Raw genomic sequence first — 57,671 nt, 5'->3', positions numbered from 1 at the left:
TCAGGATTGTATGTTGGTAATCCTGCAAGATTTATAAAATAAATAAATATGATTCCATTCAACAAACCATTTATTATAGGTAACGAACTTACCTATATAGAAGAAGCGGTAAAAAGCGGTAAAATATCAGGAGACGGCATGTTTACGAAGAGATGTCAGAATTTCTTTGAGCAAAAATATGATTTTCCAAAAGTGCTGATGACCACATCTTGTACGGATGCTCTTGAAATGGCAGCTCTTCTGTGTAATGTAGAACCTGGTGACGAAGTAATTGTTCCTAGTTATACCTTTGTCTCTTCAGCCAATGCTTTCGCACTTCGTGGTGCCAAAATAGTATTCGTAGACTCATATCATAATAACCCTAATATAGATCCTGTAGAAATAGAAAAACATATCACAGAAAAAACAAAAGTTATTATTCCCGTACATTATGCCGGAGTAGCTTGTGATATGGAAAAAATCATGCAGCTGGCCCACAAACATAATCTGTTTGTTGTAGAAGATGCAGCACAGGCTATTGACAGTTATTATACCTTCTCAGACGGCACAAGAAAAGCATTAGGTTCTATAGGCCATTTTGCAGCTTTCTCTTTCCATGAAACCAAAAATATCATTGCCGGAGAAGGCGGAATGCTGGCCATTAATGATCCTCAGTATTTTGACCGGGCTGAAGTGATCCGTGAAAAAGGAACTAACAGAAGTGCATTCTTCAGAGGTGAAGTGAATAAATATGGCTGGGTAGATCTTGGCTCATCGTTTTTGCCATCAGAAATCATATCAGCCTTTTTATACGCTCAGCTGGAGAACATCGATATCATTCAGAAAAAAAGATTAGAAATATGGCATAATTATCAGAATGGACTTTCTTCATTACAGGAAAAGGGGTATATTACTTTACCCAATATCCCGTCCTATGCTACCAATAATGCTCATATGTATTATATTGTTTGCAGAAGTTATGATGAAAGAACCAATCTCATTCAGTATTTAAAAGCTCAGGATATTCACCCTGTTTTCCATTATTTAAGTTTAAATAAAAGTGACTTTTTCTTAGCCAATAACCCTGAAATAGATATTCCTAACTCTGATCATTTCACAGATTGTCTGCTTAGGCTGCCATTTTATTATGAATTATCTGAAACTGAACAGAATAAGGTTATCACTCTGATTAATAGTTTTTTTACTCAATAACATAAGCACTGTACCACTTCTCAATAATAAAAATATGAATTTTTTTAAAAAACATATTGTAAATTTTTTGTTCGATGTACTGAATTCTAACGCTTATAAAATTCACCAGCAAAACAAGCTGAATGAATGGGCTAAAAAAAGTTTTAAGAAATTCGGGGCCAATTCAGCAATCCCTGAAGATCATTGGATAAAAAACCCTAAATATATCTCGATAGGTAAAAATTTCAGCTCTTTATACCACCTAAGACTTGAGGCCTGGGATCGTTTTCAGGGAGAAATATTCACTCCTGAAATAATAATTGGTGATAATGTTATCTGCAACTCTGATGTTCACATTGGAGCCATCAATAAGATTGTCATTGGCAACAATGTTCTTATGGCGAGCAGAATATATATATCTGATCATTCCCACGGCACTATCACTGCTGAAGATTTGGAAAAAGTTCCGGATATGAGGCCATTATACTCCAAAGGTCCGGTAATTATTGAAGACAATGTCTGGATTGGTGAAGGTGTATGTATACTTCCAGGAGTGACCATTGGTAAAAATTCTATCATAGGGGCCAATGCGGTCGTCAACAAAAGCTTTCCTGAAAACTCTGTTATTGCGGGGATTCCTGCCAGATTAATAAAAACATTATAAAACAGATTATGAAAAAAATAAAGCCCATTGCCTTTTATCTTCCACAATACCACCCTGTTCCCGAAAATGATGAATGGTGGGGTAAAGGATTCACTGAATGGACTAATGTAGGAAAAGCCAAACCTTTATTTGAAGGACATGAGCAGCCTATATATCCTGCAGACCTTGGATATTATGATCTGCGTGTTCCGGAAGTAAGAGAACAACAGGCTCAAATGGCTAAAGAATATGGTGTGCATGGTTTTATCTATTATCACTACTGGTTCGGAAATGGTAAACAGCTATTAGAAAGGGTAGCCAATGATGTTTTGAAATCCGGAAAACCAGACTTCCCGTTTTGTTTTTGCTGGGCTAATGAAACCTGGTCCGGAATATGGCACGGCCTTTCTGAAAAAATACTGGTCAAGCAGGAATATCCTGATGAGCAGGATCTGATTGCCCATTTTGAATATCTTTTACCTTTCTTCAAAGATGAAAGATATATAAAAGTAGATAACAAACCTGTTTTTATCATCTATGATGCTAATCATTTAAATGAAGGAGATCCTTACTATATCTCAAAATTCAGAGAACTGGCGAAGAAAAACGGATTTGACGGCTTGTATATTATGGCGTCCAATAAACTTCGTGATGACATCGACTTTCAAGCTATAGGATATGATGGTAAAATTTCTAATGCATTTCATAAAGCGTGGAACCCGCACATCCAAAAAAAAGAATATATCTCCCATTCCCAATATTACAAAAACAGAATAAAGGGCTTGGTAGGACTTAAGAAAAAAGAGCAGCCTAAAGTAAGAATGCAGGATGCAAATGCAGTAGTCAGCGACTTAGAATTTGAAGAAAGCAATGTACCCACTTACCCCTGCATTTTACCTAACTGGGATAACACTCCCCGAAGCGGTTATAATGGAATCATATTGACCAACAACTCTCCGGAATTATTTGAGCAGCAAGTAGAAAAAGCGGTCAAATATCTTGAAGGCAAAAATGAATATCCGGAACAGTTCCTGATTGTTAAATCCTGGAACGAGTGGGCAGAAGGCAACATTCTGGAACCAGACAGAAAGTATGGTTTCGGATATTTGAAAGCATTAAAAAAAATATTGAATAAATACAAATAAGAATGAGTAAATTCAGTGTACTGATCGCCAATTATAACAACGGGCACTTTTTTGAAGAATGTTTTCAAAGCTTAGTAGCCCAGACTGAAACAGACTGGGAAACAATTATTCTGGATGATGGATCAACCGATCATTCTTTGGAGATTATAAAAAATATCATTGGAGATGACCCAAGGTTTAGAATCTATCAAAATGAAGAAAATAAAGGAATAGGATATACAAAAAAAAGACTGATCAGCCTTGCCGGATCTCCTATATGCGGATTCCTGGATCCTGATGATGCTTTAGTTCCCTATGCCTTGGAAATTGTTTTAAAAACCCATGCAGAACATCCAGAAGCAGGTCTTGTGTATTCTAATCTGGTATTTTGTGATGAACACCTTCAGCCTAAATCCGTACATAAAGCAAAGCAAATAACAGAATTAGATCAATCCTACTATAATTTCAGAGGAGAAATTTCAAGCTTTGCTACTTTAAAGAAGAATGTTTACGAAAAAACATCAGGTATTGATCCCTTTTTAAAGATTGCTGAAGACAAAGACTGGTATATGAAAATGTGCGAAACAGCACCTGTAAAATATATAGATGAAGATTTATACTTATACAGAATTCATAAGAATGGAATTTCCACCACCACAAATGAAGATAAGGCAGTCTTCTGGCACTGGGTAGCCATGATCAAAATGGCAGAAAGAAGGAATATCAATATTGAAGATCTTTTTCTTGAAAGGTATGTTTCCAAAGGAAAGTATGAAAAGGTACTCCATAAACTGGATCAGGTTAAAAAATCAAAATGGGCAAAATTGGGTGATCAACTGGGATTATTTAAAATCTTTAAGTATTTATAATACCCCTTAATTAGACAAAAAAGTATATGATTATTGGTAATGGAATTCTGGCAAATGCTGTAAGACCTTATGACAGAGGAGATGTAATTTTTTTCGCATCCGGGGTATCAAACTCTCTGGAAAAAAATCCGGCTGAATTTGAAAGGGAAATCTCTCTTTTACAATCTACTGTTAAAGAATTTTCAGATAAAAAACTGATCTATTTTTCCACCTGCAGCATTTATGACCCCACTAAGAAAAACAGTCCGTATGTTATTCATAAACTTAACGCTGAAAAATGGATTGCAGAGCACTGTAAGAATTTTATCATTTTCAGGGTTGGAAATGCAGTAGGCCATGGAGGAAATCCAAACACTTTAATTAACTTCCTGAAAAATTCAATCCTGTCCGGAAATAAGTTTACCATTCACACCAATGCCAGAAGAATCCTTATTGGTACAGATGATATCGCTTTATTTGCGGAACGTTATATTGATGAATTCAATAATGAAATCATCAATCTCACTTACCCTTATCAGTATTCATTGTCTGAAATTCTGCTTCAGCTTGAAGGCTATTTAGAAAAAAAAGCGATGTATGAGAATATTGATGAAGGTTCGTACTATAATATTGAATTCAATCCTCTTACGGAATCTTTTTTTAGAGGAATTTCTTCTGAAGACTATTTAAAAAAATTATTTTCAGCCTATTTATAAAGTAAAAACATACTTAATGACAAATAAAGTTTCCATCATTGTTCCCAGTTTTAATCATGCAAAATACCTGGAAGAATGTATACAATCCATTAAAGAGCAAACCTATACCAATTGGGAATGTATTATCGTGGATGATGGTTCTACTGATGATACTGCAAGTATAGCTTCAAAATTGATAAGTGATAAAATACACTATATTCGTCAGGAGAACAAAGGAGTATCCAGCGCCAGAAACAAAGGTATAAAATCCGCTACAGGAGATTATATTTTGCCTTTGGATGCAGATGATACCTTTAACCCCCTGGCTTTGGAAAAAATGCTGGAAGTATTTGAAAAAAATAAAGAAACATTGATCGTATTTTCGGATACAATTTTCTTTGGTCACACTAATACAACATCCAGTTTACAGGAAAAATTCAGTCTTAAAGAACTACTGCTTCAAAATAAACTATTTTGTACCTCAATGTTCCCCAAAAAATATTTTGACGAAGGGATCATTTATGATGAAAATCTTATCTATGGATTCGAAGATTGGGAATTCTGGATCCAGCTTATTTCGTCTCATCCTGACCTTCCTATTACCAAGATTGATTATCCTGTATTCAACTATAGATCTCATGCTGTCAGCTCCAGAAATAATGATGTTATAAAGAATAACGATAAAAAAGAAATCACCTATAATACGGTATATGAAAAACACAAAGCACTGTTTCATGAGTTTTTTCCCAGTTATATTTCTCTGTTAAACAGAAAAACTTTCTATGAGAAAAAACTGGAGAAAATATACAGCAGTAAACCATACAAAATATATAACTTTTTAATAAATTTATTCAGATGAGTCAGTTTGTACACGTTATCATGACAAGATTCAATGTTCCCACAAAAGGCTGGAACGAGACCCGATCAGGCTTTAAACCCCTTACAGAAGAATGGCTGGATGACCGTTTCAAATTATTCAGAACCTATGTACTTCCTTCTTATAAAAATCAGACCAACCAAAATTATGTCTGGTTAACATTTTTCGATACAAATACTTCTGATAAATTCAGAAAAATCATAAAAGAAATAGAAACAGAATATCCTATTTTCAAAGCGGTATTTGTAGAGGATTTTGATGTGATGAAAACTAAAGCCGTAGAGGTCATTCCACAATTCTTTACTCCGGATACAAAATTTGTTATTACCAGTGAACTGGATAACGATGATATGCTTCATCAGGACTATATAAAAACGGTACAGGAGCACTTCAAACCGATTCATGATCTGGTGATTGATTTAAGAAGAGGTTATCAGCTTACTATGCTGCCGGGCCGTAAAGCAGTGGTAAATGTATATAATGCAGTCGTAAATCCGTTTGTAAGCTTAGCGGAAAGTGTGGACAATTTTAAAACCATGTTGAAAGAAAGGGCCCATAACAGTTACCGTCATTATGAAAATTTCTCTGTGGAAGACAGTAAGGAAATGTACATACAGATTATCCATCAATACAACCTGATGAATGTAACCTTTAAACATAAAGCAGTACCAGAAGTTGATTTCTCAGAATATGGAATGACTGAAGATACGAGGTTTACCATAGACCGTTTTAAGACATTGCAGCATAATATTGCGCGTGTTCCTTTTGTGATGGGGCTTATTGTTAAAAAGATTTTAAAAAAATAAGTTCATTATCAATTATGAAACTCAACAACCTGCAGATATTAAGGGGGATCTCAGCATTATTAGTATGCTGTTTCCACTTTCGTGATACCATCAATTTCCCGGATCTGAACATGGGAGAAATATTGTTCAGTAAAGGAAGTATAGGAGTTCCTGTGTTCTTTATTATCAGCGGGTTTATAATGGCTTTCACTACTCAAAAAATAAATTTCAGCTCCAAACCTTTTCAGCAGATAACTCTTTTTTATAAAAGAAGGATCATAAGGATTGTTCCTCTGTATTATCTGCTGACATTGGCAGCCATGATACCCGGAGGAAGCTTCCTGCTATATTTTCATGGGCAGGGACTTTATGAGCTCATCCATTCGCTGTTGTTTATTCCTACAAAAAAAGATTTTCCTGTACTTTTTTTGGGCTGGTCGTTAAATTTTGAGATGTTCTTTTATCTCATATTTGGACTTTCGTTATTCTTTAAAGAAAAGAGATATTATTTTATTGTGGCTTTTTTCATCCTAACCTCTGTTATTGGGTATTTTTTCAGGTTTGAAAGTCCCTACCTCAAAATGGCCACCCATTCTCTGAATCTTTATTTTGTAGTGGGGATCCTCTTCGCACTCTTGCTCAATAAAGTCACTGTTTCAAAAAATTTGGCAGCATTACTGTCTGTGGCAGGAATAGGTTCTTTTATACTGGTTTTACTTAGCATTATCCCTATTGATAATGACATGATAAAACTGGCCATTATCTCTTTATTTGTCTTTTCTTTCCTAAGTTTTGATTATGTATTTCATTTTAAGGGAAATAAATTTTTAATTTTCCTCGGGGATATTTCCTACTCGTTATATCTCTCACATCCTTTTGTGGGAATTATTTTAAAAAAAATGAAAATCGAAGGTTATCTTAATATCCCTTTTTTCCTTCTTAAAATTATTCTGGTGATTATAGTGGCTGCATTGTTGTATTATTTCGTAGAGAAAAAAATAACCCGTTACTTAAAAATAAAATTAAAAGCATAACTCTGAAAAAAATGAAAATTTCCGTCATTATTCCCGTTTATAACGCTGAAAAATATATCTCTCAGGCTGTAGAATCTGCTCTTCAATTCGAAGATGTATATGAAGTGGTCATGGTAGAAGATAAATCTCCCGACAATGCGCTGCAGGTGTGCAGGGAACTTACCGAAAAGTATGACAGAGTAAAGCTGTATCAGCATCCTGATAAAGGCAACCACGGAGCCGGAGCCAGCAGAAACCTTGGTATGAAAAAAGCAGGGGGAGATTTCATCGCATTTTTGGATGCAGATGATTATTATCTTCCTAACCGCTTTGATGCAGAAAAAGAACTCTTCAAAAATGATGAGGTAGATGGCGTATATGGAGCAATTGGGGTTCATTACTATTCAGATAAGGCAAAAGAACAGTATTACAAAGTATTTGGAGACCGATTAACGACTGTTTACAAAAAATACCATCCAAAAGATGTATTTCCGGGTCAGCTTAATATGATCGGAACTTTCGGACTATTCAGCATAGACTCTCTGACCATCAGGAAAAGTTCTTTGAAAAACATGGAATATTTCTTTAAAACCCATTTAAAACTTCATCAGGATACAGAATTTTTATTCAGACTCTCTTACTATCTGAATTTATATCCCGGAATTCTCGATCAGGCTGTAGCCGTAAGAGGAGTCCATGAAAATAACAGGATTACTAAAGTTGATTCCAGAGAGGTGAAACCTGCGGCAACAAGAGTTATCCTATGGAAAGAAGTGAACAATTGGGCACAAAATGAAAGTACAGTTCCTGAAGAAATTAAGCTCCACATCAAAAGAGTTTACAGAAGCTTCCGCATTGCCAACGCTCCCCTCCTTAAAAAATGGGGAATGATCAGCAGGTATCTTTTAACAGATTACCGAAGCATACGATCAGGACTTTACAATATTAATTTCAGAAAAGACCTTTTTTAATGTACAATACTTCTGAAAAACAAACAAATACTTAAATAAACTAAACATTTAGTTTATAGAAAACAAATGAATATTTACTGCTTTGTAAAGCTTATTTTCCTCAGAAGGTTACGCATCGGCTTTTCAATACATTGATAAAAAAGTGCCGAAGTAATGAGTATAACGATCACGTATATTGCAAATACAATATTGCTGTTGAACTGATATCCCTGCACTTTTAAAAACTCCCTGAGGAGATAAAGAACGGGAATATGGGTGATATATACCGCATAACTGATCTCTCCCAGATATTCTAGTGGCTTCATAGAAAACAGTTTTGTAATTTTACCATTATTACCAGATATCAGAAGTATAGCAGGAACAAAGAGAAGCGCCATCAGCCCGTTATGGTAAAACAGCGGGACAAACATCAGTGACAGCAGGATGAGTAAAAAGATAAGAATCACCTGAACGTCATAATTTTTCTGCTTAAAGTTTTTCACAAAAAACATCCCCGCGAGATTTCCTATCAAAAACTCGTTAAGGTGCCATATTGGAAAATAATAGAGAAATTCGTGGCTTTTTGTATGTGGTCCTTCATAAACTCCGGATATCGGATAAAGATTTGAAAACACCTGAGTAATCAGCCAGAGAACAATGGTAACGACCCAAATAGTTTTATTTTTCTTCGAGTAGAAGTGATTGTATAAGAGAGGAAAAAGCAGATAGAATAAAAATTCTACCGAAATAGACCATCCCGGAAAATTAAGGATCATCGCTTCACCAGGTATCCAGGTCTGAATGCCCAGACTATATAAAACAAGCTTATACCAATCGAATAGATCAGACCTTGTTATAAAATAAAGCAGGAGCCCCACTATATACAGCGGATAGATCCTGGCAAATCTGTTTTTATAAAATTCAAAATAGTCTATTTTATCCTTTTTATGGTAGGCTATAATCATAATAAAGCCCGAAAGAATAAAAAAGTAGCTGACGCCCACATTCGCCCTTAGAAAAAGATTGGAAATATAATCTATTTTGTATAAAAACAGATCTTTATTGAAATGGGAAATAACAATTGCCATTGCAGCAATAAACCGGGTAAATGTAATCTGACTTATCTTCACAGAAACACAAAGTGCTTTACTTTCTCAAAATAAATTAGCTTCAGTATGCAAACCATTTTATTTTGTATAAAGTATTAATTTTAAGGCACAAAAATAAGATTTATTCTTATAATTATCTAAAACAAATTATATTTGTAGAATACAAATGTTGAAATAAATCTTATTATGCTTTATGAAATACTAGCAAAACTTCAGCGGAAAAGTCAGATTTCACGACTCACAAAACATCCTAACGTTTCCTTTAGAGGGATAAAGCTTGGAATCAGTGACCATTTTATTTTACATGATAATTTAAAAAAAGTTACGATCGGTGATTCTGCCAGTTTCAGGAACTATGTTCATATTCTTGTACAGCAGAATGCCAGTCTGGAAATCGGAAATAATTTTTTCATGAACAATTTCTGCTCTATCAATTGTCTCGAAAATATTTCTATTGGGGACAATACTTTATTCGGAGAAAGCGTAAAGCTATATGACCACAACCATGCTTACCATACGCATCCGGAGTTTCAACTGTTCCCGTCTGAATTTACTACAGCACCCATTAAAATCGGGAAAAACTGCTGGCTCGGAAGCAATGTCACTGTCCTGAAAGGAGTCACTATCGGGGACAACTGTATCATAGGAGCAGGCTGCACTATTCATAAAGATATTCCACCCAATACAACAGTAGTCAATCATCAAGAATTAATTTTTAAGAACCATTAATGAAGTTTTCCATTCTTATTGCCCACTATAATAATGCTCATTTCTTCAAAGACTGTTTTGACAGTCTACAGAAGCAAACCTATAAAGATTGGGAAGCCATTATTCTGGATGATGCGTCATCAGACCATGAAAAAAAAATAGTGCAGGAGATGATTTCAAAAGATAAAAGATTTAAATTTTTTGAAAATGAAAAAAATTCCGGTGTAGGTGTTACAAAAAGTAAACTGATAGAACTTGCTGAAGGTGAAATCTGTGGGTTTCTTGACCCTGATGATGCCATCACCCCTACAGCCATCCAGCAGTGTATAGATATTTTTCGGGCTAAAAAAAATACGGTGCTTACTTACTCCAGGTTCATGACCTGTGATCAGGATCTCCAACCTATTGCTCCGTTCAGATCTGCAATGCAGGTTCCGAATGGTGATCCTTATTTTTTCAATTTTCCTATTCAGATTGCCCATTTTGTTTCTTTCAGAAAAGAAGTGTATGAACAAACGGAAAAAATGAATCCGGATTTAAAAATCGGAGAAGATCAGGATCTGTATCTGAAGATGTATGAAAAAGGAAAAGTTCAGTTCATTGACGACACCAATTATTTTTACAGAACCCATCAGGGAGGAATTTCTCAGAATGACAATAAAAAAAAATCTCATGAGTATTTTGCCCAGGTCATCTTCAGTACCATGAAGCGCAGAGGACTTACAATGATTAATGGTAAAAAGATTCCTGATCATTATACCGGAGCTGAGCAAATATTTGGGCTGTTGCAGTACCAGCATCAGCTGCCTTTCCGCATTAAGAAAAAAATAAAAATCACACTACAATCAATTTTCGGGTAATGTTAGAAAAAAAAATAAAAATTCTGTTCAGACACCATTCTATGGAAATGGGAGGTGTAGAAAAAGTATTGTTGGGACTTCTTAACAATCTCGATACTGATAAATTTGAAATAACGGTATGTCTTACTCTGAATCAGGGGAAATTACGTGATGAGATTCCCGGCCATGTCAGAAAAGTATATCTTACTGACGGAAAAGAAGATTTTTCACGCAATTTTCTATTGCAAAAACTTCAACTTATTGCAAGAAGAATCAAACTTAGGAGGCTTAGTAATAATTCGTCTATTGCAGACCGTATCATCAATGACAGTTTTGATATAGAGATCGGTATGGATTATAGAGATTATGATGTTATTCTGAACTCTACTCATAAAAATTCTAAAAAAATAGGATGGTTTCATTCCGAGATCAATGTGCCCAAATTTCAGCCTTTAGTTCCGGGCATCTTAAAAAGTTTCCCGCAATTTGATCATATGGTGTACTGCTCTCATAAAATAAAGGATATGATGCACCAATATTATCCGAAATTAGACTACCCTGCTGAAAGTGTGATCATCAACCCTATTCCTATTGAGGAAATTAAAAGGAAATCAGAAGAGAAGCTGCAAAACTTCCCGGAAGGACCGGTTTTCGTTTCCATTGGCCGGCTACATTCCAGAAAAGGCTATCATAAACTGATTGAAGCTCACAAAAGGCTTATAGATGAAGGATTCCATCATAGTATCATTGTCATTGGGGAAGGTGAAGAAATGAAACCTCTTTCTGATCAGGCTGCGCGTAATAATGTAGAGAAAACTTTTATTTTGATTGGAAATCAAATGAATCCTTATCCTTATATAAAAAAAGCAGACTATTTCGTTCTGCCTTCTGAATCTGAAGCATGGCCTCTGGTTATTGCTGAAGCTCTGATTCTTCAGAAACCTATTGTTGCTACCAATGTAGGTGACGTGGGACTTATGATTAAAGACCGGGAAACAGGATACCTCATCAGTTATGATGTTGATGACATGTACAAAGGAATGAAATCCTTTCTTACGGATCCCGATCTTGTTCTCCACATCAGAGAAAATCTAAAAAATATTGAAAGTCAGTTTGACAATAAAAAAATATTTGATAGTGTTGAAGAGATTATTGAAACCCTTCATAAGAAATAAACTATTGCGTAGAATATCCATCGTCAATCACAAGATTGTTTCCGGTGACGTATCTTGATGCATCTGACAAGAGAAAATACAGGCATTCGCTACCTCTTTAGGTACTCCTATTCCCAGCGGATGCTTTTTATGATTTCTGATGAAGCTTCATCACCGATATCCTCAAACATGTTCTCCAAAATTGGAGTATTTACCATTGCCGGGCTTATTGATTCCTTCCTACAAGGATCAAATCTGCTCCGCTTTTGCTGCATTCTACAAAATAGCTTCTCCCGATTCCGGAAGAAGCCCCTGTAATAAGAATTGTTTTATTTTTTAATGAGAAAGCATCCATTAATCTTCAAAGTTTTCTTTCCCTATCGCATTCATAAGATCTGAAACAGTATCGATATCTTTAAACTGTTTGGTATCGATCTTTGCGCTGAAATTTTCATCTACAAATGCAATTACAGAAAGCAGGCTGATAGAATCATAGCTTTCTAAAGATTTTAAATTCGTTTCAGGAGTAAGCTTGTCATCTTCTTCCAGTTCTTCTTGTAGTTTTTCTAAAAAAACGGATGTTTTCATATTTATAATTTAAGATTTTATTTTTTATATTTCGATGATAGTGGCCCCCCAGGAATACCCTACTCCAAATCCGGCCATTAAAATTTTATCACCTTCTTTAAGCATTCCCTTATCCCTCATATTTTTAAGAGCAATAGGAATAGTTGCAGAAACTGTATTTCCGGTTTTCTCCATGTCAATATAAAACTTTTCTGCCGGAATTTTCGTTTTCTTTCTTAAATAATTCAGCATAAAAGAATTGGCCTGATGAAATACAAAATGGTCAATATCATCCATCGTCATATTGTTCACCTCAAGAGTTTCTTTTACCAACCCCGGAATATTTTCAATGGTGAAATTAAAAATTTCAGGACCGTTCATATACATATTTTCGGGACTAAACTCATGATCAGGGTTTACTTCAAAATCCTTCTTAAAAGCTCCTTTCTTCACGATAAGGTTTTCAGCACCACTTCCATCTGTTCCCAGGCAAAACTGGTAATCATTAATCCCTTCTGCCTTCTCGATAATTGCAGAAGCGGAAGCATCTCCGAATATACTTCGGTTTCCTTTATCATCAGGATGAATATGCTTGGTATATGTTTCTGAAGTAACCAGAAGAATACTTTTTGCAATTCCTGCTGAGATCAATCCTTTGGCAAAAGCCAATCCATACACAAATCCCGAACATCCAAGATTGAAATCTATTGCCCCGATATTTTTTCTAAGTCCTAATTTGTCCTGCAAAATGCAGGCCGTTGTAGGTAAAAAATATTCCGGACTTTGGGTACAAAATAAAATAAAATCTACTTTGTTTCTATCATAATTTTCAAAAAGTTTTTCCGAAGACTGTATAGCCATATCCAGCACGGTTTCGCTGTCAGAAGATATATGACGTTGGGTAATACCTACCTTTTCCTTAATTCTCTCTGAGCTCCATTCGGGAAATGCTCTTTCAAGATCCTCATTAGTTAATACATCCTGAGGCAGATAATATTCTATTTTTGAAATTTTCATCATATTAATAAATTTGTCTTTCTTTGCAAAAGTAAAGAAAAACAATGTACACTAGTGATGATTTTTATATTTAGAACCCTATTAAAAATAGACTCCCTCTATCATTCTTTTTTGAATAAGGCAAGCCTTGAAGCTGCAAAATACAGAGGCATGAAAGTAGGCAGAAATTTCAATATGCCTGATAAGATTTATTTTGGAACGGAGCCTTATCTTATCGAAATCGGTAATGACGTAAATATTGCCGGAGGAGTAAGATTTGTGAATCATGGTGGAACCACCACTCTGCTTAGAAAACTTCCGGGATATGAGGATGCAAGAATTCTTGGAAGAATAAAAATAGGAAATAACTGTACTATTGGGCTCAACTGTGTCATCATGCAGGATGTACAGATTGGAAACAACTGTATCTTAGGGGCCAATTCTGTATTATCACAGTCAATGCCAGACAATACCGTATTCATTGGAAATCCGGCTCAGTTTCTTTGCACTATTGAAGATTATGGTGATATTGTACTAAAAAACACCCCAGAATATCCCCGCGAATTAGAGAAAGACCGAAAAAAATTGGATGCCTATATCAAAGAAAATCTTCCTCACAAGTACAAAAAAGCAAGAAAAATTAAATAAATTTAGGCTTGTAAAATGATAAATCAACTCCTGTCACAGTCAGAATACTGTTCCCAATAATCGATAAAAACAAAAACAAATTGAAAAAGAAAAAACTCCTCATCCGCATAGGCTCTTTACGTCATGGTGGTGCAGAAAAGGTATTAGTTAATTTTCTCAAACACCTTCCTTCAGATAAATATGAAGTAGACTTGCTGGTCAATCTTTATTCAGGGCTATACATTAAAGACGTTCCTTCTTGGGTCAATGTATACTATCTTTTAAAAGGAGAAATGATTACAACCAACAGACCGCAGGATATCCCAGTGAAGGCTTACAGAGTTCTTTATCAGAAGATGTTTCTTTGGTTCCCTTCCCTTCTCTATAAATTTGTTTTAAAAAACAAAAAATACGATGTAGAAATCGCTGCGATCCATGCAATGTACAGAGAGATTCTTTCCAGCCCTCAAAAAGATTCAAAAAAGATTATTTGGGTACAGAATGATATCTTTAATTTGAAAGAATATACTCCAGAAGTTATCAGACAGTTTTTCAAATTCGACAGAATTTTAGTGATTTCCAACAAGCTTCAGGAAGGAATGCATACGCTTGCAAAAAATGAAGCTGAAAAACAATCGGTCATCAAAATATACAACCCCATTGATAAGAACGATACTTTGCAGAAAGCAGATGCTGTCATTCACGATTACCCTTTCACCAAGGATCTTCCTACTTTTGTAACAGTAGGAACCGTGTATCCTCAGAAAGGTTACGACAGGCTGCTTAATGTTCATAAAAAATTGATTGATGAAGGATTTAAACATCAGCTTTTAATCATCGGAGACGGGTATGATTTTAACAAGATTCAGGATCAGCTTAACATATTGGGACTTCAGGACACTGCAAAAATGCTTGGTTTCAGCAGCAATCCTTACCCTTATATGAAAAAGGCCGATTTTTATATTATGTCTTCAAGGCATGAAGGATTCCCTACGATCATCGCAGAAGCTCTCATCCTTAATAAGCCCATTTCTGCAACGGACATTTCCGGAATCAAAGATCTTCTGCAGGATGGAAAACTGGGAAATATTACCCCTAACTCTGAAGAAGGGATATATGAAGGGATGAAAAAGTTTCTTACAGATAAAAACAGTACTGAAGAATATAAAAAGCAGATTTCAGAAACGGAGCTTCCGTTTGTTTTAGAAAAATCTGTAGAGCATCTGCAGAAAATAATTGACGAAGTTTAAAAACACTTATCATGACTGATTACTCCATTATTCAAAAAGACTTTTACCGGGAAAGCGGAAAGTGGCTTTCAAATTTTGAAATCTGGAAAAAGTGCATCAATCCGAATCTCCACTTTATTTATATTTTAAGAATGGCTCAGAAATATCAGAATACATCTGTACTGAATATTTTCTGGAGGATTGTTTTAAGGCATTACCAGATCAAGTACGGATACCAGATCTATCCTGAAACTCAAATTGGAGAAGGTTTTTATCTGGGACACTGGGGAAGCCTGGTGATCAATCCTAAAACCGTCATTGGAAAAAACTGTAATATTGCCCAGGGAGTCACTATAGGACAGCAGAATCGTGGTAAAAATGAAGGTTCTCCTGTTATAGGTGACGAAGTCTGGATTGGCACTAATGCCGTGATCGTAGGTGCTGTTACCATAGGTAATAATGTTTTGATAGTTCCCAATTCTTATGTCAACTTTGATGTTCCTTCTCATTCTGTGGTCATAGGAAATCCTGCAAAAATAATCCCTACGGACAATGCAACCCAAGACTATATTAACCGTAAAGTATAATAAGCCCAAATAGTTATACTAAAAATCATTCTTGCTTTTATAGGTTATTTCATGTACATTTGTCAAAAAAAGCATTGTTTGGCTATAGAATATTAAGCAAATAGCAAATTTTTAAGGAATATAATCTTTTAAAAATTTAATAATCATAAGCTTTACAATGTTACTTGTTCTGAAAACAAACCACTTAATATTAAAAACACACCCCAATATTATTATTAATTTTAAAAGTAAATTTTGATGAAAAGCCTTATCCTTCCCCTCTGTTTTTTTTAGACTGTATTATCAATATTTTAGCATCATTGTGTATGATCACCGAAAATCCGGTAAAATAATCATCTGCAATGAGGCTTTAGCAGTTATCTATCAGAAGTTTTTGTAAGTTGACATACCACTTCGGCCGTAAAAATTACTATTTATTTCATATTAACTTTTTACAATCAATCCGCAAGTTTGATTCAACTTATTCTTATCCGAAAAACTTTTGATGCAGATTATAGTAAAAATCATCTAAAGACCACAGACAACATCGTACAACCATGCTCAAAAAAATAGTTCCCATTCTTACCATTATAAGTTATCTCACAGCATTTCTGCTTTCCTTCCCTTATATATTTGATAATTTATCCGGTGCAGAAAAACTGGAAAGCATCAGGAATATTTTCGAATACGGAATCATGTTCTGTTCCTTCCTTGTCTTCAATGCGCTTCTTTTTAAAAATAAATATACAGCCATTATAGCCGTTATACTATGCCTACTTTTAAGTATTAACGTTTTGATATCAACATCGTGTTTTTTTATTTATGACTCCGGCTTCAACGTGGGAATGGCCATAAGCATACTGGAATCTAACGTCAATGAGGCGATGAGTATGTCTTATATGTTTATTCTGCCGGGTATTTTATTTATCGTTTTTGTGGGTATGCTTTTGTATACCGTAAATTATCTGAAAAAAAATGTTGTCACCTTTAATTTTAAGTTTGGAGTCATTGCGTTAATATGGCTGATTCTACCTTTTTTCTTTTTTCTTAAACACAGATACATAAGCAATAAGGGCGGGGGGAAGATGATTAAAAGTGTCTATTATCATTTATCCGATTTCAATACGGCATTGAAAATTCAGGAAGATATTAATATGATTAAAAAAAATGTTCCTGTTTTCAATGTCAAAAAAGAACAGCCAGGGATAGAAAACGTCATTCTGATCATTGGAGAATCTGAAAGAAAACAGAATATGTCGCTATATGGCTATTCTAAAAAAACAACTCCCTACACAGACCAGGAAACCGGAAACATGATGATCTATGATCATGCAGTGTCTCCCGCAGGAATTACCAACCTAAGCGTTCCATTAATGCTTTCCAGTATCCACCCGGACGAATTCAGGTATCGTTATGATAAACTTTCATATAATATCATCAATCTGGCCAACCAGATAGGCTACAATTCATTTTGGATCAGTACACAGGCAAGTGCAAGAGGAATTACAGCAATAGCCTCCATGTCCAAAAACAAAAAATGGGTCAACGGCTATGATGAAGTGATCACTCCGGAATTGCAAAAAGTCATTCAGAAAAACGATAATAAGTTCATTGTTCTGCACATTATGGGAAGCCACCCTAACCCATGCAGCCGACTTCCCGAAACCTGGAACTCAGAAGGACTTGACTGCTATGACAGTTCTATAAAATATACAGACCATGTAATGAATGATATTTTCAAGACGCTTAAAAACACCAATTCTGTTGTCATCTATGCTTCGGATCATGGTCTTAAAATAGAGGGTGACAAATTACTGCATGTAGATTCTAAAGAATCTACACAGGTTCCTTTCTTTGTATGGTTTGGAGACAAAGTTCCTTCAGTATACAGAATTACCGGGCATGATCCTAAACTGATCCAGACCACTTATATTTATCCGCTGATCATGAAATATATGGGCTTAGAATCTCCTAAACATTATAAAAATGAAGAAAACAAATATTTGAATTTAAATATGAGGAGCATGGATTATGAGAAGCTGGAAGAATAAAGTGAAGATCTATTCTCCGGATTAAAATATTTTTCTGTTGATAAAATAGCGATAAAAAAGATTCCATACAGAGCATTCATTCGTGTAGTTACACACTTAAAATCAAGACATTAATTCATTCATATTTTAGAAGCAAATATATATTTATCGTGAACCTCATTCATAACTATACAAAACAATATACTATTTTTTAATATTTTAATTTACAAATCTCAAATTGTAATTTATACTTCGTAATTTTATCTTAGTTTTTTAAACGTTTGGATTACCAGATTATGCCTATTCATTATAAAGCAAACGATACCGGGAAATTAGATATGATTTTAAGCATATTTTAATATTAAACTTTGTTAAAACTGATTAAATCTTCGGCAAAAAGTATATTTTTGCATCATTATTGATTTAGTCTATTGATTTTGGAAATAATTTAAACGAAACAAATAATTATAAACTTTTTAAATTTAAAATTATGTCACAATCGTACAAAGTTATTCTCGAAAACAACAAAAAATGGGTAGAATCCAAAGTATCAGAAGATCCGGATTTCTTTCACAATCTGGCCAAAACTCAAAACCCGGATTATCTGTATATCGGATGTTCGGACAGCAGAGCCACAGCGGAAGAATTGATGGGGGCAAAGCCTGGAGAAGTATTTGTTCACAGAAACATTGCTAATGTTGTGAATACTTTAGATATGAGCTCCACAGCAGTTATTCAATACGCTGTAGAACATCTGAAAGTAAAACACATTATTGTTTGCGGGCATTACAACTGTGGCGGCGTAAAAGCAGCGATGACTCCTCAGGATTTAGGATTATTGAATCCATGGCTGAGAAATATTCGTGATGTTTACAGACTGCATCAGGCTGAGCTTGATTCTATTCAGGATGAAAACAAGCGTTATGACAGACTTGTAGAACTTAATGTTCAGGAGCAGTGCATCAACGTGATTAAAATGGCCTGCGTACAGGAAAGATACATTTTGGAAGAGTATCCTATTGTACACGGCTGGGTATTTGACCTTAGAACAGGTAAAATCATTGATCTGGAGATTGATTTTGAGAAAATCTTAAAAGATATCCAAAAGATCTATAATCTTACAAGTTCCGACTGGGTCATGAGCAGAAAAACAACGTAGTTTTTCTAAAAAGAATGTAAGATGAAATTCTGGAGTATTATTATATTAACGTTTTTTCTGAATTTTACGGCGCTGCCAAGCATTGCTGCGGTTGCGGGCTGGGATATTCTTAGAACGAATATAATAGTGAATGAAGAAGAACCACATTCTCACTCATCATCACTTATTGTTTACGAAAAGACGCTTCCGAAACCTTTGGATGTCTTTGACTATCTGAAGTTTTCTGAGCCTGATGTTCAGGGAATGTCTTTTGTACTGGTAGATGACTCTTTTCATCTATCCCCTTTCCTTTCCATATTTTCTCCCCCTCCGGAAGCTTAATTTCCATAATTAGATTTTTTTGATGCCTATTCCATATCAATTTTTGATATCGGATACACACGTACTTTAAAAATTAAAAACTTTTCAAACTTTCATAATTGACTTATTTAAAGATAAATAAGCCGGTTATATCTCACAGCTTCACATCATGAAAAAGACATCATTAATAGGAGGAATTAAGGAGAATATCCCTTCTGGACTCGTTGTATTCTTAGTGGCACTTCCACTATGTTTAGGAATTGCATTAGCTTCAGGCGCTCCGCCATTATCCGGAATCATCTCGGGTATCGTAGGAGGCTTAGTCGTAGGATTCATCAGTAATTCAAATATCTCAGTTTCAGGGCCTGCTGCAGGTTTAACGGCAATCGTTTTAACAGCGATAACAGATCTTGGCGCATTTGAACTCTTCCTTTGCGCAGGGATTATTGCAGGGCTTATTCAGCTGGCTTTAGGATTTGTAAGAGCTGGAAGTATTTCCAACTACTTTCCTAATAATGTCATTGAAGGAATGCTTGCAGCCATAGGAATCATTATTATTTTAAAACAGATTCCGCACGCCCTGGGATTCGATAAAGACTATGAAGGTCATGAATCCATTTTTGATAATGGTTTAAACTTTGGATATTTTACAGAATTATTTGGGGCTATCCATCCCGGTGCTATCGTTATTACTTTGGTTTCCGTAGCAGTTCTTATCGCATGGGACAAAATACATGTACTGAGAAGGATGAAAATGATGCCCGGAGCTTTGGTGGCCGTAATTGTAAGTATTGTTTTGAATCAAATATTCAAGATGTCAGGAAGTTCTCTGGCCATCGAAACCCAACATTTGGTTTCTCTACCTGTTCCACAGTCTCTGGATGATTTTAAAAATCTTATTGTCACTCCAGATTTTAACGGATTCACCAATATGAAAGTATGGATCGTGGGAGCAACTATTGCCATTGTAGCTTCTATTGAAACCTTACTCTGTATTGAAGCATCAGACAGACTGGACAGACAGAAAAGAATTACAGATACCAATCTTGAGCTTAAAGCCCAGGGAATTGGAAACCTTATCAGTTCATTCATTGGCGGACTTCCAATGACTTCAGTTGTTGTAAGGAGTTCTGCTAACGCAAATGCAGGAGCAACTTCAAAAATATCAGCGATTATCCATGGAGTCTTCTTATTGATCTGTGTACTTTCCATTCCTTTCATCTTGAATTTAATTCCATTGGCTACGTTGGCAGCGGTATTAATATTGGTGGGATACAAATTAGCAAAACCGGCTACTTTTAAACATTTCTGGCACTTAGGAAAATTCCAGTTTATTCCTTTTGTTGCAACGGTTGCAGCGATTGTTGCAACAGATTTATTAAAAGGTGTAGGAATAGGTCTTGCCATCTCTGTTTTTTATATTCTTCAGGGGAATATGAAAAGAGCTTATTACTTAAGCAGAGAAAAGCTGGACGATGCAGACGGAATCAAAATCAAGTTAGCCGAGGAAGTTTCATTTTTAAATAAGGCAGCCATCAAAAAGACGCTTAAAAATATTAAGTCCGGTTCTACAGTAACTATTGATGCAAGAAATACATCTTATATTGCGACAGATGTACTGGAAATGATTCAGGATTTTGCCAATATCCGCGCGAAAGAGCAGGACATCAATGTTGAACTTGCGGGCTTTAAAACTTCATACAGAGATTATGAAAGAAGTCAGGATTCACATATTCTGATTACTCATAAAAGAGCGATGTAATCTCATTTATCAGCAATTATTTTTTTAACTTTAAAATTCAAAAACAATAAAATTATCATATGAAAGCACATACACACGAAACTCAATCAACGATCACTCCGGAAAAAGCATTAGATTTTCTAAAAGAAGGAAACCAGAGGTTTGTCAATAACCTTAAAGCAAACAGAGATCTTCTGGAGCAGGTAAATGCTACTCGTGAGGGACAATGGCCTTTTGCAGTGGTTTTAAGCTGCATAGACAGCCGTACTTCCGCGGAGCTTATTTTTGATCAGGGATTAGGAGATGTTTTCAGCATCAGAATAGCGGGTAACTTTGTTAACCAGGATATTCTGGGGTCAATGGAGTTTGGCTGTAACGTAGCAGGCTCTAAGCTTATTGTAGTATTAGGCCATACTAAATGCGGAGCTTTGAAAGGCGGTCTGGATGCAGCACAGATTGAAGGAATGGGAATGGACAACCTGAACCACCTGATTAATCATTTTGATCCTATCATTAATGACATCATTGAAGAGAACGAGGAGCGTTCTTCAAAAAACAGTTCACTTTTAGAAAGACTAAACCAGCAGAATGTGAAAAATGCAATTGAAGACATCCGTAAACAAAGTTCAACACTTAAAAACCTTGAAGCTGAAGGTAAAATCAAAATTGTTGGAGCAAACTATGATGTTGAAACAGGCGCAGTAAGTTGGTTATAAGAAACCGAACTCTCATCAATACAGTATAAGTTATTTCAACTTAAACTTACTATCAATTATAATTTTTACGGTAAAGGCCATCGAAATTCGATGGCCTTTATTTTTTATTATATCTTCATAAAATAAATAGTCATGAACTGAACTAGTGACTAAGTAGACAAAAACAGAAATATATTTCATTTCAAAGAGAGGTATTTTTCACTATCAAAGATTAATTATATATTGCACTATTATTTGTATTGATAAAAGTTTGCCTTATCAAAATTAACACTAGAAAAACAACAAACATAAAGCATTAAGAAACAAACACATAAGCGATAAGTATTAATTATAAATGGATTTCATTAGTTTAATAAAAACACCAGAATTATTTCTTTTGTCAAATTTATTTTTATTAAAGAGAGAAAAGATACGACGTGATTTGTCACTGTGAAGCTATAGCCTTGTTATTGCAAAAAACTAATATTTAGAGATAAAAAAATATAAAGACAACTAGAAACTGTTTTTACAAAAATGTAGGTTTAAAGCGTCCGATTTTATAGCAGTGGGCGCCGTTATAGGTGGTTACTTAACAGGTGTAAAAGCTAATGGCTCATGGAATCCTGTAAAATGGAACTGGGGAGCAACTTGGGTGGGTAATTGCGATGGGTGCTGCTGCCGGAGCTATTAACGGCTTTGCCACTGCAGTAATGTTTGGGGAAGATGTAATAGAAGGAACCCTAATAGGTGGTTTGTCAGGAGCAGCTATAGGAGGTGCTGCAGGTGCAATTGCCGGAACAATAGGCCAAATTGCCCAAAATGCAAAAGCTGCTAGAATAGGTGCTCCACAAGGAACAATCTTAAAGGGTGCTCCTATTGCTACTGGTAGAAGTGCATGGACTTTAAACACTACTCCGAAAACTACAACAGTAGGAACAACACCTGGAAAAATACCTCCTATTGTAATTGGAGATATAGAAGTAGGAACCGCTGATGAAATTGTTGGCTATAATTTCGTTAATGAACAACCAGTTCCAATATATAAGGAAGGTCCCAAAGTTATCTATAAGGGAGAGTATACAGGTAAAACTATTAGTGAGGAAATGGTCAAAGTACGTCACCACACATCATATAAAGCTCTTAAAGGAATTAAGAAAAGTGGAACAATAAATGCATCTAGAGGTGAACCATTAGGAGTAGATGTAGAAGTTCAACCATTTTTAAAAGCAACTGAAGTTGAATTAGGCCAAGCAAATAAAGGATCATATATTGAGTTTTCTGTTCCAAAAAGTCAAGTAGGACACCTGCATCTAAAGGTATTGGAGGAAAGGAAATGCAGGACGAATTGTAACCGGAGGTCCCCCATTAAAAATATCAGATTCTGCTCCAAAGTTTGTAAGATGGATTGGCTAGGTCTTTAATTTTTTTATTATGAAAAATATTCAATTAAACTATTCACAACTACTGTTTTTATATGCATACTTAAGATCAATTGATCTTTCACTTGATAGAAACAAATGGACTACTTGGGATGAGCTTCAGGATTATTTTAAAAACATGATAGCACCTTCTCAAGTCGCACAATATCTTATTAATATTTTTAATTTACCCAAAACAGATTTTAAGAATTTTAATTTTACACCACAAAAAAAATCTTTACTTAATAGGCTAAGGCCAATTATATTTAAAACTTTTCCATTAAAGCAGGACGAAATCATATATTGTTGCAAACTCTTATTTCAATTTGATGAAGTACTCCATTCAGATATAAAAAAATACCATTTAGGGATTGAAAGAATAAGAATAGATATTGCTGAATACTATTCAAATATTTTAGGCCGAATGATATTATTGAATGATTTAGATAAACTGATGAAAATTGAACACTTTTGGCAAAGTGAGAAAATTGATATTTCTAAATTAGAAGAATTTATACCTAGCGATTTTGGATAAACCTATTATAGTTTTTAGGTAATAAAAATTATTCTTCAACGATAATGAGATGACTACCTCAAAATGGGGTAGTCATTCTTTTAAGTATTACTATAATCTTAATCTTGGGGCTTCCTAATCCCAATCCGGAATCATTTCCCGTTAAATGCAGACATCGTGTTATTTAATCCGGCAAATACGAAAGAAAGGCTGGCCTTGGAAAAGGTTTCAATTCTCTCCGGCAGTTTTTCCGACTCTTCTTCATTCCAGGTTCCGAGAACATAATCTACCTGTCGCCCAGCAGAAAAATCGGCAGAAATCCCAAAACGCAGTCTTGCATAGTTTTGGGTCTGCAGGACTTCATTAATATTTTTCAGCCCGTTATGCCCTGCATCAGATCCTTTTCCTTTCATCCTTAATGTTCCGAAAGGAAGAGCCAGATCATCGGTTACGATCAGTACATTTTCTAAAGGGATATTTTCTTTCTGCATCCAGTATTTTACGGCATTTCCGGAAAGATTCATATAGGTATCAGGTTTAAGAACAAAAACTTTTCTGCCTTTATGTTTACCTTCGGCCATCCATCCAAAATTAGCTGTATTGAATGAAGTGCCAAGTGTTTCAGCAATTTTCTCTGCCACTTTAAATCCTATATTATGTCGTGTATTTTCATATTCTGAGCCTTTGTTTCCAAGCCCGACGATTAAATATTTCATCAGAAATTTTTTGCAAAATTAAGCGATAAAAAATAAAAAACTCAATCTTAGGAAAGATTGAGTTTCAATATTGTCAAAAAAGTCTTCTATTGTGGTTTGTAGATGTAGTTCACACCGTATCCTTTCGTCATATAAGTCTGAGGATCATAAACATAATTGGTACTCTTTACAATTGGAGTTGGAATAGGTGGCGTAAGATCCGTCACCGACCATCTCTTAGGGTTGTTTGGAGATAAAATAAGACTTTCTTTATCATTGATCTCTGTAGATAATAATCTTGAAATTTTATACACATGTGGAAGTAATGTGAAAGGGCTCACCTGATCATCATATGCATAATATTCATAACTGAATTTTCCGGTTACACCTCCAAAAATACCTCCTGCCATAGGGCCATAATATCTTATTACTTTGGAAACGTTATCTCCTACATAGCTGTAAGCCGTCCTTGAGTAATCTGTGTAATTAAACTGAGTTCCGGCAACATCCGGTCCGTTTCTCATAATAATAGAATCTAGTTTCCCTGTAGATACACTGTATTTTATGTTATAAAGAGTTTTCTCTTTTTTCAATAATGTCTGTGGACCTGGAGTAGTTGATGGCAGTACGGGCGGAGGTCTTCTGAAAGTAGAACGGTTTTCAGAAATTGTTGCCAATTTGCTATTGTTTGCATACGTGAATAATTGGGTATAAGATATACTGTCTTTATCCAACTTTCCATTTCCATCAAGATCTAAAAAGCCATTAAAGTTAATTTGGCTGATTTTGTCACCACTGTACATAATATCCGTGATAGAAGCACTGTCCGTGATCACTTTTGTCACAAGAAGTCCACTGTAGTGATATTCTGCAATAGTATCTTTAGAAGTTATTTCTCTGTATAATGCTCTTGGGCCGCTTAATCCTTCTGTTGTATTAAGGTCTAATAAAGGATTCCCATCCTCATCCAATAAACTCTTACAAGAATGTATTGAGGAAAAGCCTGCTATTAATAAAATAAAATAGAAAATTTGTTTCATTTCCTGGTAATTGATTAATTTTTTGACAAATATAATTTTTTTTGCTTAAAAATTATATGATTATTTATATTCTGATGTGATTCTTAATTATAGCTTTCCTATAAATTTTTATAGCTATAAGTCAAATTCTGATTTTTCTCTATAACAGGGTATCCCTGATTGTCATATGAATAGCTTTGAGCTGTATTCGTTGAAGAAGACGGCGTTTGTATGTACATAGAAGTAGGGTTGCTTGGGGATAATCTGTAGAAATTAATTGGATCTATCAGCCCCTGCATAATGAAGTACGTTGATGGAAGTGTAGAGAACGGGCTTTTTTTACCGTCATAATTTTGAAAGTTGTACTTTGTAACCGTGGCTGTACCCTGCTCCGGAGCTCCATTAATATCCAGTATGCCTTTTGTACAAACCACCTGAAAAACCTCGTTTCCGGTATAAACAAAAGCATATTCTATGAATCTGTTATAAGCACTAATTCCCCCTGCTTTTCTTTTTTCAAGAATCTTAGTCAGTTTATCTGTTGCTACATCGTAGGAGAAAGTATAATCACTTACATGAGATAAGGCAGGTGTTGTTCCCGTTCCTGTACAGGTTGCATTATAAATTTTCTTCCCGGTACCATCGGGGATAATATTAAACTCATAGGCAAGACTGGCTGTTGCAGAACTTACGAACTTCACTTTAGTAATATTTTTGTCGGTATAGGTTACCGTTCCTGTGTAATACGCACTTACATTCGTTGCGCTCTCATCTTTAAATACTGCCTGCTGCAAAATTCCGGTTACCGGGGCTGTCATATATTCTTCACGGGAAACATTATTCACGCTGATCTTCGTCAGAACTTTTTGGGGTGGAATTCCCGGATCAGGATCAGGGATAGATTCTGTTGGGTCCGATGTAGTATTACATGCTGCCAGCAGCCCTAGAAAAGCAATACCGGCAAACATTTTAAGAAAATAGTTTTTTACCATAGAGAGTTTTTTAGATTGTTCAAATATAATTCAATTTTCGATAATACACTCTACTTTATTCAAACAAATTCACAAGGAATAGAGTTAATAAGCAAAAAAATCTAAAAACATAACGTTTCTAGATTTCTATTTATTGTATAAGTGTAAAAATTAATAAGGCTGCAATACAGAAGTCGTCAGAACCGACTGAGACATATCACTATTAAGGTATGTCGCATCAACAGCTCTTCCTATTCCCAGTGTAGTCCCTGAAATTGCTCTTTTTGTACAGGCAACTTTAACCGTATATTTATTTTGAGGATTCAGATTTGTAAGGGTAGCATTAAGATTAAAAATCTTGTAAGCCCCTGTATCCCCCAATAAAACATCTGTTCTTACGGCTCTAAGCTTATTATCTATAAAAATTCCGCAGGCAAAAGTCGCAGAATTTGTTCCCGTTTTCTGAACCGTAGTCTGAAATGAAAAAGTGGCCTTATTCGTTCCATTGGTCACAGAAAATGAGTCAGTTGCTTGGGGAAGTACCGTCCAGTTAGTTCCCAAAGCTTCTCCGTCACTATAAGGATTTGTCAATCCGTTATTCCCGGAAAAAGTAATTCCTGTATTGTCTGCCACCGTATTGATTGAAAACACAGACATACTTCCTTGTCCATCAGCAATTTTAATCGTTTTCCAGTCATTTGCGGTCAATGTAGAGTTATTATGTAAAATATCTCCTGCTGTTCCGGCAGATCCTTTCAGTACATCTGTACCCCCTGTTCTTAATTCTTTGTTGATATTGAGATCTCCATTAACATCTAACATATTAGTTGGGCTAGGAGTATTAATACCCACCTGAGCCTTTACACCTGCAACTAACACAAGAGATATTACAAATACTATTTTTTTCATAATCTGCTTAGTTTATAACATTATTAAAAACCTCAGGAACTTCATATACATCTACCTTAAGAGATGATTGAGAGATAAAGCTGTTGATATTAGTATAGACATTTGTACCTATTGTAAGGGTATTATTTGAAGCACCATAAGAACCTAATCTTGTACACGCAACACTTACTTTATGAGTTCCTTTAGAAAGGTTCTCTACAATTCCTATCTGAGTATGAGTAAGGAACGGATACTGGGCATTGATTGCCTTCAAATTCCTTTGACGCAAATTCACCAATTTATCATCGACAAAAATCCCGCATGCATAATCTATTGAAGTATCCGTAGTACCCGCTACCCCAAAGTCGGCCTGTACTACTGTTTCAAACAGAAAATAAGCTTTACTTTGAGTACTGAATACCGTTATATCTTGTGAAAGTCCGTCAATTTTTTTAAACTTCGAAAGAGTACTGTATTCTTTTCCTTTGGTAAAAGTACCACCTCTCGAACCGTAATTTACAGTAGAATCATCTGAAGATGTAAAACTGGCTCCTACTTTATCAGAAAATGAGTTATTATAGATCAAATAAAACTTATTAGTCTCATACTCAGGAATACGAAGTGTTTTCCAGACCGGTGGGAGTCCTTCTCCCCGGGAAACCAGCAACTGATCATTATTCCCCTGAGAAACAGAATTATCAGAAGCATCAAAAACAGCAATTTTATTCCTGAAGTTTATATCTCCATTCACATCCAGTGTTGACCGTGGGGTTTCGGTTTTGATTCCTACTTGAGCTGACAATAAAAGCCCTATAGTAAGAAACAAAGTTGATAATAGTTTTTTCATCGTTTGATTAATTTTTATAAGTCACAAATTCAAGGACATCGATCTTCATATCAGATTCCAGCGTAAATGCATTAGAAGCTCCATTGGAACTCTGTACATCACGACCTATTGCGAATTGTGCGTTCGTATTTGAAGTTTCAATCTTTCTACAGGCAATCTCAACCTTATGAGGACCTATCGGAACATTCTGCTCAGTATAATTCAGGGTAAAGATATAATCCTGAAGACCTTGTTTTGCAGCATTATTATTAGAAGCAATCCTGTCAGGACGCACCGCTACCAGAGCTCCGTTTCTGAAAACCCCACAGGTAAACCTTACATTATCGGAAGTACCGGGTGCAGGTGCTTTTATTTCAACTCCTGTCTGAAACTGATAAGTAAGCCTGTTTTTTCCGTTTTTGATAGTAAAATTAGTCTCAAGATTGGTGATTTTCACCCATTTCCCTTTCGAAACATCAGAGACAAGATCTCCGACACTATTTTTGTAAACAATACTGTTTCCGGTAGTATCGGGAAGATTGATGATCCCGGTCTGATCCGAAGATAAGTATGAATTGATTAATTTGTACTGCCCCTCTTCTATAAAAGAAAGATTCAAAGATTTCCAGACAGGTGGCAGTCCCTCTCCCTGAGAAATCAAAACCTGACCGTTCAATCCGGCGTCCCCAACCTGCGTTGAAGTTCCCCCTACTCTAAGTTCTTTTCTTAGGGTAGTTTTACCATTCACATCGAGACTAGACTTTGGTTTGGGAGTCCCGATTCCCACCTGTGCGTGAATTTGGAAAGATAATAATCCAATTACGCAACAATATATAGTTTTTTTCATAATGAGGACTGCAAAGGTACAAATTGAAGTCCTAAAAATTCCAGTTATACCCCCATAAAGCCATAGAAATAAACACATTACAGCATAGAATTAATCACACATAAAAGTAGAATTATTTCTACATAACTCTAATTTTTCTACCAGAAAAAAATAATGTACCGCTCCAATCCCTTGCTGTATCAGGGATTACAGATTATTTTTTATCAATAAAAAGTGATTTTAACACCATGAAAAGGGCATTAATTCTCCTCAGAATGAATATTTCAGAATAAAAACCTGATAATAATCATAAAAAAACATATAAAAACTTAAGTTCTTATATGTTTATAAAAATTTTATGGGAAATTTTACGATATATGAAAAGTACCGCTTAATTATGCTCTATGATAGCCTTCAGAAGCATATTGACCTCATCTACATTTTTCACTTTCTCTTTTCTCATCATAAGCTGATTAGCTTCCTTCCCTGCCTTTTCTTTCAGCTGTGCTTCAGCAGGATTTTGGGTCAGATAATTAATGATATGTCTGAATCTGTCTGTCTGATAAAACTTATCCTGGGGATTACCTGGAAAATATCCTAAAAACACTCCGTTTTTCATAACAATTTTCTCAAAACCGATCTCTGCTGCAAGCCATTTTAAAGAAACACTTTTCAATAGGTTAACAGCTTCTTTAGGCAGCGCACCAAAACGATCGATCAATTCAAGCTCAAACTGATGAAGCTCAGGTTCATTATTAATCTCAGCGATTTTCTGATACAGCAATAATCTTTCTTCCGTATTATAGATATAAGAATCCGGCAGCAGCAATTCTAAATCAGTATCAATATTCACATCCTTTACTGACTTGAAAAGCTTCTGTCTGTCTTCTTCGTTGTCAAATAAATTTTCAAAATCTGCATCATCTTTCAATTCTTCGAGGGCCTCCTGCATCAATTTCTGATAAGTTTCGAATCCCATCTCATTAATAAATCCGCTCTGTTCACCACCCAGCAAATCTCCGGCTCCCCGGATCTCAAGATCTTTCATTGCAATCTGGAAACCGCTTCCAAGATCAGAAAACTGCTCAATGGCCTCCAAACGTTTTCTGGCATCTGAAGTTATCATATCATAAGGCGGCGTGATCAGGTAGCAGAAAGCTTTTCTATTGCTTCGCCCTACTCTTCCTCTCATCTGGTGAAGATCCGCCATTCCAAATTTCTGTGCATCATTAATGAAAATTGTATTGGCATTAGGAACATCCACTCCACTTTCTACAATGGTGGTAGAAACCAATACATCATACTTCCCTTCCATAAAGTCCAGCACATTCTTTTCCAGCTGCTTTCCTTCCATCTGCCCATGTCCGGTAATCACTCTTGCATCCGGAACCAGCCTCTGGATAAGCCCGGCAATATCTTTAAGGTTTTCAATTCTATTATTAATAAAATAGACCTGCCCGTCTCTCTGAAGCTCATAAGAAACCGCATCACGCAGAATTTCTTCATTGAATCCTACCATTTGTGTATCTACAGGCTGTCTGTTTGGCGGCGGCGTTTTAATGACTGATAGATCTCTTGCAGCCATTAAAGAAAACTGCAGGGTTCTTGGAATTGGAGTAGCCGTTAAAGTAAGGGTATCAACATTGTTTTTCAATGTCTTCAGTTTGTCTTTCACTGAAACCCCGAATTTATGCTCTTCATCAATAATTAACAATCCAAGATCTTTAAACTTTACAGAATTGCTTGCCAACTGATGGGTACCGATGATAATATCCACTTTCCCTTCCTTCAGATCACCCAGTGTTTCCGATTTTTGTTTTGCTGTTCTAAACCGGTTGACATAGGAAACATTCACCGGGAAATCTTTCAGTCTTTCTTTGAAACTTCTGTAATGCTGAAATGCCAAAATAGTTGTTGGCACCAAAACAGCAACCTGCTTACCATCTGTTGCCGCCTTAAATGCAGCACGAATTGCAACTTCTGTTTTACCAAATCCTACATCTCCACACACCAGACGATCCATCACTGTATCTGCCTCCATGTCTTTTTTCACATCCAGAGTAGCTTTTTCCTGATCCGGAGTGTCTTCATAAATAAAACTCGCCTCCAGCTCATTCTGCAGATAAGAATCCGGTGTAAAAGCAAAACCTCTTGCCGTTTTTCTCTGTGCATATAGTTTAATAAGATCAAAAGCAATCTGCTTTACCTTTGCTTTGGTTTTCTGTTTTAAAGATTTCCAGGCAGGAGAACCGAGCTTGCTAAGAACAATCTCTCTTCCCTCCGGTCCGTTATATTTTGAAATCTTATGAAGCGAATGAATACTTACATATAATAAATCTCCGTTTTTATAAGTCAGTTTAAAACATTCCTGAATTTTACCGTCATTATTTACCTTTACCAATCCCATAAATTTTCCGATTCCGTGGTCAATATGGGCGATATAGTCTCCGATTTTCAAAGACATAAGATCTTTCAGAGTAAGCTGTTCAGATTTGGCAAATGTATTTTTCGCCTTATATCTTTGATAACGGTCAAAAATCTGGTGGTCTGTATAGACCATTAACTTATGAGTATGGTCTACAAACCCTTCATGAAGCTCAGATTTAAAGCTTTTAAAAGGAAGTTCATGTTCCAGCTCTTCAAAAATAGATTCCAGTCTTTCTTTCTGTTTTTCCGTAGAAAAAGAGATCCAGGTATCAAATCCGTCTGCCTGCTTTTCTTCAATGTCTTCAATCAGCAGTTCAAAGTTTTTATGGAAAGACGGCTGTGGCAGCTGTTCCATTTTAATTTCGGCAAGATCCTTCAAGCCTTCAATCATCTCACTTCCAAAATCAACTGTTTTAAATTTTTTAAAATCAAACAGAAATTCCTGATCGGAAATAAAAAGCTCCTGAGGAGTTCTATGGGCAATATTTTTATTTAAAGTATCATATTTTTCCAGCGATTTCTCGTAGAATGTTTTAATTTTCAGCATTCCTACCTTTCCATTTCTTGAAACCACATAGCTTTCCGGAGGTAATAACTGAAGCAACGAAACCCTGCTTCCGGTTACTGAGAAATTCATATTGGAGACCAACTGAAATTCTTTTACCTTCTCTACAGAAAGCTGCGTCTCTATGTCAAAAGTTTTAATGCTTTCCACTTCATTGCCGAAGAAAGTAATCCGGTACGGTTTTTCATAAGAGTAAGAAAAGACGTCTACAATCCCTCCTCTTACTGAGAATTCCCCAGGTTCTGAAACAAAATCAGCCTGCTGAAAATGATAATGAGTAAGTAATTCATCCACAAAATCAAAATCCAGCTGATCGCCTACTTTTATATGATGTGAAATGGCTTTAAAATCTTCTTTCTTCAGAACTTTTTCTGACAAAGCCCCTGCATAAGCTACAATCACTTTTGGGGACCGCCCGGAATTAATCTTATTCAAGACTTCTGTTCTTAATACCAGATTGGCATTCTGTGTCTTTTCAACCTGATAGGGCTCCATATGGGTGGCGGGGAAATACAGCACCTTTTCTTTTCCCAAGAGATCTTCCATTTCTGTATTGGCATATAAAGCATCTTCCTTATCATCTATGAGATAAAGAATATTTTTCTTCTGAACTAAAAATAGTTCGGACACAAAAACGGACACCGAAGATCCGGCGCTTCCCTTTACAGCAATATGCTGACTATTTTCTAACTGAGTGAAAATTTCTTTTCCAAACTCCTTTTGCATCAGATCTGGAAGAAACTTTTCTTTGATGGATTTTAACTGCATAAATAGTAATGGTATAAACGACAAAAGCGATTTCGGGAGTTTTCCGAAACCGTTTACACCCTGCAAAGGTACGGATATTTTTTTCTCTGGATAAAAATGCAGAGAGTTTTAGATTTAAAATGAATCAGTTATGACTATAAATCTTAATTTTTTACAAATTTTTACAATTACCTGTTAAAAAAATCAATGATAACTCTCACGGCACAGTGTTTGGCATTTCAAGCATACCAAAAACATTTAAGAATAGTATTATGAAAAAAGCAATTAAAATTTCAGGAGTTTTGATGCTGTTGATGGTAACAGTATCATTTTTTTTCTCGTGCAGCAGAGATGACGATCCTACCAACAATGATTTCTTTGCAGGCACCTATAAAGGAAATATTTCTTATAACGACAGTGGATCTACCAACATCAGCACTGATAACGGAAGTGTATTTGTAACCAAAATAGCCAGCGGTACCAAGTATAATTTTGCCTTTTCAAATGGAATACCGGATCTCAACGGGGTCCAGTTCGAGCAAAAAGGAGATCATACCCTTGTGATGATTGGATCTACAGGAACTTCTTACATCAGAATCGATAATAATGTATTAAAAATCTTATTTATAAAAGACGGTAAAACGTGGACTGCCAACTGTACCCGTTAAACATTTTCATTCATATCTCAAAAGCCTGTTTTCATCATATGAAGCAGGCTTTTTTACTAGTACCCAGGTTCTTTAATTTTTTTTTAAGCAGTAATAAACTTTCGTTAAGTTTAAAAACGTATTATTTTTAGCCCACTTTTTGCATATCTTTATTCAACAAAAACAAACAATATAATCCCTATGAAAAAATTATTATCTGCAATGTCATTAGTCTTAGGATTAGGACTTGCAACTGCTCAGCAGACTGCTCCCGCTACCACAGCTCACCAAACTGTAAAAACAGCTAAAGCTACAAAACCTGCGGAAGTAAAAGCTGCAAAACCTATGGTCACTAAAACGGCTAAACCAGCAGAAGTAAAACCCGCTCAGCCGGCTATGAAAATGAAAAAAGACGGCACTCCGGATAAAAGATATAAAAACAGTCAGCATTTGAAAAAAGACGGCACTCCGGACAAAAGATACAAAGAGAACAAGTAAGCATAACATTAACATATAGTTGTTATTTTCATAATCAAATTTCGATAAGCCGATGGAATCCGTTTCATCGGTTTTTTTATGTGAAGCTTGATAAAAATGGCTCCAGATTCTTTACTTATTTATAAATTTGGACCATGTTAAACTTCTTCAAGAAAAATGCAGCGCTTATCTGGGCAAAAAAACATGTTCAAAAAGCGGAGGAATTCAAAAAAAGTTCGGAGAAAAATCAGGAGGATTTATTACTAACTCTTGTCAATACTGCTCAAAAAACACTTTTTGGACGGGAACACGACTTTGAAAACATCCATTCTGTAAAGGAATTTCAGGATAGAGTCCCTGTGGCAGATTATGAAGACCTTAAACCTTATATTGAAAGAATAAAAAAAGGACAGGCCAATATTCTATGGACCGATACTCCTGAATATTTTGCAAAAACTTCAGGAACGACTTCAGGCTCTAAATACATTCCTATTTCTAAAGAGGGAATGCCTTTTCAAATTGCCGGTGCCCAAAGTGCCCTGTTTCATTATATCAACAAGAAAAACAATGCTGATTTTGTCAACGGAAAAATGATTTTCCTACAGGGAAGCCCAACACTGGAGGAAATTTTCGGAATTAAAACGGGAAGATTATCCGGCATTGTAGCGCATCATATTCCCAATTATCTTCAAAAAAACCGTCTGCCCAGCTGGGAAACCAATATTATGGAAGACTGGGAGGCCAAAGTAGACAAAATCATTGAAGAAACAGAGCATGAGAATATGACGCTGATCTCAGGAATCCCACCTTGGCTTATCATGTATTTTGAGAAGCTAACGGAAAAACATGGAAAAAAGATCACAGAGTTATTTCCAAATCTTCAGCTTCTTGTCACCGGAGGGGTCAACTATGAGCCTTATCGGGACAAAATGGAAGACCTTTTGGGAGGCAAAGTAGATATTATACAGACTTTTCCTGCTTCTGAGGGCTTTTTTGCATTCCAGGATGATTATACCAAGGAAGGGCTTTTACTGTTAACAAACCATGGAATTTTCTATGAATTTATTCCGTTGGAAGAGTATGGTAAACCCAATGCGAGGAGATTAACTTTAAAAGAGATTGAACTTAATAAAGATTATGCTCTTATTCTTACTACCAATTCAGGATTATGGGCATATTCCATAGGGGACGTTGTACGTTTCATCAGCAAAAATCCATATAAGGTTTTAGTGAGTGGAAGAACTAAACATTTCACTTCGGCATTTGGGGAACATGTGATTGCTTTTGAAGTGGAAGAAGCTATGAAAGCAACTTTAGAAAAATATCCTGCCCAGATTACAGAGTTTCATCTTGCTCCGCAGGTAAATCCTGAGGAAGGACTTCCCTACCACGAATGGCTGATTGAATTTGAAAAGGAACCTGAAAATTTAGAATTATTCAGAAGAGAACTGGATGAGCAGCTGAGGGCCAGAAATACCTATTATAATGATCTGATTTCCGGGAACATTTTACAAAAACTTCACGTTACAAAGCTGAAAAAAAATGCTTTCCATGAGTATGCGAAATCTCAGGGGAAATTAGGCGGTCAAAATAAGACCCCCAGATTAGCCAATGACAGAAATATTGCTAATCTCTTAGAAATTTACAAACTTTAAACATATTTTTTCAATTCCAAAAACGTATATTCGAAAAAAATTATAAATTTGAAAAACTAAAAGAAAATAATGAAAGCATCTGTACTGTTGAAATCGTCTTTATTAACATCTTTATTTGTCATTACATCTTGTGCTACTACAAAATACAGCGATGATGTTTCAAAAAATAACTATTCTAATTTGGAAGCCGGAAAAATTTATAAAGTAACGATGAGAGACGGCTCTCCGAAACAGAAAATACTGTTCAGAAACATCGTTGGGGATAATCTCGTAGGTACAGCAGGTAAAAAAGACAGCACAGAAGTGGTGATTCCTAAATCCAATGTAGCCGCTGTAAAGGACAGAAGAAAAGCAAGAATTGCGGCAGGCGCTACCATTATTGGAGCAGCAGGTGTAGCAGCATTGGTAATCAGCTCTTCAAGAGCAGACTAAAATAGATTTTATCTTTCAGGATATATTTAATATATCTTTTAAAAATCAACATATGAATAGCCTTAAATAAATTTTTAGGGCTATTTTTGTTCATGATTTCCTTTACCCCGTTACAAACATTACAAAATGTTGAGTTTAGAAATCTTCTTACCGGGAGATTTTTTATAGTTTTAGCTTTCAGAATGCTGGCCACTTTATTAGGATGGTGGGTATACCAACTAACAAAAGATCCTTTTTCCATTGGTCTTATCGGTCTTTCGGAAGTAATCCCCGCCGTAAGCTGTGCTTTGTATGCCGGACATGTAATTGACATGAATGAAAAAAAGAGACTGCTCCTTATTTGTAATTACACTTATATTTTCCTGATCGGCCTTTTACTGATCCCAGCCTTTCTAAATGTAGAAATGCATTTTACAGGACACCAGATAACTTATTTTATTTATGGGGTGATATTTTTCACAGGAATTGCAAGGGCATTCATTGGTCCAATTGTACCTTCCATGATTCCCAAAATTGTAAAGAAAGAAAATCTGCCTAATGCTGTAACTCTTAATCAGGCTACTTTCCTGATCTCTTCTGTTTGCGGACATGCCATAGGCGGTCTTCTTATCGGGTTTTTCAGTGTAAAATGGACCCTTGTTGTCATTTTATCTTTAATATTTGTAGCTTCCCTGTTTTTCTGGCAGTTGAACAAACAACATTCTGAATATAAGAAGGATACTGTAAATGTTGTAGAAAGTATGCGTGAAGGAATTTCTTACATTTTTAAAACAAAAGAAATTTTAGGAGCGCTATGTCTTGATATGTTTGCGGTACTTTTTGGAGGTGCCGTAGCGATGATCCCGGTATTTGCAACGGACATTCTAAATTCTGGAGCTGAAGGTTTCGGTTTACTTAACGCCGCTTCGGACATAGGTTCTATGTGTATTATTACCATATTGTCTATCTTCCCACTGAGAAAAAATCAGGGTAAAATTCTTCTTGTGGTTGTAACAGGATTTGGACTCTGTATTATCGGATTCGGCTTATCCAAATTGTATTGGCTGTCCTTTATGTTCCTTGTGATGAGCGGAATGCTGGATGGAATTTCTGTTGTAATCAGAGGTACAATTGTACAGTTAAAAACTCCTGACCATATAAGAGGCCGTGTACTGAGTGTGAATTCAATTTTCATTATGTCCAGCAATGAAATGGGGCAGTTTGAAAGTGGAGTTATGGCTAAAGCCTTAGGAGTTGTGCGCTCTGTGATATTCGGAGGATGCATGACTGTACTGGTGGCAGTAGCTGTGGGAAGCACCAACCCAAAATTAAGAAAAATGCAATATTAACAAACTCTGTATCAGCACACTTAAAACAGAACACTGATTTAAAGTCAATTCAAAATACTTAAAATCAGGATAGAAATATTTTCTATCCTGATTTTGCTTTTACAGCTATTTATCAGAAATTATTCATCGTTTTTTATCTGAAATACCCATATGAAACATTAATTTCTTTACGATCTTGATATAATTACAGTTAAAGTAAAAAACAATAATATACACTAATACCTTATTTTCTTTAAATATATCTCACAATCTTTAAATTAACATTAATAATTTTTTATATTTGCTTTATAAATTATCCCTTATGAATAAACTTTTATTAATTTTGGGCTTTTTCATGATAAGCTGTTGGGCAAAGGCTCAAGCTTTTACTGACAAAGCTTTAGCACAGGCTGTTTCACAGCTCAACACCTCCAAAACAGCAAACGACTACGACGGCCTTTTCAATAAATTTTCTGGGGCAAAAACTTCTGAAAAATGGACAGCGAATTACTATGCCGCTGTTAGTTTATACCTTAAAAATGAGTTACAGCTTAAAAATTCAAGCGGACAAAACCTGGTTGAAAATAATGCTATGGCCAGAAAAATAGCAACGGGAATATGGACATCACAAAGAGACAACGCTGAAATCAACACTTTAATAGGGTTGCTTTATTTCCAGAAGATACAGCTAAATGATACTTCTAACCTTCAACAGGACATGAATGCCCTATCGCAAAGCATTGAAAAAGCTGAAGCTAGCTCTCCAAGCAATCCCAGATTAGCTATTCTAAAAGCAAAAATGAAAGAAAAATCTGGAGATAAAGCAAACGCTGATCTTTTATTTCAAAAAGCTTCAGACGAGCTGAATAACCAAAACTCTTCGGGAAGCACCTCCCCGGCATGGGGTAAGCAATTACTGCCATCCACTAAATAATCTGAAGATTTTTAAAATTTAAATCAAAATGAAAAAATATATACTCGTTTTTCTATTCTTCATAGCACAAATGGCTTTTGCACAACAAGACTGTGCCACAGCCATTCCAATATGCAGTGATGCAGCTATTTCTCTTACGCCTAACGGCTGGGGAGATGTCAAAGAAGGCCAGGTGGGCTGTTTAGCGCCAAATGGAGAGAGTAATTCTATATGGCTTACGTTTAGTATAGAAACTGCAGGAACTTTAACATTTGTAGTTACCCCTACAGGCCCTACTGCTGTAGGAATTGATTATGATTTTGCCTTATATGGACCCAATCATAATTGCGCAAATTTAGCCGCCACTCCATTGAGATGTTCTTATGCAGGTGTGAATTCAACAATTGTAAACCCTACGGGTCTTAATATGACCGCGACCATTACAAGTCAAGGGTCTGTGGGCGACGGTTTTGTAAAATATATTGATGTACTTCCAGGACAGGTATATCATTTACTTTTAAATAACTATTCTACTCAAATTGCCCCATTCACCCTAACCTTTGGAGGAACAGCAAAATTACTTACTCCTTTTGATAATAATTCAACTCATACTTACCAACCCAATCCTTTTGTACAACCAGGACCTACCCTGAATGGAGAAATCCCGGTTTGCGGAAAAATTGTAAATTATGATTTCTCTACTTTTTCGGCTCAAATCCTGAATGCTAATCCTAACTTCGTAGTAAAATATTACGCATCTCCAACTGATGCTATTGACGATGTTAACCCCATCACTGCACCTACGAATATTAATGTAGCAACTACTTATACTTATGCAATCAGCTATGTTGACCCGAGCAGCCCTACCAGCTTCCTGAATCAATGTAGAGAATATGGACAGATCAAATTCTTAGATAAATCATTCACCCTGACTCCGGCTACGCTTACTTCATGTAGTAATAATAATTCCGGAACCGGACTGTACGATTTGTCAACAGCCACTGTAGGAGCACTTCCCAATCATATATTACAGTATTATCCTTCTATGTATGATCTTACCCATGGAACGAACGAGATTACCAATCCTTATATGTACGTTTCTGCGGAAGGTTCAGCCTTTGTAAAAGCTACCAACGAGTTTGGATGTACTGCCACTGCAGAAATCACTCTTAAATTCTATCCGCTGGTTACTGCAGCTGATGCCGCTATAAGATCATGTTTTATAGAATCAAACCCTTCTACCGCTTTATTTAATCTTGGAAATGCGGCCGTTACCAGTCCAACAGCTACAACTACAAAGAGGTATTTCCCATCACTAACTGATGCTATAGATGCTACGAACGAAATTTTAAATTTCAATGCTTATATTGCTCCTACCGGGTTTGTGTATGTAAGAGTATCTGACAGCCGTGGATGTTATACCGTAGCAAAAATCAGCCTAACAGTAATTGCTCCTGTAACATCAAGTGTACTGAAAGATAAAATTATCTGTGTAGAAGATACTACTACTTTAGATGCAGGACCCGGCTTCAAAAGCTATGAATGGAGCACCGGAGCAACTACACAATCCATTACTAATGTAGGAGTAGGAACATATTGGGTAAAACTGAAAACAGGAGACTGCGTTGCCACTCAGGCAGTAACTATATATCCTTCTGAGCAGCCGGTTGTAAATGGAATTGACGTTTCTAACACGACACTTACCGTAAACGTAATAGGAGGAACACCAGATTACCAGTATTCTATGGATAATATAATATGGCAAAACTCAAACACATTTACTAATATTGCAAGAGGGACTTATACAGTCTATGTAAAAGATGCTTATGACTGCGACCCGATTGAAGTTACAGTGGTAGTTCCTAATTTGGTAAACCTTATCACTCCAAACGGAGATGGTGTGAATGATGTTGTAGATTATTCTGCATTAGCCGGCAAACAAAACCTTGTATTGAGTATTTTTGACCGATATGGAACAAAAATTCACCAGGGTGACAAAACCAATGGCTATAAATGGGACGGAACCATTGCCGGCAAGAAAATACCTACTGGTACTTACTGGTACTCTGTATCATGGAATGAAAACAATAAAAAGAACACTCCGTTCAAATTTTCAGGATGGATTGTTGTAAAAAACAGAGAGTAATTCATCTCTACAAAAGCCGCTCTGGCGGCTTTTGTAGATTAATAATAATGATAAAAATTTATTTTCCCTCAAAATTTGTTTCACAAAAATCGTTTAACCAATGAAAAAAATACTACTTCTTTTTATTTTATTGATAACACAGGCGGTCTACTCACAATCAGACTGTATTTCAGCAATTCCTATCTGTGGTAACTCTGATATTTCTTATACTCCTTCAGGAGTTGGGGATATCGTAGAAATCCTAAAACAAAACGGCGGATGCCTGAACAGTAATGAAAGATATTCCGTTTGGTACACATTTACTGTATCAACACCAGGAACGCTTGCATTTAAAATCAAACCTAATAATCAGGATGATGATTATGATTTCGCAGTCTATGGACCTACAACAAACGGATGTGCTTCTTTACAGAATGCCGACCATGTATTTATTCAGCCTATAAGATGTAACTACAGTGGTGTTTCGGGAGATACAGGGCTGGACCTGACTATGGCTCCTCCGGCAGTATTTCCTGTTAATCCTCCAGGCAATACATCTGACATGAACGTCGGAGGCACAAAATGGAGTCCTTATATGAATGTTTTAGCTGGTCAGACCTATTATCTGATCATCGATAATTTCAGTAAATCTACCAATGGATTTTCTATGGAATGGTCTGGTACCGCAAGTTTAAGTTCTGCATTTAACAATCCAGTGCTTGCTCCTAATCCATTTATCCCGCCAGGAATTCCATCTACTGATACAACTGAGCCTAGTAAAGTTATGGTCTGTAACCTACCTACTCAATTTGACTTCTCTACCCTTAGCGCAGCAATTGTGAACGGAAACAGTGCTGACTTTAAAGTAACTTACCACAAAAAAGTGAACGATGCTCTGACAGGAGAAAATGCTTTAACAGTAGAATTGGTAGATGGAGTTACAATCTACTACTACAGAGTCGTATACAGAGATCCTACCAATCCGAATAACCCAATCAACGGATGTTTTATAACGGGTAAATTTAAATTTGTGAATGCTGCTATTACAGCGAACTCCGCTACTTTATATTCATGTAACAATAACGGAGCAGGTACCGCGAAATATGATCTTACAAGTGCAAATGTATTTGGCGGCACAGGAGCTGTTATCAAGTACTATCCTACGTTGGCAGACATGAATGCAGGGACTAATGAGATTACGAACCCTGCCAACTATGTCTCACCGGAAACCACCGTATATGTAAAAGTGCTTTCCTCTTTCGGATGTATTGCAACTGCAACTATCCGACTGGCATTCTATCCGACAGTTGTGATAAAAGATGCATTACTTGAAAACTGTTACATCGACAATGATGTTACTCATTCAACATTTGATCTTTCTAAAGCAGCAATCGGATTACCTGTTCCATTGCCAACAGGTACCATTGTAAAATATTACAAATCGGTAGCAGATGCCCTGGCACAGACCAATCCGATTTCAAACCCGTTAAACTACCTTTCAGAAACAATTACAGTATACGTAAGAGTAGATAATGACAAGCAATGTTATGCTATTTCTAAGATCGTACTGAAAGTATTGCCTCCTGTACAATCTGCTGTTCTAAAAGACAAAACAATTTGTCCTGAAGGTAAAACTACATTAGACGCAGGACCTGGATTTGACAGCTACGAATGGAGTACCGGAGCAACTACTCAGTCTATCAATAATGTTAGCGTAGGAGTTTACTGGGTAAAACTTCAGACCGGAAAATGCTTCACTCTTCAGGAAGTACGTGTACATCCTACTCTTCAGCCTGTTGTTTCAGGTATAGAAATTACCAATAACAAGATTTCTGTTACGGTTACAGGCGGAGTTCCTCCATACCAATATTCCATTGACGGTATCAACTGGCAGGATTCCAACGCATTCACAGGACTTCCGAGAGGAGAGAATACCGTTTATGTAAAAGATAAATATAACTGTACTCCGGTTCAGGTAACCGTTACCGTTCCGAACCTTGTCAATGCTATTACTCCGAACGGAGATAATGTAAATGATTATATTGACTACTCTGCATTAGCTTATAAGAAAAATCTGGTCTTCATTGTATATGACAGATATGGAAATAAACTTCATGAAGCTAAAAAAATGCAAAACTTCACATGGGACGGAACAGCGTTCGGCAAGAAAATTCCAACAGGAACTTACTGGTACACGATTTCGTGGAATGAAGACAATAAAAACAATACCGAAACAAAATACTCAGGATGGGTATTGGTAAAAAATAAAAACTAAGTTTTCACTTACTATTTAACAAAATCACCTCAGACCGGGGTGATTTTTTTATCAACATAGGCAATGTCCTGTTTACAGTATTTCCAGAAAGACTGCTAATAATTTGTTGAATACTATTTTTTTATTATTTTTTAAATAAGCTATCTTTGCACCATGGCGCAGAAAGAAACATTATCATCCCTTACACACGGAAACTTTGCAAAAGAATTGTCTATTGCGGATGGAAAAATGCCTCCCAATGCAGTAGATTTTGAAAGACTTGTTATCGGAACTTTTTTGATAGACAAAAAAGGTCTTGACCATTCCATAGATCTGCTTACTCCAGAAGTATTTTATGATCCCAGACATCAGGTTATTTTCTCTACCATTTTAAAGCTTTACGAAGGCAACCATCCGGTAGACTTAATGACTATCATTCAGGAACTGAAAAAAGAAGATAAGCTGAACCAGGCGGGTGGAGACCATTATATCATCGACCTGACTATGGGTGTAAGTTCTTCTGCCCATATTGAATACCATGTACGTGTTATTCTGGAAAAATATATCTTAAGAAGCCTTATCAACGTTTCTGCTAACGTAATTGATTCTTCCTATAAAGAATCCACGGATGTTTTTGAACTGCTGGACAAAGCAGAACAATCATTCTTTGAGATTACCAATGGAACTATTAAGAAAGGATTCGACACTGCCAATTCATTGGTAAAGCAGGCTATTGACACCATCAAGGCTTTAAAAGACAAAGAAGGTATTTCCGGAGTTCCTTCAGGATTCAGAGATATTGATAAAGAAACTGGTGGCTGGCAGAATTCTGACCTTATTATTATCGCAGCCCGTCCCGCAATGGGTAAAACGGCATTTCTGCTTTCCATGGCAAGAAATATTGCTGTAGAACATAAAATCCCAATGGCATTATTCTCTCTGGAGATGGCTTCTGTACAGCTTATCACCAGGATGATCGCCTCGGAGACAAAAATTTCATCTGAAAAATTAAGAAAAGGAACTTTGGATGATGAAGAATGGCAAAGACTTTTCTCCAATGTGTCAGAATTGGAAAATGCTCCTTTGTACATTGATGAGACTCCCTCTCTTTCTATATTTGATTTCCGTGCAAAATGCCGAAGACTTGTAATGCAGCACGGAGTAAGACTTATCATGGTTGACTACCTTCAGCTGATGACAGCAGGTAGCAGCGGAAAAGGAGTTGGAAACCGTGAACAGGAGATCTCCATGATATCACGTTCATTAAAAGCTATTGCAAAAGAACTTAACGTTCCGGTAATTGCTCTTTCCCAGCTTTCGAGAAGTGTGGAAACCCGTCCTGGAAAAAGACCTCAGCTGTCAGACCTAAGGGAATCCGGAGCGATTGAGCAGGATGCAGATATTGTATCTTTTATTTTCAGACCTGAGTATTATAAAATAACTGTTTGGGATAACGATGAGGAAGGACAGGAAACTTCTACAGAAAATCAGGCAGAATTGATTATCGCCAAGCACAGGAATGGTGCAACTGCAGATGTGAGATTATCTTTCTTAAAGCATTTTGCAAAATTCGGAGATATCGAAGCTGCTTTTGACAGCACTGCAGGAGGAGGATATCCATCTAACTTCGGACAGCCAAGTGGTTTTGATAAGATCAAGACCACCATCCAACCAGGTGCGGCATTTGACTTACCAGACAGCTCAAAGCTTTCCGGCTCATCAATGAATGACTTTGATGACGATGATGATTTTCCATTCTAAACCATAAGATTTAGACTTAGGCTACAATTAATTTTTACAAAACAGATTTGAGAATCGAAATTTATACTGACGGGGCTTGCAGCGGAAATCCAGGAAAAGGCGGATACGGAATTCTTATGCGTGTACCTGAGAAAAACTATCAGAAAACATTTTCAAAAGGTTTCAGAAAAACCACCAATAACAGAATGGAGCTTCTGGCTGTCATCACAGCACTGGAAAAGCTGAAGTCAGTAGAAAATGACATTCATGTGTATACCGACAGCAAGTACGTATCAGATGCCATCAACCAGAACTGGATTGCAGGATGGATCAAAAGAGGCTGGAAAAATGTAAAAAATCCTGACCTCTGGAAAAAATTCATAGAACTTTACAATAAACATACCCCTAAAATGCACTGGGTAAAAGGACATGCCGGGCATTTCGAAAATGAGCTTTGCGACAAACTAGCTGTTGCCGCCGCCAGCTCTTCCGATCTGGAAATTGACACTTATTTTGAGGGACTGGACAACAATAGTCTTTTTTAATTAATTTAAATAAACACAGGATTTCAAACATAAGATTCATTATTCTGCTACAGGAGATAATTTTTATTAAAGAATAATTGATTTTTTTAACAAAATTAACATTAAATACATATTTTTTGATTGGGATTTAATATCTTTACTTATAAATCTAAGTCCCAGTTAAATGAATAAAAAATTACTGTTTTATTTTTCCGTTCTTTTTTTGTGTATAACAGGAAAGTCCTTTGCCCAGACTTATCAGCTTGCCGGAAACCCGGTAAACACCACCGGATGGACAATGGTTTCCCCCACACAGGTAAATACAGATTTCATTCAGCTTACGCCAGATACTAATAATCAATCTGGATCTATCAGACTGAATGACCCCATTAATTTAAAATATTGTGACAAGTGGAGAGTGGAATTCGACTTCAGAATGGACTCTAACCAAACTTCTAATGGAGACGGAATTGCATTCTGGTATCTGGCCAATCCACCGGTTGCCAGTGTACTAGGTTCCGGCCTTGGAGTTTCCCAAAATGCAGTTGGCTTTATTGTCGGATTCGACACTTACAACAATACCACTACCGCCACAATGAGTAAGGTACATGTGGCTTACGGGCAGGTTCAGAATACAACAGACACCAACAATGTCGAGTTTTTTAATGTTGCGGGAAGTTCCTTTCATTCACCAGACCTGAATACAACACAGCCTTTTCAGGGAACGACCTTTAAACACGTTGAAGTAACCGCTCAGGTAGATCCTGCCACCCCTACGAACTGGATTATCAAAATAACAATTGATGGCAATGTTATCTGTAATCAGTCTTTTGCACCTTCGGGTACAGCTGCAGCAATGACAGTGGGTTATTTTGGATTTTCAGCTTCTACAGGTGGAGCGAGATCAAGACATTCCATTAAAAATGTAAAAATATATACCGATAAGGTTCCTATTTTACAAAATTCTGCGACTCAATCTTTCTGCCCCAACCCTACCACTGGTTTTGGAAGCGTAAATCTGACTACTTTCAACTCGCAGTTTGTCAGCAATCCCTCAAATTACACCTTCACCTACTATCCGTTGGGAAGCTCTACACCTATTGCTAACCCTACCAATTATCAGTTCAATGCCAACACAACTGTGACAGTGGTCATCAAAGATAATGCAGGAATATTATGTGATAATCCGGACGCCAAAATCCTGTTGGTTCTTGCCCCTTTCAAAGCAGAAGACAAAACCATTACAGAGTGTAATAATAATAAAATAGGAACAGCAACATTCAACTTGAATTCTGCCAATGTAACAAATGTTCCGGGTGTTATTAAAAAGTATTACAAAACACTTACCGACCTGAACGCAGACACCAATGAAATTCTGAATCCTACCAGTTATTTCTCCGCTCCGGGGACTGTTTATGTAAAAGTAACTACTCCACAAGGATGTACAGGCACAGCGAAAATCACACTGGCTTTCTATACAGACACCTCAGTGAAAGAAGCAACTCTAAGATCATGTTTTATTGAAAACAATATTACGAGCGCTGTTTTTAATTTAACAACTGCTGATGTCACAACGTTAACAACAGGAGTAAGTAAAAAATATTACACAAGCATTACCAATGCTTTAGACGGAACTAATGAGATCATGAATCCACTTCAATATCTGTCTACAAGTACAGCCGTATATGCAAAAGTGACGGATGCTAACGGATGCTTTGCCATTGCCAAAATCAACCTTTTGGTTCTTCCTCCTGTTAAATCATCAATACTGAAAGACAAAATCATTTGTATCGGTGAGAAAACAGATCTGGATGCAGGTTCAGGTTTCGATGGATATGAATGGAGCACCGGAGCCACAACTTCGTCTATTAAAGATGTAGGGGTAGGTTCTTATTGGGTAAAGCTTAAAACAGGCAACTGTATTACGACCCAGATTGTCAATGTAAAAGCATCTCCCAATCCTGTTATTTCAAGTATTAATATTGATAATAATATGATTACGATAAATGTGTCGGGAGGAACCCCTCCATACCAGTATTCCATAAACGGATTCAGCTGGCAGACCTCTAATATCTTCACAGGACTGGCGAGAGGTGAAGTAAAGGTCTATGTAAAAGATTTCTACAATTGCACTCCTGTTGAAGTCCAGATTACAGTACCTAATCTCATCAATGCCATTACTCCCAACGGCGACAATGTAAATGACGTTATTGACTATTCTGCTTTAGCTTATAAGAAAAATCTGTTATTCACTGTGTATGACAGATATGGAAACAAACTATATGAAGCAGGTAAGATGAGAAATTTCACGTGGAACGGGACCGCTTCCGGTAAAAAAGTTCTTACAGGAACTTACTGGTATACCATTTCATGGAATGAAGACAACAAAAACAATACTGAAACTAAATATTCAGGCTGGGTACTTGTCAAGAACAGAGATTAACCTTTTAAGATCAGAACTACCTTTTTCATAGGGTGGTTTTGATTTTTTTATGAGTCTGTTTCTAATCCAAATCAACCACACTATTTAACCATAAAAAAGGATTAACAGTCCTCAATTTCAATATTTTAAAATTCAGAATTTATTTAATATTATAACTAACAATATCACAACCAACCACTATGAAAAAAGATATACTCATTTTATTGCTGTCTGTCTTACTTTGTTTGCCAGGCAGATTTTTTTCACAAACCTACCAGCTTGCCGGAAATCCGGTAAATACAACAGGCTGGGATCTTGTTTCTGATGCTGTAGTAAGCGCAGACTTTATCCGGCTTACAACCGACCAGACCAGTAAATACGGAGCCATAAAATTATCCACCCCCATCACTCTAAGCTATTGTGACAAATGGAAAGTGGAGTTCGACTTTAGAATTGACGGGAATGGAACCACTCAATTTGGAAGAGGAGATGGTTTCACATTCTGGTATCTTGCGAACCCACCTACAGGATTTGTATCAGGAGGAGGACTAGGGATCCCTGCTAACGCTTCAGGACTAATGGTAGGCTTTGATATTTTCAACAATACTACTGAAGCCCAAATGAGTAAAGTACATATTTTGTATGGAACCAATAATACAGCCGGTAATAATATTGAATTCAACAACACGGCCGGAAGTACTTTCCATTCGCCTGATCTAAACCCCACACAACCTTTCGTAGGAGATGCTTACAGGCATGTTGAAGTAAATGGAGAGACAGACCTTACCAATCCTATAAACTGGATTATCAAAGTAAAGATAGACGGTGTGCTTATCGTTGATCAGTCTTTTGCTCCTTCCGGAGGTGCTGCAGGGATGTCACAGGGATACTTTGGTTTCTCTGCTGCCACAGGAGGTGCCAGTGCAAGACATTCTATTAAGAACGCAAAGGTATATGTAGATAAAGTTCCCATTTTGAGTAATACTTTAACACCGTTTGTATGTACCAATCCTTCCACCGGAAATGGTGTAGTAGATCTTACCTCATTTAATGCTCAGTTTGTAAACAATCCCGGGAATTATCTTTTCACCTACTATATATTGGGGAGTTCTACCCCTATTGCTAACCCTTCAAGTTTTCAATATTCAGGAAACACAACTATTAAAGTTGTTATCAAAGATCCTACTTCAACACTCTGTGACAATGGTGACGGAGTTATCCAGCTTAATCCCACTCCGTTTGCAGCAACGGACGCTACTCTTATCGGATGTAATAATAACAATGCGGGGACTGCGACGTTTGACCTCACCACAGCAGCAGTAACAACGCTCACAGGTACTACTAAAGAATTCTATCCTTCTTTATATGATATGAATAATGGTACCAATCAGATTATGAATCCTGCAGCATATCAGTCGCCTGCAGCTACTATATATGTAAGAGTAACCACAGCACAAGGATGTGTAAGCACCGCCAAAATCACTTTAAATATATATCCTGTTGTCACCGTTAACGATGCCGAAATAAGATCGTGCTTTATTCAAACCAACCCTTCTACAGCATCCTTTAATCTTACAGGAGCTATAGTTTCCCAGGGTGGAGCATCCAAAAAATATTACCCATCACTAACTGATGCCATCAATGAAACCAATGAAATCACAACTCCTACAGCCTATATTGCACCCAATGGAGTAGCTTATATAAAGGTATTCAACACAAACAACTGTTACTCAATCGCCAAAGTTACATTAACTGTACTTCCTCCAGTATTCTCTACGGTCTTAAAAGACAAGACGATCTGCATGGAAAGCAAAACAACTTTAGATGCCGGAGCCGGTTTTAAAAGTTATGAATGGAGTACCGGAGCTACTACGCAGACCATAACAAATGTGGGAGTAGGTACTTATTGGGTAAAACTAAAAACAGGAGATTGTACAGCAATCCAGACCGTAACAGTATATGCAGCTGAAAATCCGGTGGTCACTAGTATTGATATCTCAGGAAATAAAGTTACTGTATACGTAAACGGAGGGACTCCTTCTTATCAATATTCAATGGATAATATTATCTGGCAGGACTCCAATATATTCACAAATGTGGCCAGAGGAGAAGCTAAAGTATTTGTGAAAGACAATTATAACTGTACGCCTATTGAAATCAACATCACCGTTCCTAATCTGGTTAATGTAATTACACCTAATGATGATGGAATTAATGATTTTGTTGACTATTCTGCCCTTGCAGGTAAGCAAAATCTGGAAATAGGAATTTTCGACAGGTATGGTTATAAAATTTTCCAGGCTGATAAAACCAATGGATACAAATGGGCAGGCACTACCAATGGAAGCAAAAAAGTTCCTACCGGAAATTACTGGTACTCTGTTTCATGGAAAGAAAATAACAGAACCAACACTCCAATAAATTTTTCTGGTTGGATTGTTGTAAAAAACAGAGATTAAATACACTTTTCACCTATGTAAAAAAATCACTCCGCCAGCCGGGGTGATTTTTTATTTACAGGAAGGAGATATTTCATTTTAAAGCCTCTTTATTCATATTCAATTCTTAAATTTGTGCTATGAATTATTTGGAAGCTTTAAGCAGAAGATATTCTGTAAAGAAATTTAATAATCAAATTATTCCTCAGGAAACGCTGCATAATATTCTTGAGTCAGGAAAACTGTCTGCCAGCTCCCTGGGACTTCAGCCCTATAAAATTATTGTTGTTGAAAGTGAGGAAATGAAACAGAAGTTGATTCCCTCTTTTTACAATCCCTCTCAGATATCCACCTGTTCTCATCTGGTTGTCATTATTTCAAAGAAAAACATTGAAGAACATTATATCCGGGGTTATTTTAATCATATTTCCGAAGTAAGAGAAACCCCTCTTGAGAAACTTGATCCTTTCAGAAACAGTATCAATCAGCATATTAATCAAAAAACACAGGACGAAATTTTCAACTGGGCAGAAAAACAATCTTATATAGTATTGGCCAATCTGATGTATGCCGCTGCTATTGAAAATATAGACTCGTGCCCCATGGAAGGCTTCCGACAGGACCTTATAGAAGAGATTCTCAATATAAATCCCGAAACAGAAAAGGTAACCGTTACCCTCGCTTTAGGCTACCGTTCTGATGAAGATCCTTTCCAGCACATGAAAAAAGTAAGAAAACCAAACGAAAAATTGTTTAAATTTATTTAATCTTTTAAACGATTGTACCTAAAGCAAGCATATGATAAAAGCGGATGTATTAGTAATTGGTTCCGGCATTTCCGGACTTTCCTATGCCATTAAAGTATCTGAACAGCTCCCTGATGCCAAAATCATCATCGTAACAAAATCTGACGAGGATGAAAGTAACACTAAATATGCCCAAGGCGGCCTTGCTGTAGTCACAGACTTCCAAAAAGACAACTTCGAAAAACATATTAACGATACCATGCGTGCCGGTGATGGCGAAAATAAACGCGATGTAGTGGAAATGGTAGTCAAAGAAGCTCCGGCAAGATTTAATGAAATTGTAGAATGGGGCGCTCAATTCGATATGAAAAACGGGAAGTTTGCTTTGGGAAGAGAAGGAGGCCATACCGAAAACAGAATCGTCCATCATAAAGACATTACAGGATTTGAAATCGAAAGAGCTTTACTGGAAACAGCCAATAACAGCCCAAACATTGAAATCCTCGACCATCATTATGTGATTGATATTATTACACAGCACCACGTTCCCGGAAAAGAACTCAATGAAGGCGACATTCACTGCTATGGTGCTTATATTCTGGATGAAAAATCCAAAACAATTAAAAAAATAACATCCAAAATTACCCTGGCAGCCACAGGAGGTGCCGGACACGTCTATAAAAATACAACCAACCCTACTATTGCCACCGGAGACGGAATTGCTTTTGTAGCCCGTGCAAAAGGAAAGGTTTCCAATATGCAGTATTATCAGTTCCACCCTACAGCTTTGTATAGCAAAATGGATGGAATGTTATTTTTAATTTCAGAAGCCGTACGTGGAGACGGAGCAAAATTAAGAACTAAAAGAGGCGAAAAATTCATGCACAAATATGATGAACGGGAAGAGCTTGCCTCAAGAGATATCGTTGCAAGAGCTATCGATGCCGAAATGAAAATTACCGGAGACGAATTTGTAGGTTTAGATTGTAAGGAAATGAATCATGAAAAATTCTTAGAACACTTCCCGAATATTTACAAGAAATGCAAAGACGAAGGAATTGATCCATTCACTCAATTAATACCCGTTGTACCTGCCTGTCATTACTTAATGGGAGGAATTGAAGTAGACAGAGACGGACAATCTTCTATCAGAAATCTTTTTGCTGTAGGAGAATGCACCAATTCAGGACTTCATGGCGCCAATAGACTCGCGTCAAATTCCCTACTTGAAGGTTTGGTTTTCGGGCACAATGCTGCTATGAAAGCGGTAAAACTTCTGAATGAAAACAATTTCAACTTTGACGATCTGAAAGCAGTTCCGGAATGGAATGAAGAAGGAATGAAAATCATGGATGAAATGGTGATCGTCAGCTATCTTAGAAAACAGCTTCAGGAAATGATGAGCGACCTTGTAGGTATTGTAAGAAGTAATAAACGTCTGAACATGGCATTGCAAAAACATCAGGAGATTGCAGCAGCCGTGGACGAAATTTACCACTACTCTATTCTCTCACCACAATTGTCAGAACTAAGAAACCTTACCACCGTTGCTTATCTTATCATTAGTCAGTCCATGGAAATGACAGAGAACAAGGGAGCATTTTATAATAAAGACTTGGTTTAAATTTTATTAAACAAATGAAAACCCTGAATTTAAATATTCTTACAACAGTAAATATTTTATTCTATTCAAGAATGATACTTTCATTGATTTGCGGTTTTGTATTATTAAGTTTTTGGGTGAAAGATGGAAAAATTGATGGTTTTTCAAATATAGTCATCTTTGCAGGAATAATGATTTTAGGATTTCTTTTCGGTTTATATGGAATAACATTATTAAAAAAGATTATTGTCCCAAAATCCAGATATCCTTTAGTATTAAATATTTTATGCAATATGAAGGGCTTAGGAAAGCCTGACTATTATGGAAGTTTAAAATTCGATTTAAATAATATAATTAAAGATAATAAGCTGCGTTTAACTCTGTATTACGTCAATAATCCTCAATATCCGATTTTAACATTCAATAGAGAAAAAATCATTTACTACACTCAAGAATATAATTGGGATAATTTTAAATGGAGCTATAAAGTGATACCACAAGGAAGAAACGAAAAACAAGTATTAGAGTTTCAAGGCATTAATCAAAACAACATAAAAATAAAAGACAATATAGATTTTGAAAAAATAGATGCAAAAGAAAATGAAGTCATTTTGCTTTTCATCATTCATGACTTATTGTTTGGAAAAAGATCTTCGTTTTATTACTAAAAGCAAAAAACAATGAAAAGACCTAGCTACGTAACAGATAAAGCATTAAAGACATTTATAAAAAACGCCCTTGAAGAAGACATTCAGGATGGCGACCACTCTACCTTATCTACCATTCCGCAGGATCTTGTACAAAGTGCTAAACTTTTGGTAAAACAAGACTGTATTCTTGCTGGTGTAGAGCTGGCAGACATCATTTTTAAAACATTTGATAAAAATCTGAAAGTTGAAATTTTCATTAAAGATGGAGATACTGCAAAGGTTGGAGATATAGCCATGATTGTAACCGGAAGTGCAAGATCGATACTTTCCACAGAGAGACTTGTCCTTAACTGTATGCAGAGAATGAGCGGTATTGCAACGCTTACTCACGAATGGGATTCAAGACTGGTAGGTACAAAGACTAAACTATTAGACACAAGAAAGACAACTCCTAACTTCAGAATATGTGAAAAGTGGGCTGTTGCTATAGGCGGTGGAACCAATCACAGATATGGCCTTTATGATATGATCATGCTGAAAGACAATCATATTGATTACAACGGAAGCATCACCAATGCCGTAGCAATGGCGAAGGACTACGTTAAAAAGAATAAGAAAAAACTGAAAATAGAGGTTGAAACAAGAAACCTTCAAGAAGTTCAGGAAGCTATTGATGCAAAAGTGGACAGAATCATGCTTGATAATATGGATGTAGAAACAATGATGCAAGCTGTAAAAATGATCAATGGTTCATGCGAATCTGAAGCTTCAGGTGGTATTACCCGAGATATGCTGAAAGAAATTGCGTCAACTGGTGTCACCTATATCTCTGTGGGAGCCCTTACACACTCTGCTGAGAATATTGATTTGAGTCTCAAAGCAGTGAAATAGCTTTGTATTTTTAACAAAAACACCTACACTTTCTTAAATATTCATCAACATGACTTTTTTCATGTAAAAAATCAATTTTTATTCATGTTGCTGATAATCAATCATTTAATATTATTAAGATTGATTAAAAATTAACATTGAGTTAATAATAGTTAAATTTTATTTTGCGAATTTTGCAGAAAATTAAATCTAATTATTACTAACGATTATGAAATTAATCAACAAATCGATTCTTACTGCGATAATTACATTATCAACAGCTAGTGTCTATTACGCTCAACAAGTTCAGGATACAGTTACTAAATCCAAAGACATTGATGAAGTGATCCTAAGAGGTGTTACAGATATCGCTAAAGATAGAAAGACACCTGTTGCAGTATCCAACATTAAAGCTGCACAAATTGTGGAAAGACTGGGTAACCAGGAACTTCCAGAGCTTTTGAATACTACACCATCCGTTTTTGCTACTAAAGCTGGAGGTGGATTTGGTGACTCCGGAATAGTAATTCGTGGATTTGAATCAAGAAACATTGCCGTAATGGTAAACGGTATGCCGGTAAATGATATGGAAACCGGTACTGTGTATACTTCTAACTGGACAGGTTTATCTGATGTAACCAGTGCAATTCAGGTACAAAGAGGACTTGGTTCTTCCAAACTGGCTATTGCTTCAGTAGGAGGTACTATTAACTACATTACACGTTCAGCTGATATGAAGCAGGGAGGTGTTATCCGTTTAGGGGTAGGTAACAATGATTATTTAAAAACATCTTTCGCTTACAATACTGGTAAATCACAAGATGGATGGTCTTCATCATTCTTAATGAGCAGACAGGCAGGGTCTACCTATGCTGAAAACACTCAATATGAATCTTATGCTTATTTCTTTGCTTTAGGTTTCCAACCTAACAAAAAGCATAATTTACAATTTATGATGACGTCTGCTCCACAATGGCACGACCAAAGATATACTTCTAACTCATTAGGCGATTATTTCAAATACAATCCAAAGCAGGATGGTACTCCATTCAGAGAATATAATTCTGACTTTGGTTACTATACAGATGCTAATGGCAGAAAAGTAGCGGTATCAAACAAAGCTAATTACTACGCTAAGCCGGTAATTATGTTAAACTGGGACTGGACAATCAGTGACAAGTCAACTTTAAGTACCGTTGCGTATATGTCTAACGGCCGTGGTGGTGGTCTTTCAGATGTAGGAAAAGTAGGTAATAAATTTGCCAGCGGATATATAGATACAACTCCTGGTACAGGAGGTCATATCAATTATGATCAGATTTTTGCAGCCAATGGAGCGGTAGATGTAAATGCACCTACAGCAGCAACAGGAGGTACTCTAATCAGAAGATCAAGCGTAAATGCTCACAACTGGTATGGGATCTTAATGAACTTCCAACATAAAATCAATGACAACTGGAACTTCTCAGTAGGTACAGATGACAGATATTATTACGGATATCACTATATGGTTGCCAGCGATTTATATGGAGCTAAAGGATATAAAGATGCTTCGAATAAAAACCTGACAGCACCAAATATTATCAGCAACACTTACGACTATAAAAAATTAACGTGGAATCCTTTCGGAGGATCACAGCCACCAATGTCTGACAGACTTTCTTTCAGCAATGATGGTGAAGTACTTTGGTATAGCGGATTTGGACAGGTTGAATATTCTACAGAAAAATTAACAGTATATGCGCAGGGATCGGTTTCTAACCAAGGATTCCAAAGAATTGATAACTTTATAGTAGACGGTTCTACTGCAGCTAACGGCCAAATTAATAATACCAAAACAGGATTTAAAAATATATTTGGTTACAATGTTAAGGGAGGTGCTAACTACAACATCAACGAGCACCACAATGTATTCGCTAACTTAGGATACTATAGCAAGCAGCCATTCATGAACTCTGTTTACCCAAGTAACCAACAGTTCCTAAACCCTAGTTTAACTAATGAGAAAATTTCTTCTTTTGAAGTTGGATATGGTTTCAGATCTGCTAAGTTTAACGCTTCAGTAAACCTTTACAGAACTGAATGGAAAGACAGATGGTTAAGAAAAAACATGAACTTCGAATTACCTGCAGGTACGCTAGCTGGTTATGCAGAAATCAGTGGTATTACTGAAGTTCACCAAGGGTTTGAATTTGAAGGAAACTATAAGCCATTTAAGTTCTTAGAGTTCAACGGTATGTTCTCTTTAGGAGATTACCATTATGTAGGAAATGCAACAGGAGCAACTTTTGATAACAATAACAATCCTATTGCTGTTCCTGGAACTGATAAAAACTCAACTACTCTTTATCTTGATGGTATTAAAGTAGGTGGAACTAACTTCAACAGTATTCCACAGATGACTTCTGCATTAGGATTTACAGCAATCCCGGTACAGGATTTAAGAATCTACGGAACATGGAGACACGTTGGTAAGGTATATGGAAGTATGGATGCAGGAACATTTACTAAACCTGGAGGAGAAATCTTAAAATTAAAAGACTTCGATCTTTTTGATATTGGTATCTCTTACAAAGTTCGTTTGAAAGATCCTAAGCAGTATTTCACGATCGGAGGTAACGTTTATAACTTATTTGATTTAAATTACATCTCTGATGCAGGAGGAAATTATATCAAACCGACTGATGCTCCTACAAATCTACAGGATGGAAAACCAAATACTCAAAAACTAACTTACGAACAACTAGGTTATATGTATAAAGGCGTTGCTTACGGAAACAAAGTGTTCTTCGGAGCTCCAAGAACTTGGGCAGCAACATTATCATTCAACTTCTAATATTATCATAACATTAGATTTTATAAATATCAATCCCGGCTTTGAGCCGGGATTTTTGTTATCTTTGTGTACAAAAAATAGAAAGTATGGATTTTTACAACATTTTGCTTAATGCCCACAAAGGATTCGGGTATCTTGAGCTTCTTTTAGTTGCATTATTTATCATTGCACTTTTAGCAACCATGTTTGGTTTCAGTGGAAAAGTGAACAAATTCCTGAAGAAGACGACTCTCTTCACGATGATCTTCTTCCACGTTCAGTTTTTAATAGGAATCATTATGCTGATCACCACTTTTAGCAGAGGCTTAAATATGGGAGAAGTCATGAAAAATGCGGCTTTGAGATTCCAATATGTTGAGCATCCATTTTCTATGCTTATTGCAGCAGTATTGATGACCATCGTCAACAAAAAAGTAAAGTCTAATGATACGATCTCTCTGGGAGTTACAATTATGGGACTGATCGCAGTAGGTTTATTTGCATTCGCATTCCCTTGGACAAGAGTCTTCGGGGCTTAAAATAGATAAAGAAATTATATGCATTATAATTTATAAATAGTTTAATCTTAAAATTTTTATTAAATCAATGAAAGTAGCTGTAGTAGGTTCAACAGGAATGGTTGGACAAGTTATGCTGAAAGTTTTGGAGGAGAGAAACTTCCCTGTAACAGAATTAATACCGGTAGCATCCGAAAGATCTGTAGGCAAGAAGGTGAAGTATAAACAGAAGGAATTTACGATTGTAAGCATGAAGGACGCTATAGCTGCCAAACCGGATATTGCAATCTTCTCTGCAGGCGGATCTACTTCTCTTGAATTTGCACCATTGTTTGCAGAAGTGGGAACAACAGTAATTGATAATTCTTCTGCATGGAGAATGGATCCCGACAAGAAATTGGTAGTTCCTGAAATCAATGCTGATGTTTTGACTAAAGAAGATAAAATCATCGCAAATCCGAACTGTTCTACCATTCAGTTGGTAATGGTTTTAGGGCCTTTGAACAAAAAATATGATTTAAAAAGAGTTGTAGTTTCTACCTACCAGTCTGTAACAGGAACAGGTAAAGCCGCTGTGGACCAGTTAAATGGTGAAATTGAAAATTCGGTGAACAAAGAGAGCCAAATCAGCGGAGATGATTCTATTGCAAAAGTATATCCTTACCAGATCTTTAAAAATGCATTACCACACTGTGATGTATTCGCAGAAGATGATTATACTAAAGAAGAAATCAAGCTGATGAAAGAGCCTAAGAAGATTTTGGGTGATGATACCTTTAATCTGACTGCAACTGCAGTAAGAGTGCCGGTTCAG

Annotated in this window: 53 protein-coding genes (2 of these 53 running past the window's edge); 42 read left to right on the top strand and 11 right to left on the bottom strand. The window is 36.3% G+C overall.

Features of this window, described 5'->3' with window-relative positions; all coding sequences use genetic code 11:
* The 10 genes in view from LF887_RS01270 to LF887_RS01225 are tightly spaced (at most 34 nt apart) and all read left to right on the top strand, a layout consistent with a single transcriptional unit that may run on beyond the window.
* Window positions 1-42, top strand: the 3' end of a protein-coding gene (locus LF887_RS01270; protein ID WP_236857031.1) for an acetyltransferase. Its footprint begins 591 nt before the window's first position; 42 of the gene's 633 nt are visible here — the last part of the coding sequence; the start codon falls outside the window, past its left edge; its stop codon occupies window positions 40-42.
* Between the two features lie 6 nt (window positions 43-48).
* Window positions 49-1,191, top strand: a complete 1,143-nt coding sequence (gene rffA, locus LF887_RS01265; RefSeq protein ID WP_236857030.1) for a dTDP-4-amino-4,6-dideoxygalactose transaminase — start codon at window positions 49-51, stop codon at window positions 1,189-1,191.
* 34 nt (window positions 1,192-1,225) lie between these two features.
* Complete coding sequence (locus LF887_RS01260) at window positions 1,226-1,834, top strand: DapH/DapD/GlmU-related protein (RefSeq protein ID WP_236857029.1); 609 nt, start codon at window positions 1,226-1,228, stop codon at window positions 1,832-1,834.
* Window positions 1,835-1,842: 8 nt separating this feature from the next.
* On the top strand, window positions 1,843-2,958 hold the full coding sequence (locus tag LF887_RS01255; RefSeq protein WP_236857028.1) for a glycoside hydrolase family 99-like domain-containing protein: 1,116 nt from the start codon (window positions 1,843-1,845) through the stop codon (window positions 2,956-2,958).
* Between the two features lie 2 nt (window positions 2,959-2,960).
* Window positions 2,961-3,806, top strand: coding sequence for a glycosyltransferase family 2 protein (locus LF887_RS01250; protein WP_236857027.1), 846 nt, complete (start codon window positions 2,961-2,963; stop codon window positions 3,804-3,806).
* Window positions 3,807-3,832: 26 nt separating this feature from the next.
* Window positions 3,833-4,501: an NAD-dependent epimerase/dehydratase family protein gene (locus LF887_RS01245; protein ID WP_236857026.1), complete on the top strand. Its 669-nt coding sequence runs from the start codon at window positions 3,833-3,835 to the stop codon at window positions 4,499-4,501.
* 16 nt (window positions 4,502-4,517) lie between these two features.
* Window positions 4,518-5,339 (top strand): glycosyltransferase family 2 protein, encoded by an 822-nt coding sequence (locus LF887_RS01240; RefSeq protein WP_236857025.1) that lies wholly within the window; start codon window positions 4,518-4,520, stop codon window positions 5,337-5,339.
* The gene (locus LF887_RS01235) at window positions 5,336-6,163 is read left to right on the top strand and encodes a glycosyltransferase (RefSeq protein WP_236857024.1); all 828 of its coding nucleotides are present in this window, start codon (window positions 5,336-5,338) and stop codon (window positions 6,161-6,163) included. The genes LF887_RS01240 and LF887_RS01235 overlap by 4 nt, the downstream gene beginning before the upstream one ends.
* Before the next feature lie 14 nt (window positions 6,164-6,177).
* The gene (locus LF887_RS01230) at window positions 6,178-7,176 is read left to right on the top strand and encodes an acyltransferase family protein (RefSeq protein WP_236857023.1); all 999 of its coding nucleotides are present in this window, start codon (window positions 6,178-6,180) and stop codon (window positions 7,174-7,176) included.
* Between the two features lie 11 nt (window positions 7,177-7,187).
* A complete protein-coding gene (locus tag LF887_RS01225) occupies window positions 7,188-8,126 on the top strand; it encodes a glycosyltransferase family 2 protein (RefSeq protein ID WP_236857022.1) in 939 nt (312 codons plus the stop codon).
* Window positions 8,127-8,200: 74 nt separating this feature from the next.
* Here LF887_RS01225 and LF887_RS01220 read toward each other — a convergent pair whose 3' ends face one another.
* A complete protein-coding gene (locus LF887_RS01220) occupies window positions 8,201-9,235 on the bottom strand; it encodes an acyltransferase family protein (RefSeq protein ID WP_236857021.1) in 1,035 nt (344 codons plus the stop codon).
* A gap of 165 nt (window positions 9,236-9,400) precedes the next feature.
* Between LF887_RS01220 and LF887_RS01215 the strand changes: the two genes are divergently transcribed.
* The 3 genes from LF887_RS01215 to LF887_RS01205 are packed head-to-tail and all read left to right on the top strand — an operon-like array spanning window position 9,401 to window position 11,936.
* Window positions 9,401-9,943 (top strand): acyltransferase, encoded by a 543-nt coding sequence (locus LF887_RS01215; protein WP_236857020.1) that lies wholly within the window; start codon window positions 9,401-9,403, stop codon window positions 9,941-9,943.
* On the top strand, window positions 9,943-10,782 hold the full coding sequence (locus LF887_RS01210) for a glycosyltransferase family 2 protein (RefSeq protein ID WP_236857019.1): 840 nt from the start codon (window positions 9,943-9,945) through the stop codon (window positions 10,780-10,782). The genes LF887_RS01215 and LF887_RS01210 overlap by 1 nt, the downstream gene beginning before the upstream one ends.
* The gene (locus LF887_RS01205; protein ID WP_236857018.1) at window positions 10,782-11,936 is read left to right on the top strand and encodes a glycosyltransferase; all 1,155 of its coding nucleotides are present in this window, start codon (window positions 10,782-10,784) and stop codon (window positions 11,934-11,936) included. The genes LF887_RS01210 and LF887_RS01205 overlap by 1 nt, the downstream gene beginning before the upstream one ends.
* Window positions 11,937-12,141: 205 nt before the next feature.
* Here the strand turns inward: LF887_RS01205 and LF887_RS01200 are convergent, their stop codons facing one another.
* From LF887_RS01200 to LF887_RS01190, 3 genes are read right to left on the bottom strand one after another with little or no spacing between them, the layout of a single operon-like run.
* The gene (locus tag LF887_RS01200) at window positions 12,142-12,270 is read right to left on the bottom strand and encodes an SDR family NAD(P)-dependent oxidoreductase (RefSeq protein ID WP_236857017.1); all 129 of its coding nucleotides are present in this window, start codon (window positions 12,268-12,270) and stop codon (window positions 12,142-12,144) included.
* Window positions 12,270-12,503: a phosphopantetheine-binding protein gene (locus LF887_RS01195; RefSeq protein WP_236857016.1), complete on the bottom strand. Its 234-nt coding sequence runs from the start codon at window positions 12,501-12,503 to the stop codon at window positions 12,270-12,272. The genes LF887_RS01200 and LF887_RS01195 overlap by 1 nt, the downstream gene beginning before the upstream one ends.
* Before the next feature lie 24 nt (window positions 12,504-12,527).
* On the bottom strand, window positions 12,528-13,544 hold the full coding sequence (locus LF887_RS01190; RefSeq protein WP_262912503.1) for a 3-oxoacyl-ACP synthase III family protein: 1,017 nt from the start codon (window positions 13,542-13,544) through the stop codon (window positions 12,528-12,530).
* Window positions 13,545-13,556: 12 nt separating this feature from the next.
* Between LF887_RS01190 and LF887_RS01185 the strand changes: the two genes are divergently transcribed.
* The 10 genes from LF887_RS01185 to LF887_RS01140 all read left to right on the top strand — a co-directional run bounded on the left by LF887_RS01185 (window position 13,557) and on the right by LF887_RS01140 (window position 23,778).
* On the top strand, window positions 13,557-14,126 hold the full coding sequence (locus tag LF887_RS01185) for an acyltransferase (RefSeq protein ID WP_236857014.1): 570 nt from the start codon (window positions 13,557-13,559) through the stop codon (window positions 14,124-14,126).
* Between the two features lie 80 nt (window positions 14,127-14,206).
* Complete coding sequence (locus LF887_RS01180; RefSeq protein WP_236857013.1) at window positions 14,207-15,355, top strand: glycosyltransferase; 1,149 nt, start codon at window positions 14,207-14,209, stop codon at window positions 15,353-15,355.
* An 11-nt stretch (window positions 15,356-15,366) separates the two neighbouring features.
* Window positions 15,367-15,921, top strand: coding sequence for a serine O-acetyltransferase (locus LF887_RS01175; RefSeq protein WP_236857012.1), 555 nt, complete (start codon window positions 15,367-15,369; stop codon window positions 15,919-15,921).
* A 536-nt stretch (window positions 15,922-16,457) separates the two neighbouring features.
* A complete protein-coding gene (locus LF887_RS01170) occupies window positions 16,458-17,951 on the top strand; it encodes a phosphoethanolamine transferase (protein ID WP_236857011.1) in 1,494 nt (497 codons plus the stop codon).
* 469 nt (window positions 17,952-18,420) lie between these two features.
* Window positions 18,421-19,089, top strand: coding sequence for a carbonic anhydrase (locus LF887_RS01165; protein WP_236857010.1), 669 nt, complete (start codon window positions 18,421-18,423; stop codon window positions 19,087-19,089).
* Between the two features lie 21 nt (window positions 19,090-19,110).
* Entirely contained in the window at window positions 19,111-19,410 is a 300-nt protein-coding gene (locus tag LF887_RS01160) for a hypothetical protein (protein ID WP_236857009.1), read from the top strand.
* A gap of 148 nt (window positions 19,411-19,558) precedes the next feature.
* Window positions 19,559-21,151: a SulP family inorganic anion transporter gene (locus LF887_RS01155; protein ID WP_236857008.1), complete on the top strand. Its 1,593-nt coding sequence runs from the start codon at window positions 19,559-19,561 to the stop codon at window positions 21,149-21,151.
* Window positions 21,152-21,210: 59 nt separating this feature from the next.
* Window positions 21,211-21,846 carry a carbonic anhydrase gene (locus LF887_RS01150; protein WP_236857007.1) on the top strand — a complete coding sequence of 212 codons (636 nt, stop codon included), beginning with the start codon at window positions 21,211-21,213 and terminating at the stop codon, window positions 21,844-21,846.
* Between the two features lie 644 nt (window positions 21,847-22,490).
* Complete coding sequence (locus LF887_RS01145) at window positions 22,491-23,246, top strand: hypothetical protein (protein ID WP_236857006.1); 756 nt, start codon at window positions 22,491-22,493, stop codon at window positions 23,244-23,246.
* Window positions 23,247-23,256: 10 nt separating this feature from the next.
* Window positions 23,257-23,778, top strand: coding sequence for a hypothetical protein (locus LF887_RS01140; RefSeq protein WP_236857005.1), 522 nt, complete (start codon window positions 23,257-23,259; stop codon window positions 23,776-23,778).
* 131 nt (window positions 23,779-23,909) lie between these two features.
* On the opposite strand, the gene pth is transcribed toward LF887_RS01140, so the two are convergent.
* From pth to mfd, 7 genes are all read right to left on the bottom strand, one after another.
* Complete coding sequence (gene pth, locus LF887_RS01135; protein WP_236857004.1) at window positions 23,910-24,473, bottom strand: aminoacyl-tRNA hydrolase; 564 nt, start codon at window positions 24,471-24,473, stop codon at window positions 23,910-23,912.
* Window positions 24,474-24,559: 86 nt separating this feature from the next.
* A complete protein-coding gene (locus LF887_RS01130) occupies window positions 24,560-25,492 on the bottom strand; it encodes a hypothetical protein (protein ID WP_236857003.1) in 933 nt (310 codons plus the stop codon).
* A gap of 98 nt (window positions 25,493-25,590) precedes the next feature.
* Entirely contained in the window at window positions 25,591-26,463 is an 873-nt protein-coding gene (locus tag LF887_RS01125) for a hypothetical protein (protein ID WP_236857002.1), read from the bottom strand.
* A 150-nt stretch (window positions 26,464-26,613) separates the two neighbouring features.
* Window positions 26,614-27,351, bottom strand: a complete 738-nt coding sequence (locus LF887_RS01120; RefSeq protein ID WP_236857001.1) for a hypothetical protein — start codon at window positions 27,349-27,351, stop codon at window positions 26,614-26,616.
* A gap of 7 nt (window positions 27,352-27,358) precedes the next feature.
* A complete protein-coding gene (locus tag LF887_RS01115; RefSeq protein ID WP_236857000.1) occupies window positions 27,359-28,177 on the bottom strand; it encodes a hypothetical protein in 819 nt (272 codons plus the stop codon).
* A gap of 7 nt (window positions 28,178-28,184) precedes the next feature.
* Window positions 28,185-29,003 carry a hypothetical protein gene (locus tag LF887_RS01110; RefSeq protein WP_236856999.1) on the bottom strand — a complete coding sequence of 273 codons (819 nt, stop codon included), beginning with the start codon at window positions 29,001-29,003 and terminating at the stop codon, window positions 28,185-28,187.
* 370 nt (window positions 29,004-29,373) lie between these two features.
* Window positions 29,374-32,742, bottom strand: coding sequence for a transcription-repair coupling factor (mfd, locus tag LF887_RS01105; RefSeq protein WP_236856998.1), 3,369 nt, complete (start codon window positions 32,740-32,742; stop codon window positions 29,374-29,376).
* 251 nt (window positions 32,743-32,993) lie between these two features.
* On the opposite strand from mfd, the gene LF887_RS01100 reads away from it, so the two are divergent.
* From LF887_RS01100 to LF887_RS01010, 19 genes are all read left to right on the top strand, one after another.
* Window positions 32,994-33,389 carry a hypothetical protein gene (locus tag LF887_RS01100; RefSeq protein ID WP_236856997.1) on the top strand — a complete coding sequence of 132 codons (396 nt, stop codon included), beginning with the start codon at window positions 32,994-32,996 and terminating at the stop codon, window positions 33,387-33,389.
* 180 nt (window positions 33,390-33,569) lie between these two features.
* Entirely contained in the window at window positions 33,570-33,866 is a 297-nt protein-coding gene (locus tag LF887_RS01095; RefSeq protein WP_236856996.1) for a hypothetical protein, read from the top strand.
* A 134-nt stretch (window positions 33,867-34,000) separates the two neighbouring features.
* Window positions 34,001-35,500 (top strand): GH3 auxin-responsive promoter family protein, encoded by a 1,500-nt coding sequence (locus LF887_RS01090; RefSeq protein WP_236856995.1) that lies wholly within the window; start codon window positions 34,001-34,003, stop codon window positions 35,498-35,500.
* A gap of 69 nt (window positions 35,501-35,569) precedes the next feature.
* Window positions 35,570-35,932, top strand: coding sequence for a hypothetical protein (locus tag LF887_RS01085; RefSeq protein ID WP_236856994.1), 363 nt, complete (start codon window positions 35,570-35,572; stop codon window positions 35,930-35,932).
* Between the two features lie 92 nt (window positions 35,933-36,024).
* Window positions 36,025-37,260 (top strand): MFS transporter, encoded by a 1,236-nt coding sequence (locus LF887_RS01080; protein ID WP_236856993.1) that lies wholly within the window; start codon window positions 36,025-36,027, stop codon window positions 37,258-37,260.
* Window positions 37,261-37,561: 301 nt separating this feature from the next.
* A complete protein-coding gene (locus LF887_RS01075; protein ID WP_236856992.1) occupies window positions 37,562-38,173 on the top strand; it encodes a hypothetical protein in 612 nt (203 codons plus the stop codon).
* Window positions 38,174-38,201: 28 nt separating this feature from the next.
* Window positions 38,202-40,298 carry a T9SS type B sorting domain-containing protein gene (locus LF887_RS01070; RefSeq protein ID WP_236856991.1) on the top strand — a complete coding sequence of 699 codons (2,097 nt, stop codon included), beginning with the start codon at window positions 38,202-38,204 and terminating at the stop codon, window positions 40,296-40,298.
* 100 nt (window positions 40,299-40,398) lie between these two features.
* Window positions 40,399-42,552, top strand: coding sequence for a T9SS type B sorting domain-containing protein (locus tag LF887_RS01065; RefSeq protein WP_236856990.1), 2,154 nt, complete (start codon window positions 40,399-40,401; stop codon window positions 42,550-42,552).
* Window positions 42,553-42,705: 153 nt separating this feature from the next.
* Window positions 42,706-44,292, top strand: a complete 1,587-nt coding sequence (gene dnaB, locus LF887_RS01060; RefSeq protein ID WP_236856989.1) for a replicative DNA helicase — start codon at window positions 42,706-42,708, stop codon at window positions 44,290-44,292.
* A 47-nt stretch (window positions 44,293-44,339) separates the two neighbouring features.
* A complete protein-coding gene (gene rnhA / locus LF887_RS01055; protein WP_236856988.1) occupies window positions 44,340-44,816 on the top strand; it encodes a ribonuclease HI in 477 nt (158 codons plus the stop codon).
* 163 nt (window positions 44,817-44,979) lie between these two features.
* Window positions 44,980-47,238 (top strand): lectin-like domain-containing protein, encoded by a 2,259-nt coding sequence (locus LF887_RS01050; protein WP_236856987.1) that lies wholly within the window; start codon window positions 44,980-44,982, stop codon window positions 47,236-47,238.
* A 179-nt stretch (window positions 47,239-47,417) separates the two neighbouring features.
* Window positions 47,418-49,676 (top strand): gliding motility-associated C-terminal domain-containing protein, encoded by a 2,259-nt coding sequence (locus LF887_RS01045; protein ID WP_236856986.1) that lies wholly within the window; start codon window positions 47,418-47,420, stop codon window positions 49,674-49,676.
* 119 nt (window positions 49,677-49,795) lie between these two features.
* Window positions 49,796-50,422 (top strand): NAD(P)H-dependent oxidoreductase, encoded by a 627-nt coding sequence (locus LF887_RS01040; protein WP_236856985.1) that lies wholly within the window; start codon window positions 49,796-49,798, stop codon window positions 50,420-50,422.
* A gap of 31 nt (window positions 50,423-50,453) precedes the next feature.
* Window positions 50,454-52,025 carry an L-aspartate oxidase gene (gene nadB, locus LF887_RS01035; RefSeq protein WP_236856984.1) on the top strand — a complete coding sequence of 524 codons (1,572 nt, stop codon included), beginning with the start codon at window positions 50,454-50,456 and terminating at the stop codon, window positions 52,023-52,025.
* A 14-nt stretch (window positions 52,026-52,039) separates the two neighbouring features.
* Entirely contained in the window at window positions 52,040-52,672 is a 633-nt protein-coding gene (locus LF887_RS01030) for a hypothetical protein (RefSeq protein WP_236856983.1), read from the top strand.
* Window positions 52,673-52,684: 12 nt separating this feature from the next.
* Entirely contained in the window at window positions 52,685-53,545 is an 861-nt protein-coding gene (gene nadC, locus LF887_RS01025) for a carboxylating nicotinate-nucleotide diphosphorylase (RefSeq protein ID WP_236856982.1), read from the top strand.
* A 208-nt stretch (window positions 53,546-53,753) separates the two neighbouring features.
* On the top strand, window positions 53,754-56,360 hold the full coding sequence (locus LF887_RS01020; protein ID WP_236856981.1) for a TonB-dependent receptor: 2,607 nt from the start codon (window positions 53,754-53,756) through the stop codon (window positions 56,358-56,360).
* Between the two features lie 86 nt (window positions 56,361-56,446).
* Window positions 56,447-56,878, top strand: coding sequence for a hypothetical protein (locus LF887_RS01015; RefSeq protein WP_236856980.1), 432 nt, complete (start codon window positions 56,447-56,449; stop codon window positions 56,876-56,878).
* Between the two features lie 67 nt (window positions 56,879-56,945).
* Window positions 56,946-57,671, top strand: partial view of an aspartate-semialdehyde dehydrogenase gene (locus tag LF887_RS01010; RefSeq protein WP_236856979.1) — the 5' portion only. Its footprint extends 297 nt past the window's final position; the window shows 726 of its 1,023 coding nt (coding positions 1-726); the start codon lies at window positions 56,946-56,948; the stop codon falls past the right edge of the window.

This window comes from Chryseobacterium sp. MEBOG06, assembly GCF_021869765.1.
Lineage (GTDB): Bacteria > Bacteroidota > Bacteroidia > Flavobacteriales > Weeksellaceae > Chryseobacterium.
This window is presented reverse-complemented; position numbering and strand designations above follow the sequence as displayed.

Bases quoted from the DNA above. Each gene is read 5' to 3' on its own strand.
- LF887_RS01125 (WP_236857002.1), bottom strand. From the start codon at position 26,463: ATGGTAAAAAACTATTTTCTTAAAATGTTTGCCGGTATTGCTTTTCTA.
- LF887_RS01095 (WP_236856996.1), top strand. From the start codon at position 33,570: ATGAAAAAATTATTATCTGCAATGTCATTAGTCTTAGGATTAGGACTT.
- LF887_RS01140 (WP_236857005.1), top strand. From the start codon at position 23,257: ATGAAAAATATTCAATTAAACTATTCACAACTACTGTTTTTATATGCA.
- LF887_RS01250 (WP_236857027.1), top strand. From the start codon at position 2,961: ATGAGTAAATTCAGTGTACTGATCGCCAATTATAACAACGGGCACTTT.
- LF887_RS01020 (WP_236856981.1), top strand. From the start codon at position 53,754: ATGAAATTAATCAACAAATCGATTCTTACTGCGATAATTACATTATCA.
- LF887_RS01160 (WP_236857009.1), top strand. From the start codon at position 19,111: ATGAAATTCTGGAGTATTATTATATTAACGTTTTTTCTGAATTTTACG.
- LF887_RS01065 (WP_236856990.1), top strand. From the start codon at position 40,399: ATGAAAAAAATACTACTTCTTTTTATTTTATTGATAACACAGGCGGTC.
- LF887_RS01100 (WP_236856997.1), top strand. From the start codon at position 32,994: ATGAAAAAAGCAATTAAAATTTCAGGAGTTTTGATGCTGTTGATGGTA.
- LF887_RS01090 (WP_236856995.1), top strand. From the start codon at position 34,001: ATGTTAAACTTCTTCAAGAAAAATGCAGCGCTTATCTGGGCAAAAAAA.
- LF887_RS01210 (WP_236857019.1), top strand. From the start codon at position 9,943: ATGAAGTTTTCCATTCTTATTGCCCACTATAATAATGCTCATTTCTTC.
- LF887_RS01230 (WP_236857023.1), top strand. From the start codon at position 6,178: ATGAAACTCAACAACCTGCAGATATTAAGGGGGATCTCAGCATTATTA.
- LF887_RS01170 (WP_236857011.1), top strand. From the start codon at position 16,458: ATGCTCAAAAAAATAGTTCCCATTCTTACCATTATAAGTTATCTCACA.
- LF887_RS01145 (WP_236857006.1), top strand. From the start codon at position 22,491: ATGGGTGCTGCTGCCGGAGCTATTAACGGCTTTGCCACTGCAGTAATG.
- pth (WP_236857004.1), bottom strand. From the start codon at position 24,473: ATGAAATATTTAATCGTCGGGCTTGGAAACAAAGGCTCAGAATATGAA.
- LF887_RS01185 (WP_236857014.1), top strand. From the start codon at position 13,557: ATGATTTTTATATTTAGAACCCTATTAAAAATAGACTCCCTCTATCAT.
- LF887_RS01015 (WP_236856980.1), top strand. From the start codon at position 56,447: ATGGATTTTTACAACATTTTGCTTAATGCCCACAAAGGATTCGGGTAT.
- LF887_RS01070 (WP_236856991.1), top strand. From the start codon at position 38,202: ATGAAAAAATATATACTCGTTTTTCTATTCTTCATAGCACAAATGGCT.
- LF887_RS01205 (WP_236857018.1), top strand. From the start codon at position 10,782: ATGTTAGAAAAAAAAATAAAAATTCTGTTCAGACACCATTCTATGGAA.
- LF887_RS01150 (WP_236857007.1), top strand. From the start codon at position 21,211: ATGAAAGCACATACACACGAAACTCAATCAACGATCACTCCGGAAAAA.
- LF887_RS01215 (WP_236857020.1), top strand. From the start codon at position 9,401: ATGCTTTATGAAATACTAGCAAAACTTCAGCGGAAAAGTCAGATTTCA.
- mfd (WP_236856998.1), bottom strand. From the start codon at position 32,742: ATGCAGTTAAAATCCATCAAAGAAAAGTTTCTTCCAGATCTGATGCAA.
- nadB (WP_236856984.1), top strand. From the start codon at position 50,454: ATGATAAAAGCGGATGTATTAGTAATTGGTTCCGGCATTTCCGGACTT.
- LF887_RS01120 (WP_236857001.1), bottom strand. From the start codon at position 27,351: ATGAAAAAAATAGTATTTGTAATATCTCTTGTGTTAGTTGCAGGTGTA.
- LF887_RS01075 (WP_236856992.1), top strand. From the start codon at position 37,562: ATGAATAAACTTTTATTAATTTTGGGCTTTTTCATGATAAGCTGTTGG.
- LF887_RS01110 (WP_236856999.1), bottom strand. From the start codon at position 29,003: ATGAAAAAAACTATATATTGTTGCGTAATTGGATTATTATCTTTCCAA.
- LF887_RS01080 (WP_236856993.1), top strand. From the start codon at position 36,025: ATGATTTCCTTTACCCCGTTACAAACATTACAAAATGTTGAGTTTAGA.
- LF887_RS01040 (WP_236856985.1), top strand. From the start codon at position 49,796: ATGAATTATTTGGAAGCTTTAAGCAGAAGATATTCTGTAAAGAAATTT.
- nadC (WP_236856982.1), top strand. From the start codon at position 52,685: ATGAAAAGACCTAGCTACGTAACAGATAAAGCATTAAAGACATTTATA.
- rffA (WP_236857030.1), top strand. From the start codon at position 49: ATGATTCCATTCAACAAACCATTTATTATAGGTAACGAACTTACCTAT.
- LF887_RS01240 (WP_236857025.1), top strand. From the start codon at position 4,518: ATGACAAATAAAGTTTCCATCATTGTTCCCAGTTTTAATCATGCAAAA.
- LF887_RS01225 (WP_236857022.1), top strand. From the start codon at position 7,188: ATGAAAATTTCCGTCATTATTCCCGTTTATAACGCTGAAAAATATATC.
- LF887_RS01030 (WP_236856983.1), top strand. From the start codon at position 52,040: ATGAAAACCCTGAATTTAAATATTCTTACAACAGTAAATATTTTATTC.
- LF887_RS01260 (WP_236857029.1), top strand. From the start codon at position 1,226: ATGAATTTTTTTAAAAAACATATTGTAAATTTTTTGTTCGATGTACTG.
- LF887_RS01045 (WP_236856986.1), top strand. From the start codon at position 47,418: ATGAAAAAAGATATACTCATTTTATTGCTGTCTGTCTTACTTTGTTTG.
- LF887_RS01195 (WP_236857016.1), bottom strand. From the start codon at position 12,503: ATGAAAACATCCGTTTTTTTAGAAAAACTACAAGAAGAACTGGAAGAA.
- LF887_RS01175 (WP_236857012.1), top strand. From the start codon at position 15,367: ATGACTGATTACTCCATTATTCAAAAAGACTTTTACCGGGAAAGCGGA.
- LF887_RS01200 (WP_236857017.1), bottom strand. From the start codon at position 12,270: ATGGATGCTTTCTCATTAAAAAATAAAACAATTCTTATTACAGGGGCT.
- LF887_RS01130 (WP_236857003.1), bottom strand. From the start codon at position 25,492: ATGAAACAAATTTTCTATTTTATTTTATTAATAGCAGGCTTTTCCTCA.
- LF887_RS01050 (WP_236856987.1), top strand. From the start codon at position 44,980: ATGAATAAAAAATTACTGTTTTATTTTTCCGTTCTTTTTTTGTGTATA.
- LF887_RS01155 (WP_236857008.1), top strand. From the start codon at position 19,559: ATGAAAAAGACATCATTAATAGGAGGAATTAAGGAGAATATCCCTTCT.
- dnaB (WP_236856989.1), top strand. From the start codon at position 42,706: ATGGCGCAGAAAGAAACATTATCATCCCTTACACACGGAAACTTTGCA.
- LF887_RS01165 (WP_236857010.1), top strand. From the start codon at position 18,421: ATGTCACAATCGTACAAAGTTATTCTCGAAAACAACAAAAAATGGGTA.
- LF887_RS01255 (WP_236857028.1), top strand. From the start codon at position 1,843: ATGAAAAAAATAAAGCCCATTGCCTTTTATCTTCCACAATACCACCCT.
- LF887_RS01245 (WP_236857026.1), top strand. From the start codon at position 3,833: ATGATTATTGGTAATGGAATTCTGGCAAATGCTGTAAGACCTTATGAC.
- LF887_RS01235 (WP_236857024.1), top strand. From the start codon at position 5,336: ATGAGTCAGTTTGTACACGTTATCATGACAAGATTCAATGTTCCCACA.
- LF887_RS01085 (WP_236856994.1), top strand. From the start codon at position 35,570: ATGAAAGCATCTGTACTGTTGAAATCGTCTTTATTAACATCTTTATTT.
- LF887_RS01115 (WP_236857000.1), bottom strand. From the start codon at position 28,177: ATGAAAAAACTATTATCAACTTTGTTTCTTACTATAGGGCTTTTATTG.